Annotated in this window: 49 protein-coding genes and 1 other RNA gene (1 of these 50 running past the window's edge); 16 read left to right on the top strand and 34 right to left on the bottom strand. The window is 35.4% G+C overall.

Going from position 1 to position 57,671, the window contains the following annotated elements; translation table 11 throughout:
- From ACMA47_RS06390 to ACMA47_RS06330, 13 genes are all read right to left on the bottom strand, one after another.
- Nucleotides 1-938, bottom strand: partial view of a GumC family protein gene (locus tag ACMA47_RS06390; RefSeq protein ID WP_413929125.1) — the 5' portion only. The gene continues 1,453 nt to the left of window position 1, outside the view; 938 of the gene's 2,391 nt are visible here — the first part of the coding sequence; it begins with the start codon at nucleotides 936-938; the stop codon falls past the left edge of the window.
- A 7-nt stretch (nucleotides 939-945) separates the two neighbouring features.
- Entirely contained in the window at nucleotides 946-1,770 is an 825-nt protein-coding gene (locus tag ACMA47_RS06385) for a polysaccharide biosynthesis/export family protein (protein ID WP_413929124.1), read from the bottom strand.
- Between the two features lie 39 nt (nucleotides 1,771-1,809).
- The gene (locus ACMA47_RS06380; RefSeq protein WP_413929123.1) at nucleotides 1,810-3,738 is read right to left on the bottom strand and encodes a polysaccharide biosynthesis protein; all 1,929 of its coding nucleotides are present in this window, start codon (nucleotides 3,736-3,738) and stop codon (nucleotides 1,810-1,812) included.
- A gap of 357 nt (nucleotides 3,739-4,095) precedes the next feature.
- Nucleotides 4,096-4,554 carry a regulatory protein RecX gene (locus tag ACMA47_RS06375; RefSeq protein WP_062673988.1) on the bottom strand — a complete coding sequence of 153 codons (459 nt, stop codon included), beginning with the start codon at nucleotides 4,552-4,554 and terminating at the stop codon, nucleotides 4,096-4,098.
- 57 nt (nucleotides 4,555-4,611) lie between these two features.
- A complete protein-coding gene (glyA, locus tag ACMA47_RS06370; RefSeq protein ID WP_413929122.1) occupies nucleotides 4,612-5,877 on the bottom strand; it encodes a serine hydroxymethyltransferase in 1,266 nt (421 codons plus the stop codon).
- A 150-nt stretch (nucleotides 5,878-6,027) separates the two neighbouring features.
- The gene (locus tag ACMA47_RS06365; protein WP_413929121.1) at nucleotides 6,028-6,933 is read right to left on the bottom strand and encodes an NAD(P)/FAD-dependent oxidoreductase; all 906 of its coding nucleotides are present in this window, start codon (nucleotides 6,931-6,933) and stop codon (nucleotides 6,028-6,030) included.
- A gap of 165 nt (nucleotides 6,934-7,098) precedes the next feature.
- Nucleotides 7,099-8,625: a glycosyltransferase family 39 protein gene (locus ACMA47_RS06360; RefSeq protein ID WP_413929120.1), complete on the bottom strand. Its 1,527-nt coding sequence runs from the start codon at nucleotides 8,623-8,625 to the stop codon at nucleotides 7,099-7,101.
- Nucleotides 8,626-8,674: 49 nt separating this feature from the next.
- Entirely contained in the window at nucleotides 8,675-9,241 is a 567-nt protein-coding gene (locus ACMA47_RS06355; protein WP_413929119.1) for a hypothetical protein, read from the bottom strand.
- 124 nt (nucleotides 9,242-9,365) lie between these two features.
- Nucleotides 9,366-10,577 (bottom strand): efflux RND transporter periplasmic adaptor subunit, encoded by a 1,212-nt coding sequence (locus ACMA47_RS06350; protein ID WP_413929118.1) that lies wholly within the window; start codon nucleotides 10,575-10,577, stop codon nucleotides 9,366-9,368.
- Nucleotides 10,578-10,621: 44 nt separating this feature from the next.
- Nucleotides 10,622-11,893: an ABC transporter permease gene (locus ACMA47_RS06345; RefSeq protein ID WP_413929117.1), complete on the bottom strand. Its 1,272-nt coding sequence runs from the start codon at nucleotides 11,891-11,893 to the stop codon at nucleotides 10,622-10,624.
- Nucleotides 11,894-11,972: 79 nt separating this feature from the next.
- Nucleotides 11,973-13,202 (bottom strand): ABC transporter permease, encoded by a 1,230-nt coding sequence (locus ACMA47_RS06340; protein WP_413929116.1) that lies wholly within the window; start codon nucleotides 13,200-13,202, stop codon nucleotides 11,973-11,975.
- A 130-nt stretch (nucleotides 13,203-13,332) separates the two neighbouring features.
- Nucleotides 13,333-13,689 (bottom strand): four helix bundle protein, encoded by a 357-nt coding sequence (locus tag ACMA47_RS06335; RefSeq protein WP_062673974.1) that lies wholly within the window; start codon nucleotides 13,687-13,689, stop codon nucleotides 13,333-13,335.
- Nucleotides 13,690-13,787: 98 nt separating this feature from the next.
- Nucleotides 13,788-14,477 (bottom strand): ABC transporter ATP-binding protein, encoded by a 690-nt coding sequence (locus ACMA47_RS06330; RefSeq protein WP_034699055.1) that lies wholly within the window; start codon nucleotides 14,475-14,477, stop codon nucleotides 13,788-13,790.
- 422 nt (nucleotides 14,478-14,899) lie between these two features.
- On the opposite strand from ACMA47_RS06330, the gene ACMA47_RS06325 reads away from it, so the two are divergent.
- The 3 genes from ACMA47_RS06325 (at nucleotide 14,900) to ACMA47_RS06315 (ending at nucleotide 17,987) form a co-directional block, all read left to right on the top strand.
- Complete coding sequence (locus tag ACMA47_RS06325) at nucleotides 14,900-15,874, top strand: ribonucleotide-diphosphate reductase subunit beta (protein WP_047378790.1); 975 nt, start codon at nucleotides 14,900-14,902, stop codon at nucleotides 15,872-15,874.
- Nucleotides 15,875-15,982: 108 nt separating this feature from the next.
- A complete protein-coding gene (locus ACMA47_RS06320) occupies nucleotides 15,983-16,273 on the top strand; it encodes a hypothetical protein (protein ID WP_413929115.1) in 291 nt (96 codons plus the stop codon).
- Between the two features lie 55 nt (nucleotides 16,274-16,328).
- Complete coding sequence (locus tag ACMA47_RS06315) at nucleotides 16,329-17,987, top strand: ribonucleoside-diphosphate reductase subunit alpha (RefSeq protein WP_034699047.1); 1,659 nt, start codon at nucleotides 16,329-16,331, stop codon at nucleotides 17,985-17,987.
- A gap of 287 nt (nucleotides 17,988-18,274) precedes the next feature.
- Here the strand turns inward: ACMA47_RS06315 and ACMA47_RS06310 are convergent, their stop codons facing one another.
- Nucleotides 18,275-21,460 (bottom strand): TonB-dependent receptor, encoded by a 3,186-nt coding sequence (locus ACMA47_RS06310; protein ID WP_413929114.1) that lies wholly within the window; start codon nucleotides 21,458-21,460, stop codon nucleotides 18,275-18,277.
- Between the two features lie 319 nt (nucleotides 21,461-21,779).
- On the opposite strand from ACMA47_RS06310, the gene ACMA47_RS06305 reads away from it, so the two are divergent.
- Together ACMA47_RS06305 and ACMA47_RS06300 are read left to right on the top strand one after the other, a co-directional pair.
- Nucleotides 21,780-22,670: a DUF72 domain-containing protein gene (locus tag ACMA47_RS06305; RefSeq protein WP_413929113.1), complete on the top strand. Its 891-nt coding sequence runs from the start codon at nucleotides 21,780-21,782 to the stop codon at nucleotides 22,668-22,670.
- Nucleotides 22,671-22,811: 141 nt separating this feature from the next.
- Nucleotides 22,812-23,042, top strand: coding sequence for a hypothetical protein (locus ACMA47_RS06300; RefSeq protein ID WP_413929112.1), 231 nt, complete (start codon nucleotides 22,812-22,814; stop codon nucleotides 23,040-23,042).
- 44 nt (nucleotides 23,043-23,086) lie between these two features.
- On the opposite strand, the gene ACMA47_RS06295 is transcribed toward ACMA47_RS06300, so the two are convergent.
- From ACMA47_RS06295 to ACMA47_RS06270, 6 genes are all read right to left on the bottom strand, one after another.
- Nucleotides 23,087-23,680 (bottom strand): hypothetical protein, encoded by a 594-nt coding sequence (locus ACMA47_RS06295; protein WP_081906517.1) that lies wholly within the window; start codon nucleotides 23,678-23,680, stop codon nucleotides 23,087-23,089.
- A 211-nt stretch (nucleotides 23,681-23,891) separates the two neighbouring features.
- Nucleotides 23,892-24,536 (bottom strand): HD domain-containing protein, encoded by a 645-nt coding sequence (locus ACMA47_RS06290; protein WP_413929111.1) that lies wholly within the window; start codon nucleotides 24,534-24,536, stop codon nucleotides 23,892-23,894.
- The gene (locus ACMA47_RS06285) at nucleotides 24,533-25,378 is read right to left on the bottom strand and encodes a serine aminopeptidase domain-containing protein (protein WP_413929110.1); all 846 of its coding nucleotides are present in this window, start codon (nucleotides 25,376-25,378) and stop codon (nucleotides 24,533-24,535) included. Before ACMA47_RS06285 ends, ACMA47_RS06290 begins: the two co-directional genes overlap by 4 nt.
- Before the next feature lie 91 nt (nucleotides 25,379-25,469).
- Nucleotides 25,470-26,360 carry a ribokinase gene (locus ACMA47_RS06280; RefSeq protein ID WP_034699029.1) on the bottom strand — a complete coding sequence of 297 codons (891 nt, stop codon included), beginning with the start codon at nucleotides 26,358-26,360 and terminating at the stop codon, nucleotides 25,470-25,472.
- 67 nt (nucleotides 26,361-26,427) lie between these two features.
- Nucleotides 26,428-27,063 (bottom strand): DUF4241 domain-containing protein, encoded by a 636-nt coding sequence (locus ACMA47_RS06275; RefSeq protein ID WP_034699027.1) that lies wholly within the window; start codon nucleotides 27,061-27,063, stop codon nucleotides 26,428-26,430.
- A gap of 86 nt (nucleotides 27,064-27,149) precedes the next feature.
- Nucleotides 27,150-29,765, bottom strand: a complete 2,616-nt coding sequence (locus ACMA47_RS06270; RefSeq protein WP_413929109.1) for a valine--tRNA ligase — start codon at nucleotides 29,763-29,765, stop codon at nucleotides 27,150-27,152.
- A 128-nt stretch (nucleotides 29,766-29,893) separates the two neighbouring features.
- On the opposite strand from ACMA47_RS06270, the gene ACMA47_RS06265 reads away from it, so the two are divergent.
- A complete protein-coding gene (locus ACMA47_RS06265; RefSeq protein ID WP_034699021.1) occupies nucleotides 29,894-30,358 on the top strand; it encodes a DUF1573 domain-containing protein in 465 nt (154 codons plus the stop codon).
- A gap of 266 nt (nucleotides 30,359-30,624) precedes the next feature.
- Nucleotides 30,625-31,494, top strand: a complete 870-nt coding sequence (locus ACMA47_RS06260; protein WP_413929108.1) for a polyphosphate kinase 2 family protein — start codon at nucleotides 30,625-30,627, stop codon at nucleotides 31,492-31,494.
- Nucleotides 31,495-31,589: 95 nt separating this feature from the next.
- On the opposite strand, the gene rnpB is transcribed toward ACMA47_RS06260, so the two are convergent.
- Nucleotides 31,590-31,913: RNase P RNA component class A (gene rnpB, locus ACMA47_RS06255), an RNA gene on the bottom strand.
- A 255-nt stretch (nucleotides 31,914-32,168) separates the two neighbouring features.
- On the opposite strand from rnpB, the gene ACMA47_RS06250 reads away from it, so the two are divergent.
- Genes ACMA47_RS06250 through ACMA47_RS06240 form a run of 3 tightly spaced genes read left to right on the top strand, consistent with a single transcriptional unit; the run spans nucleotide 32,169 to nucleotide 35,008 of the window.
- Nucleotides 32,169-32,660 carry an RNA polymerase sigma factor gene (locus tag ACMA47_RS06250; protein WP_062673949.1) on the top strand — a complete coding sequence of 164 codons (492 nt, stop codon included), beginning with the start codon at nucleotides 32,169-32,171 and terminating at the stop codon, nucleotides 32,658-32,660.
- Nucleotides 32,653-33,327 (top strand): hypothetical protein, encoded by a 675-nt coding sequence (locus ACMA47_RS06245; protein WP_034699016.1) that lies wholly within the window; start codon nucleotides 32,653-32,655, stop codon nucleotides 33,325-33,327. The genes ACMA47_RS06250 and ACMA47_RS06245 overlap by 8 nt, the downstream gene beginning before the upstream one ends.
- 58 nt (nucleotides 33,328-33,385) lie before the next feature.
- Nucleotides 33,386-35,008, top strand: coding sequence for an AMP-binding protein (locus ACMA47_RS06240; RefSeq protein WP_034699014.1), 1,623 nt, complete (start codon nucleotides 33,386-33,388; stop codon nucleotides 35,006-35,008).
- Nucleotides 35,009-35,157: 149 nt separating this feature from the next.
- Here ACMA47_RS06240 and ACMA47_RS06235 read toward each other — a convergent pair whose 3' ends face one another.
- The 7 genes from ACMA47_RS06235 to ACMA47_RS06205 all read right to left on the bottom strand — a co-directional run bounded on the left by ACMA47_RS06235 (nucleotide 35,158) and on the right by ACMA47_RS06205 (nucleotide 45,578).
- On the bottom strand, nucleotides 35,158-37,305 hold the full coding sequence (locus ACMA47_RS06235) for a hypothetical protein (RefSeq protein ID WP_413929107.1): 2,148 nt from the start codon (nucleotides 37,303-37,305) through the stop codon (nucleotides 35,158-35,160).
- Nucleotides 37,306-37,495: 190 nt separating this feature from the next.
- Nucleotides 37,496-38,959 (bottom strand): RNA polymerase factor sigma-54, encoded by a 1,464-nt coding sequence (gene rpoN, locus ACMA47_RS06230; RefSeq protein ID WP_413929106.1) that lies wholly within the window; start codon nucleotides 38,957-38,959, stop codon nucleotides 37,496-37,498.
- A gap of 159 nt (nucleotides 38,960-39,118) precedes the next feature.
- Nucleotides 39,119-40,567, bottom strand: a complete 1,449-nt coding sequence (asnS, locus tag ACMA47_RS06225; RefSeq protein ID WP_413929105.1) for an asparagine--tRNA ligase — start codon at nucleotides 40,565-40,567, stop codon at nucleotides 39,119-39,121.
- A 751-nt stretch (nucleotides 40,568-41,318) separates the two neighbouring features.
- Nucleotides 41,319-43,061, bottom strand: coding sequence for a helix-turn-helix domain-containing protein (locus tag ACMA47_RS06220; protein WP_413929104.1), 1,743 nt, complete (start codon nucleotides 43,059-43,061; stop codon nucleotides 41,319-41,321).
- 156 nt (nucleotides 43,062-43,217) lie between these two features.
- On the bottom strand, nucleotides 43,218-43,859 hold the full coding sequence (locus tag ACMA47_RS06215) for a hypothetical protein (protein ID WP_413929103.1): 642 nt from the start codon (nucleotides 43,857-43,859) through the stop codon (nucleotides 43,218-43,220).
- Between the two features lie 7 nt (nucleotides 43,860-43,866).
- The gene (locus tag ACMA47_RS06210; RefSeq protein ID WP_413929102.1) at nucleotides 43,867-44,940 is read right to left on the bottom strand and encodes a fatty acid desaturase family protein; all 1,074 of its coding nucleotides are present in this window, start codon (nucleotides 44,938-44,940) and stop codon (nucleotides 43,867-43,869) included.
- Between the two features lie 2 nt (nucleotides 44,941-44,942).
- The gene (locus ACMA47_RS06205) at nucleotides 44,943-45,578 is read right to left on the bottom strand and encodes a hypothetical protein (RefSeq protein WP_413929101.1); all 636 of its coding nucleotides are present in this window, start codon (nucleotides 45,576-45,578) and stop codon (nucleotides 44,943-44,945) included.
- A 515-nt stretch (nucleotides 45,579-46,093) separates the two neighbouring features.
- Here ACMA47_RS06205 and ACMA47_RS06200 point away from each other — a divergent pair.
- The 5 genes from ACMA47_RS06200 (at nucleotide 46,094) to ACMA47_RS06180 (ending at nucleotide 51,733) form a co-directional block, all read left to right on the top strand.
- Nucleotides 46,094-47,023 carry a helix-turn-helix domain-containing protein gene (locus ACMA47_RS06200; RefSeq protein ID WP_413929100.1) on the top strand — a complete coding sequence of 310 codons (930 nt, stop codon included), beginning with the start codon at nucleotides 46,094-46,096 and terminating at the stop codon, nucleotides 47,021-47,023.
- Nucleotides 47,020-47,826, top strand: coding sequence for a helix-turn-helix transcriptional regulator (locus tag ACMA47_RS06195; protein ID WP_413929099.1), 807 nt, complete (start codon nucleotides 47,020-47,022; stop codon nucleotides 47,824-47,826). Before ACMA47_RS06200 ends, ACMA47_RS06195 begins: the two co-directional genes overlap by 4 nt.
- Nucleotides 47,827-48,067: 241 nt before the next feature.
- The gene (locus ACMA47_RS06190; RefSeq protein ID WP_413929098.1) at nucleotides 48,068-48,907 is read left to right on the top strand and encodes an SDR family NAD(P)-dependent oxidoreductase; all 840 of its coding nucleotides are present in this window, start codon (nucleotides 48,068-48,070) and stop codon (nucleotides 48,905-48,907) included.
- A gap of 166 nt (nucleotides 48,908-49,073) precedes the next feature.
- Nucleotides 49,074-49,988, top strand: coding sequence for a helix-turn-helix domain-containing protein (locus ACMA47_RS06185; protein WP_413929097.1), 915 nt, complete (start codon nucleotides 49,074-49,076; stop codon nucleotides 49,986-49,988).
- Between the two features lie 92 nt (nucleotides 49,989-50,080).
- A complete protein-coding gene (locus tag ACMA47_RS06180; protein ID WP_413929096.1) occupies nucleotides 50,081-51,733 on the top strand; it encodes a serine hydrolase domain-containing protein in 1,653 nt (550 codons plus the stop codon).
- 104 nt (nucleotides 51,734-51,837) lie between these two features.
- On the opposite strand, the gene rimM is transcribed toward ACMA47_RS06180, so the two are convergent.
- The 6 genes from rimM to ACMA47_RS06150 form a co-directional block, all read right to left on the bottom strand.
- Nucleotides 51,838-52,380 carry a ribosome maturation factor RimM gene (gene rimM / locus ACMA47_RS06175; protein ID WP_062673923.1) on the bottom strand — a complete coding sequence of 181 codons (543 nt, stop codon included), beginning with the start codon at nucleotides 52,378-52,380 and terminating at the stop codon, nucleotides 51,838-51,840.
- A 14-nt stretch (nucleotides 52,381-52,394) separates the two neighbouring features.
- The gene (locus ACMA47_RS06170; protein ID WP_413929095.1) at nucleotides 52,395-52,961 is read right to left on the bottom strand and encodes a 30S ribosomal protein S16; all 567 of its coding nucleotides are present in this window, start codon (nucleotides 52,959-52,961) and stop codon (nucleotides 52,395-52,397) included.
- A 117-nt stretch (nucleotides 52,962-53,078) separates the two neighbouring features.
- Nucleotides 53,079-53,663: a hypothetical protein gene (locus tag ACMA47_RS06165; RefSeq protein ID WP_413929094.1), complete on the bottom strand. Its 585-nt coding sequence runs from the start codon at nucleotides 53,661-53,663 to the stop codon at nucleotides 53,079-53,081.
- The gene (locus ACMA47_RS06160; RefSeq protein ID WP_413929093.1) at nucleotides 53,664-54,173 is read right to left on the bottom strand and encodes a nitroreductase; all 510 of its coding nucleotides are present in this window, start codon (nucleotides 54,171-54,173) and stop codon (nucleotides 53,664-53,666) included. It lies immediately after the preceding gene.
- 125 nt (nucleotides 54,174-54,298) lie between these two features.
- On the bottom strand, nucleotides 54,299-54,748 hold the full coding sequence (locus tag ACMA47_RS06155; protein ID WP_047420780.1) for a hypothetical protein: 450 nt from the start codon (nucleotides 54,746-54,748) through the stop codon (nucleotides 54,299-54,301).
- A 149-nt stretch (nucleotides 54,749-54,897) separates the two neighbouring features.
- On the bottom strand, nucleotides 54,898-55,428 hold the full coding sequence (locus ACMA47_RS06150; RefSeq protein WP_034698988.1) for an SRPBCC family protein: 531 nt from the start codon (nucleotides 55,426-55,428) through the stop codon (nucleotides 54,898-54,900).
- Between the two features lie 213 nt (nucleotides 55,429-55,641).
- Between ACMA47_RS06150 and ACMA47_RS06145 the strand changes: the two genes are divergently transcribed.
- Nucleotides 55,642-57,660, top strand: coding sequence for a M3 family metallopeptidase (locus tag ACMA47_RS06145; RefSeq protein WP_413929092.1), 2,019 nt, complete (start codon nucleotides 55,642-55,644; stop codon nucleotides 57,658-57,660).
- Nucleotides 57,661-57,671: the final 11 nt, after the last annotated feature.

Here is a 57,671-nt window from a genome sequence, read left to right as displayed (position 1 = left end):
TCAATGATATTATTCTTTGATTTAAAACTTTCTTTTTGATCTTCAACTTGTCCAAGCTCTCCAGATAATTTTTTGATTCGGTCTTCGATAAAATCTAGTGTCTTTTTTGACTCTGAATTCTTATCAGACATTGCATCATTATTATAGGCTACAACTAAATTATTTAGAATATCTTGTGCTTTTAATATTTGTGGATAATTGAGTCCTAATCTGAGTACAGTTGCTTCTTTATTAACTAAATCTACACTTAACCCTCCTTGTAAACTATTTACTTTGGCATCTACTGTAGAAATCTGCAGCTCTAAATTTTTCATATCAACTGCAAGATTACCCGGAGCAAATTCTTTATTCTTTGTAATGATTATATTAGCAAAGGGTAAACTTATAGTTTTCCCATATGTTGTAACAATTTCTTTTGAAAGACTTTTTGAAGTAAGTGTAAGTTTATCTTTATCTATTGTAAGATTTACCGGACTTGCAGGTTTATCAATGTGTTTTTCGTCAATAACCTTAACGTCTATAGGACTCGTTTCTTTATATAATTCTACTTTAGTAACCCTACCTTTCCCAATAACATTTACCTGCAAATTTTGGTTGATAACAACCTCACGCATCATTTTTTTAGACTTCAGAATTTCTATTTCATTGGCAATACTATTTGTTTTCAGACCTCCTAAACCTGATAAATCTGGCAATACTCCCAAATCACTTCCCATGATGGGTGAAGAATTTCGAGCATCTTTGATCAAAACTGTAGTTTGAACATTATATATCGGTACCATAAACTTAAGCGATATATAACCTATTACCAAAGCAATAAATGCACTTATAATAAACCAAGGCCATTTTCTCAGATATGGCTTGACAATTTCACTAATATTAATACTATTTGAGTTGTTTTCTACTTCTGAAAATTCTGAAGATTGCTGGTTATCCATCAATTTTTTATTTCTTATTAAATAAACTTACTACTACGGCAACTGCTGTAACCGCAATAGAAATGGCGGTCAGATAAAGTCCAGTGTTGGGGTTTTGTTTTGCCATCACATCTTTTGTATTGTTTGAAGAAACAATAATAGCATCCCCTTGTTTCAGATTATAATATGGAGAGTTAATTAAATTAGCATCATGAAGGTTAATACGACCGTGAGAAACAACACCATTTTCTGTTCTGACCACCAATATATCCTCTCTTTTTCCATATTGAGTCAAATCACCGGCCATCCCTAGTGCGTTTAAAATAGTTGCTTGCCCATTCGCTATGGTATAGTCTCCCTGCCTGTTTACTTCTCCTAATATTGTAACTTTAAAATTTGTAAGTCTCATATTAACTGTGGGATTAATGACATATTTCATCATTTTTTCCCTTAGTTCGTCTTTGAAAGCAGTTAAATTTTTATCTGATGTATTGAGTTTCCCCAATATGGGAAAGTCAATATCTCCATTTGCATCCACAATATATGTTGGACCTGACAGTATTGTTGCTCCCTGATTAGGAGTATTTCCTCCGGCTATAGCATTAGTCTGGATAAGTTCTGATGAAGAATAATTCTGATTAAATGGCCTTACAACATCCATATCTTTTGCAGTGATCAGAATAATAAGCTGATCCCCAACCTGGATTGTATTTGCTGAATTTTTAGCAGAGGCATTGATTGCAACCTGTTCTATATTCTGCATATAATTTAAATCATTCTTAGCATTGGGATTAACTTTACAGGAAATCACTAATGAAGATGCCAAAACTACTGCTAATATTTTTCCTTTCATTATTTTGTTAAATTATGCAAATATACATTTATATTTTGTCTATTTATCAAGAGCCTCGTAGATTGAATTATTGCTTCGGAATTCCGGCACTATAGTTTTAAGAATCCTTACTACTTCCACTTTATCTCTTCTAAGAGAAGCTTTTGTAATTTCTTTAGTAAGCGTATCTATTTCTGCAAATCCCATAGAAGGATCTTTGGAGATCATGATTTTATCATTATGAGTAGGAAGTGTTTTTGCGTCATCACTCAAGAGCTCTTCATATAACTTCTCCCCAGGTCTCAATCCTGTATAAATAATCTTAATATCAATATTAGGTTCGAATCCTGATAATTTTATCATTCTTTTGGCAAGATCAATAATTTTAACAGGTTCTCCCATATCAAAAACAAAAATTTCACCTCCTTCACCCATTGTTCCTGCCTGAAGAACCAGTTCACAAGCTTCAGGAATAGTCATGAAATATCTTACAATTTCCGGATGGGTAATGGTTACCGGTCCTCCAGCTTCAATCTGCTTTTTAAAATGAGGGATTACAGAACCGTTAGATCCTAATACATTTCCAAATCTTGTCGTAATAAACTTGGTAACGTTACCTTCTACATTCTGAAGTGACTGCACAAAAAGCTCAGCAGCACGCTTTGAAGCACCCATTACGTTGGTTGGATTTACAGCTTTATCTGTAGACACCATTACGAACCGGTTTACTTTATACTTGCTGGATAGCTTTGCAACTATCTTTGAACCTAATATATTAACAAAGATAGCTTCGTGAGGATTTTCTTCTACCAAAGGTACATGCTTATAAGCAGCTGCATGATATACCATTGAGAAATTGTACGTTTGGAACAGAGATTCCATTCTGTGATGATTGGAAACATCTCCTAAAACAAATTTGAAAGGGATATGAGGAAATTTATCTCTCATTTCAAGTTCAATTTCATAAAGCGGTGTTTCTGCCTGATCTAAAACGACAATCAATGAAGGATTAAAAAGAGCAACCTGTCTTACAATTTCACTTCCTATGGATCCTGCTCCACCGGTTACTAATACTGTTTTATCAAAATGTCTGCTTTTAACTTTTTCGTTCTGAATTTTGATAGGTTTTCTATTTAACAAATCTTCAATTTGAAGATTTCTGATAGATCCACCCAGATCGCTGTCTCTAAGTTTTTGTACTGATGGTGCTTTAAAGACATTAAGATCTTTCTCTAAAAATAAATTCACCCATGAATTCATCTCCTCTCTGGCCATCATTTCTTTAACAATAAGGACGCCATCAATAATAAGATCTTCTTTGGTGTTTTCTTCTATTTTTTGTTTTTCATAAATTGGCTTTCCTAGCAGAGATGCCCTTTTAGAATCTGTTCTTTGTGTCAAGAAACCTACTACCTGATAAGGTAAACTCGGGTTGTCAAGAATAGCACGTGCAATGGCAATAGATTGTTCATCAATTCCCAATACTAAAATTCTTTTTTTCAGTGCGCTTCTTCTGTATTCCCTTACAATATGGAAAAATTCCTTCACATAAAGTCTGAAAAGAAATAATCCCATAAATGAAATTACAAAATAAAGCATCAGATAAGGAGTAAGAATGAATTTACTTCCTGTAATCCAGAAATAGCAGATATTTACAGTTCCGATAGCCAGCATTGTGCAAAAGCAGGAGATCAGAAGTTTAAATAAATCTATAAAAGTGGAATGGCGGATTATACCGGCATAGGTCTTGAAGACATACATAAAAGCAGCATTTACCAGAATAATAAAAGCGAAAATTAGGCTTTTATCATCATGATATATGAATTCCTGCTTTGTAATTTTTGCGATAATGTAAGTAGAAAGAAATAAAGATATTACCAGAATAATAATGTCTATTACAAGAATTATCCATCTAGGAAGATATCTTACGTCTGAGAGATTGACAACATTATCCCCTCCAAATATTGTTTTTCTAAGAGAATTGTACATTGTCTATATTGGTGTTCATATTTAATTAAGGTATAATATCTAATTATCCAATCAAAGATAGTTTTGATACAATCATGCAAAAGTAAAATAAATTTATTTCAATATGCTGAAATCAAAAATAAATTTGATGTTACATTTATAAAATCTAACAATTTCATTGCGGTACAGCTAAACCCACAGACAAAAATCATACCATAGAAACTGTTTATAAAGGCGATATTTATCTATGTAAATTTTTTATTTCAGCTGTTTTTTCTTTAAAAGAATTATTAAATCTTTATATATCAATCTTTTTCAATGAACTGATTGTTTTTTTTCCTAAAAGTCATACGTCAAGTTTTTTTTATTTATTAATATTTAGCCAAAAATATCAATTATTTTCTCATACTCAAAACCTTTACTCATCAAATATTTTATAGTTTTGGTTTTTTTTTGATATTCTTTCAAGCCAGTTTGTTTGGTGTAATAATCATCAAAAATTTTTCTGATGGTTTTCTCATAATCTGAGTCATCAATCTCATCAAAACAAGAGCTGATCAACCTCTCTGAAATCTGTTTTTGTTTCAGATTGATCTTAATTTTGGTCTTTCCCCAGTGTTTGATGTAAAATTTCCCTCGGATATAGCTCCGGGTAAACCTTTCTTCGTTCAGAAAATTTTCTTTCAGCAGAAATAAAATAATCTCTTCTTTTGCTTCATCAATAAGCAGAAACTCTCTCATCTTCTGTTCCACTTCCGCATGGCAACGGTCCTGGTAAACACAATAGTTAACAAGCTTCTGTTTAATTTCGTCGAAGGTATAAGATTTCTTTTCCATTGTAATAAAAAAAGAATGAGCAGTTTGCCCATTCTTTATATGATATTGGAATGTCTGTTAGTAATTGAACAGAGCTTTACCTTCCATTAATTCGTTAACTTTCTTTCTTACAGATCCAAGAACTTCTTCATTCTTGATATTGTCTACCACTTCAGAAATTAATCCCGCAATAGTATCCATATCATTTTCCTTAAGTCCTCTGGTTGTAATAGCACCAGTTCCTAATCTGATACCAGATGTTGTAAATGGTGATTTATCATCAAAAGGAACCATGTTTTTATTACAAGTAATATCAGCAAGTACTAATGCTTTTTCAGTTTCTTTACCGTTTACGCCTTTATTTCTAAGGTCTACTAACATCAGGTGATTATCTGTACCACCGCTTACGATATCAAAACCTCTGTCGATCATTGCTTTTGATAACGCCTGAGCGTTAGATTTAACCTGTTTTGCATAAGTTTCGAACTGTACGTCCAATGCTTCACCGAAAGCTACCGCTTTACCAGCAATTACGTGCTCAAGAGGTCCTCCCTGAATACCTGGGAATACAGCTCCGTCAAGTACCTGGCTCATCATTTTGATGTCTCCTTTTGGAGTTTTGTGACCATAAGTATTTTCAAAGTCTTTACCCATCATGATCATCCCTCCTCTTGGCCCTCTAAGGGTTTTGTGAGTAGTAGTCGTTACTACATGACAGTGTTCGAATGGAGAATTTAACAATCCTTTTGCCACTAAACCAGCCGGGTGAGCAATATCTGCCCAAAGCGTTGCTCCAACTTCGTCTGCTACTTCTCTGAATTTAGCATAGTCTAAATCTCTTGAATACGCTGAGAAACCTGCGATAAGCATTTTTGGTTTTTCTCTCAACGCAACTTCTCTCATTTGGTCATAGTCGATAAGACCTGTTTCCTGCTGAACTCCATAAGAAACTACGTTATATTGAATCCCTGAGAAATTCACTGCAGAACCGTGAGTAAGGTGTCCTCCCATTGAAAGGTCCATCCCCATGATTTTGTCACCTGGTTTCAAAACTGCAAGATAAATGGCTGCATTCGCCTGAGAACCGGAATGCGGCTGAACATTCACGTAGTCTACTCCGAAAAGTTCTTTAGCTCTGTTGATTGCTAAAGTTTCAACCTCATCTACTACTTCACATCCTCCGTAATATCTTTTTCCGGGATATCCTTCAGCATATTTATTTGTCAGTACACTTCCCATTGCTTTCATCACGTTTTCAGAAACAAAGTTTTCTGACGCAATAAGCTCTAATCCATGAGTTTGTCTTTGTCTTTCCTTTTCAATCAGGTCGAAAATAATATCCATTTTACTTTTAGTTTTTGAAATTTTCACCCCAAATGTACGGAATTTTCGTCGAGATTTCTCTATTGAAAAAATGATTTTTAAACACTAAAAAATGAAAAGATGTATCCATAAATACTACATTATGGTTCTTTTAAATGCATCAAAAAGCCTTTAAAATTCCTCATCAGAAAGTTCTTTATTCACCATAGCACCGGCAAAATTTCCCTGTGCAATTGCATTGGCTACGGAACGCATCATGGTTACATTATCTCCACAGGCAAAAACTCCGGGAACGGTTGTTTTCTGCATCATATCTACTTTAATAAATCCCTGTTCTGTCAGTTCACATCCCAGATCATCAGATACATTTATATTTTGTTCAAAAGGAATTTTAGCATACAAAGCCTGTAAAGGAATTTCTTTTCCGTTTTTGAAAACTATTTTTTGAATAGAGCCATTGTGATGTTTTATTTCTTTTATCTCATCTTCGTTAAGAATGATTTTATTCTGCTTCAGTTTTTCAAGTTGTTCGTCATTAAGAACAGCCTTCCCATTGGTAAATAAGGTTAGGTTTTTAGTCAAATTAAAAATCAGTTTTGAAAATTCGTAGGCCATATCACCATTAGAAAGAACACCTGTTATTTTGTTTTTTACTTCATAGCCATGACAATAGGGGCAATGTAAAACAGAAATTCCCCAACATTCTGCAAATCCCGGAATGTCCGGCATCAGATCCTTCACTCCTGAAGCAAAGATCAGCTTCTTAGTACGAAATTCTTCTCCGGATGAAGTTTCAATCACAAAACCTTCGGTTGTTTTTGCTGTTTTTACGACTGTTCCATTATAAAACTGTACAGTGTCATACTTTTCTACATCTTCTTTTGCCAGCTTTGCAATTTCCGCAGGTGTTTTTCCGTCATGAGTAACAAAATTATGGGAATGCGGAGTCTGTCTGTTACAAGGCTTTCCGTTGTCAATCATCAGAACATTTCTTAAAGATCTTCCTAAAGACATTCCTGCTGATAATCCAGAATAGCTTCCTCCTATTATAATAACATCAAAGTTTTTGTTTTCCATAGCTCAGTTGATAGTTGATAGTTGATAGTTGATAGTTGATAGTTGATAGTTGATAGTTGATAGTGCAAAGATAGCCTAAAATCAACTAATGCAATAAAGTTGCAATAAAATTTATCTATTAACTTTATCTTGTCTACAAATCATCATTCTCAACTTTATTGAAAACTATTTCCATTCATTTTTAACTTCGATAATTTCATCCTGTATTCTTTTATTGACGCCTATTTTGGCTCCCTGTAAACTGAAAATAGCAGTTCCTCTTTCTCTTGCGTATGGATTGGTAATAGAATCTTCCAATTTTGCAATTTCAAAAAAAGAGCCGGATTCTTCAAGTTCTTTCCCTGCTTCAGAGGCATCTTTGACTCTGATCACATTTTTATATTTCTTGCTTAAATCTATCCAATTGATATAATCCGCATGAAATGACATAGCTGTCACACCAGCTTTTGAATAATAATTAATCGCTCCGGTCTGTCCATAGTTATCACATAGCACCATCGTATTTCCTGTTTTTGATAGTCTGGAATATTCTTTATCTACTTTTTGAGCAAGCTCTTTCCACCCCTGCATATCGGCAAAATCCTGTGGTAGCGGATGATCTTTTCCATCTTCCCAGCGAAGGAGCCCGAATTTTTTGTATTGATTCTGATGGGATTCAATATATGCGGGACTTTTATTCGGGAAAGCTACATTATATAGAGGAAGGAATAAAAGTATTGGAATGAGAAGACATATGGGTTTCAAAAATCTCTTCCAGCCTTTTTCAAATAAATGCTCAAGAAAAACTGCACCAAAAGCGATGTACACCGGATAAAGTCCTATCGCGTAATAATCTTTTGCTTTAAAAAACAAAAACAGAGTAATGGTTATTATATAGCTCCAGAAGAAAAACCTGAATTTTTCAAAGGGTTTATATAGTAATAGAGCACCCCAACCTGCGATCAACACAAAAATAACGCCAACAAAAAATAAAATCTGAGATTTCATAAAACCCATCCGGTCTACATGCACCAATTGTTTTTCGGAAAGTTCTTTCATATGATGAATAACCGGAAACTGGTTCTGGTACTGCCAGAGAAGATTGGGAAAAATAATAATTAAAGCTAAAAGAGCTGCCCAATACACATGAGACTGCATAAAAATCTTCCTTTGCTCTGTCAGCAATAATGCAGGAATAAGTCCTAACAATGAAAAAGCAATATTGTATTTATTTAATATTCCTATTCCGACAATGATGGCACCTATATACAACCATTTTACTTTTTGGGAATTGAAATATTTAATCAGACTGTAGTAAATAAACAACCATAGGAAGATCTCCAAAGATGTTGGCTGGAATAACATATTTACCCGAAGCAGTACTGAAAATAATATTCCCAACGAAGCCAGTATTTTAGCAAACAGGCTTCCATTGAGCTCTTCCACAACTTTCCATGTCAGTACAATTGTCAAAGCTCCGAACAGCGCTGGAAAGAATTTAACCCAAAAGATAGAGTTTCCCAACATTTTAATGATCCAGGCCAACCAGGAATTAACGGGAGGAACTGAAAGATATCCCCAAGCCAGATGATTAGCCTGATCAAGATGCAGGTATTCATCTCTGTGCAATTCATACTCAGGGCTTATCAGTGAGTATTGGAGTGCAAACTTTGCAATGATAAAAAGAAACAGAATCCAATAGTCTTTTTTCATGGAATATAGTTTGTAATTTAAAAGTAAGACATTTTGAATTTACTTTTTGTTACACCTTTTCGAATTTATTATCAGCAATTTCAGTTTTTACTTTTTGAATCTTGTCTGACCAATAATTAATTTCTTCATTTTTATCCGGGAATTCTTCTATAGATTTATTCTGACTTGAAATCAATGATTCATGATAAGACTGCAATATCGTTTTTAAATATATTTCATAGTCGTTAGGATTTTTGGGAATATATCCAATTCCATCACAGCCGCATGTATGAAAGCATTTTCCTGTTTTTAAAAGACTTTCTATAATTTTCCATTCTTTGACTGCTGTTTTTTTAGGAGCTTTGAAATCTTTCCCCAGATCAGCCATTACATTACTGCATTCAGGACATTTTATGATTCTGTTTTCAATCTCTGAAACAATTTTTTGTAATTCTTCTGTTTCTGTTTTTGTAAAAACGTACCCTACTTTACGAATTACCTTCCCATTAGGCTCATGGTATACTTTTTCTTTTTCTACTCTTTTTATAATATCGTATGCATCCTGCTGTTTAAATGATTTTCTACATTTGAAGCATACGTAATGTGATTTATAGGTTTTTCCAGCGTATCTGCACATTTTTCATAGATTATCCAATTCAAATATAGGAATTTACACTTGTAAAAATTTTGATATAAAAAAAGAATCCCAGAGAAAAAAATTCCTCCAGGATTCACAGTTTAAAAGTGTATAGTGTAGTTTATTATTTTTTATTTGCTTTTTCTTTAAGCTCTTCTTTGTCTTTATCAGAAGGGTTCCAAACTTTCACTTCAGTATCTTTTGTGATATTTGATCCCGGAAGAATCTGAACGTTGATCCCGTCACTTGCTCCCAGTTTCACATATACTTTTTTGAATTTCCCATCTTTTTGTTTTGCCTCTACGAAAGGTACATCTTTTCCTTCTTTCTTTTCATACTGAACTAAAGATTCATCCAATAATAATGCATTTTTCTGAGAACTCAATACAATTTCACCGTTTGCAGAAAAACCTGCTCTAATATACTCATTATTAGGATTAGATACGTTCCCTTCTACCGGAAATTTAATAGTTCCTGCATTATCTTTACCTTTTGGAGCAATCATCGTTAGTTTTCCAGGGAATGTTTTATTTTGAAGAGCACCAATCACGATGTTCATATCCATCCCTTCACTCAGCTTTCCGGCTTGTGCTTCATCGATTTCACCTTTAAAGATCAAAACATTTAAATCGGCTACTGAGCAGATTGTAGTTCCAGCGTTAAAGTTATTGGCTTCAATCACCTGGCTTCCTGCTTTTACAGGAACTTCAAGTACGGTACCTGAGGCTTTGGAACGAATTTCTGTAGTTGCCAGTCCTTGTCCTTTAAGTTCAGGGGTTGCTCCTGTTTTAGCGATCTGTAATCTTTTTTGAGCCGTATTCAATTGCTGCTGAGCATTTTTTAACGTCTGCTGCTGAGAGTACAACTGCTGCTGAGAGTTCAGATACTCCTGTTTAGAAGCTACTCCCTGCTTGTATAGTTTATCCTGCATTTCAAACTGCTTTTGCATATTTCCTACATTCATCTGTGCATTACTGATCTGAATCTGCGCATTCTGAACTTCCTGCTGAGCAGCGTTTACTTCGGAAATACTTGGAACAATTTTTACGGTAGCAATCAGCTGTCCTACTTCTACTTTATCTCCTTCTTTTACTAAAATCTTATCGATAATCCCTGCAATATTGGGTTTGATTTCAATTTCTTCTTTGGGAACAATTTTCCCTGTAGCCATTACTTTATCATCCATATTCTGGATAGTAGGTTTACGGGTAAGGAAAGCCTCACTTTCTTTGGAGTTTGATTTGATAAAATAGCCAAGCCCTGAGAACAATGCCACTGCAAATAAAAGCCCCAAGACTATATAAATGGCTTTTTTCCAGGTGAATTTCTTTTTCATATGTATAGTTTATTTTTTATTAAATTGAATGATGTGAAAATTAATTATTCTGTTCTTAATGCTTCAATAGGTCTGATTTTTACCGCTCTCTGCGCAGGAATCATCCCGATTATCAATCCTAAAACCACCATTACAGCCATCGCTGCAAATACATTTCCATAGTTAACGGTCGGATTATAAAAAGGAAATGAATCCTGACCCTGGGTAGCAGCATTGAGAATCATCAGTACAAAAATTCCAGACATAAAACCTATTAATCCTGAGGAGAGTGTAATCACAACACTTTCCAGCAAAATCTGATTTCTTACTTCAGCAGGCTTTGCTCCCAATGCTCTTCTGATCCCGATTTCTTTGGTTCTCTCTTTTACTGTAATCAAAAGGATATTGGAGATAGCGATTACTCCTGCAAGAATAGTCAGTGTACCAACAATGATGGTCAGCAGCTGCATTCCTGTAAGAAAACCGGTCAGTTTTTTAAACTCTTTTCCAAGGTTGAAGCTTCCGAAAGCATTGGTATCTTCAGGAGAAACTTTATTCTTAGTTTTTAAAACCTGTTTCACCTCTTCTTCCACAGAATTAACGTTAGCATTAGGCTTGCTTACGATAGCAAACAGGTCTATCTGGTCTCCTGCATTATACATTTTCGTATAAGTGGAAAGTGGAATGAAAGCTGTCTGATCATTTTCAAAACCACCTCCTTTTTTCACACGGAAAACTCCGATGACATTAAAGAAGAGACCTTTAATATTGATTGATTTCCCTATTGGATTTTCTTTTTTCTTGGAATCAAAGAAGTTTTTATAAATTTCTTCTCCAATAACTACTACATTTTTATTCCCGGAAACATCGGCATCATTGATATAGCGTCCGTAGATCAGTTTCTTTTCTGAAATTTTATTTCCTACCGAGTAATCTCCCGTTAATGAATACGTACCGTTTTTTCCGTTTCTTGACATGGCTTCTCCCGGTGTTCCGGTAAAGCTTCCTCTGGCATTTTGCGGTGATATATAATCTATAGCAGTTACTTTTCTTTTCAGCATATCCATATCGGTTAAGTTCAGATGAACTTCTCTTCCTTTAGGAAATCCTTCATATGGAATAGACGTTTTCTGTGCCCACAGGAAGATTGAATTGGTAGCAAAACCGGAAAATAATTTATCAAAACCATTCTCCATTCCTTTTGCGGCTCCAAGAAGGCTTACATACAAAAACATTCCCCATCCTACACCGATCATGGTAAGAAATGTTCGGAGTTTATTATTCCTCAATGAATAATAAATTTCCTGCCAAGTATCTTTTTTAAATATGATATTCACCTTTTTGAATTATAAGTTATAAATTATGAGTTATGAATTCCGTCAAACTGTTTTATTTGCCTTTGAGCTTATTTATCTGTTATTCTGTTCTCAATGCTTCAATAGGTTTGATTCTTGAAGCTCTGTATGCAGGTACAAATCCAGCGATCAATCCGGAAAAAATCAGGGCAATAAATGCCATAATAATAGATCCCCATCCTACACTTGGACTTTTAATGAAGAATTCTTCAAGACTATCCCCAATAAGACTTAATGTCAAAACACCTATTCCGACTCCTATAAGTCCGGATACCACTGTAATCACAACGCTTTCCTGAACAATCAGACCTACGATTCCGCTTGGTTTTGCTCCAATAGCTTTTCGGACTCCGATTTCTTTGGTCCTTTCTTTCACGATATACACCATGATATTACTGATCCCGATAATTCCCGCCAGCAATGTCCCCAGACCAATAAATCCAACAATAGCGGTAAGAACTGCCATAAACATAAATGTATCATTCATGTTTTTGGCGTTATTCCATACACGAACTCCATTTTCATCATCAGGAGAAACATTTTTTCTGGCTTTCAATTTATCCTGTAACTCATCACCATATTTTATGGCCTGATCCGGAGTCAACTTATCATTATAGGTGATATATGCTATATTTACCGTATCAGAACCTTTTTTCATCTGCTGTAAAGTGGTAATAGGAACGGTAATATGTCTTTCATCCCGGTCTCCTCCATCATCTGAAAAGACACCGATTACCTTATACATCGTTCCATTAATATCCAGCTCTTTTCCAATAGGATTTCCATTTTTGATCAAATCCCGCTGAACCATTCTTCCGATTACGGCAACATTTAATTTCCTTGTCAAATCCATAGAGGTCAGATAACGACCATCAATAATTTTTCTATTTTCAATAACCTGCTCTCCCGGTTCAGCACCATTGATCTGATAAAGACCACTCTCTTTCCCATATTTCACCATTAAATTGGCACTATACCTGGGACTTGAAGGACCCGCTTTTTTCTTATCTGCATTAATCAAAAAATCATAGTCTGCGTTATTCATTGAAATATTTCTATCAGACTGTAATCCCTTATAAGCTAACGTGGCTTTCCCTGTTGAAATAATAATAAGGTTCTTAGCATCTCCGGCAAATCCTTCAGAGAAAGCATTCTGAAGTCCTTTTCCAATTCCAAAAAGTACGATGAAAATAAACAGTCCCAGGGCTACCGTAAACCCTGAAAGTACCGTCCGAAGTACATTACTTCGAATAGAACTGAATATTTCCTGCCAACGATCTAGGTCAAACATAGTTTTTATTTTTTTACTTTGTAAAAAAGTCAATTAGCTGCGCCCTCAATTTTCTTCGAAGTCAATTAACTTTGTTGTCAATTTATTCTTCACAAAACTTTAATTACGAACCTGACTAATTTTCACATTTCTAATCTTTTTTCAACATTTTACTTAACAAGATAAATGCTGTTTTTATTAAATTTCCAATTTTTGTTAATTCCTCTATTTTAATATAATTACATTCTATAACGATATCAAAACAAGAATCCAACTCAATAACCGAACCTCTGGCAATTTCAAAATATCTTTTCCTTTCCAGTTCAGATTTTCTTGAACATCCTTCGGTAATATTTAATACAACTGAAGTAGAAGCTCTTCGTATCTGGTCGATTATGTTAAACTTTTCATGATCAGGAATCTTGGATAAAATTTTATAACATTCTATTCTTAATTCTCTGGCTGACTGATAAACATCAAGTTTATAATGGTTCAGATTTAAAAACATTTTTATTTTTTTTCATATTCATTTGTGTGTGTTATTAATTATTTTTCCTCTTCATTATCAATTCACTTGCGAAGCAAAATTGACCATTCACGATTCACTTATAATACAATCTGCTTAATAAATTCATCACTTTCAATAATCCCGTCCTTCAGTACTACATTTCTTTTGGTTTGTGCAGCAACGTCCGGTTCGTGGGTTACAACGATGATTGTTTTCCCTTCATTATTGATGTCCTGAAGCAGTTTCATAATATCATGAGTCGTTTTGGAATCCAGTGCTCCCGTAGGTTCATCTGCCAGTACTACTTTTGGGTCTGTAATCAAAGCTCTTGCAATAGCTACTCTTTGTTTCTGCCCCCCGGAAAGTTCACTTGGAAGGTGGTTGGCCCATTGTGCCAATCCTACTTTCTCCAGATATTCCATTGCTTTCTGATTTCGCTCTTTTCTCGGTACATTCTGATAATACAGAGGAAGTGCTACATTTTCTAAAGCCGTTTTATAATTGATAAGATTAAAAGACTGGAAAATAAATCCTAGAAACCTACTTCTGTATTCCGCAGCTTTTACTTCAGATAAATGTTCGATAGGAACTCCATCCAATTCATAGGTACCTGAATCTTTTTCATCCAGAATCCCAATAATATTAAGAAGCGTAGATTTTCCGGAACCGGAACTTCCCATAATAGAAACAAACTCCCCTTCAGAAATATTCAGATTAATTCCTTTGAGAACATGAAGTTTGCTTTTCCCTGTATCGTATGACTTATTTAAATCCTGAATTACTAACATTAAGTGATGTATGTTTTATACCCAATAAGTAGATGATATTTTCAAATTGTTACAAGAATAAAAATTTATTCAAATATTTTTTTGTTTAACACTATAAACCTTTATTTATAATACTTTACAAAATATCGTTTAACTGTAACTCAGTATTTGTATCTATTTATCCTCAAGATTGCTGTCTAGCCTATTATTCGAGCCAGTTTCATGTAAATGTGGAAAACTTTTCAGGCTAAAAGTCAGCCTATTAGTATTTACCTCTTTCAAAATCAGTTCTTTTTTTCGAACTTTGCTATTAGTTCTTTACAAGAAATATGGTTTTGTGAAAGTGAATAACTTTATTTTACAACACACAGACAAACAAAAAGTTAAGTATTTCCGGAACGTTATCCACAGAGATCTAAATTATTTAATTATATAAATTTAATATGGGAATTTTTGATAAAAGAGTAAGTTATAAGCCATTTGAATACCCGGAGGTTCTTCAATTTGTAGAGGCAATCAACAAATCGTTCTGGGTACATTCGGAAGTGGACTTTACTGCAGATGTTCAGGATTTTCATTCGCAGTTGGAACCACATGAAAAGCATGCTGTGAAAAATGCGCTGTTAGCCATTGCACAGATCGAGGTGTCTGTAAAGACATTCTGGGGGAATTTATACAACCACCTACCAAAGCCGGAATTCAATGGATTAGGATCTACTTTTGCAGAATGCGAGTTTCGTCATTCTGAAGCATATTCCCGTTTATTAGAGGTATTAGGATATAATGACGAATTCCTTAACGTCATCGAAATTCCTGCTGTAAAAGGAAGAATCGAGTTCCTGGGAAATGCTTTAAAGCACGCTAATTCTGCTACACCTAAAGAGTATGTTTCTGCTTTACTATTATTCAGTATTTTAGTAGAAAATGTTTCTCTTTTCTCGCAGTTTGCCATCATCCTTTCTTTCACAAGATTCAAAGGATTCATGAAAAACGTTTCCAATATCATCGCATGGACTTCCGTAGATGAGCAGATTCACGCTAATGCAGGAATCTACCTGATCAACAAAATTCGTGAGGAGCAACCTGACTTATTAACAGACAGCGATATCGAAGACATTTACACTTTAGTAGACGAATCTATCGCAAGAGAAGGTGATATCCTTAGCTGGATCTTTGAACTGGGAGAAATTGACAACGTTTCTAAAGAAGATCTTCTTAACTTCATGAAATACCGTGTAGATGACAGCTTGAAGAAAATCAACATGAAAACAAGATACAACATCACTCCTGAACAATACAAACCAATGGTATGGTTCGAAGAGGAGGTTTTCGCGAATTCATTAGATGATTTCTTTGCAAAAAGACCTGTAGACTATACGAAGCACGATAAGAGTATTACAGCAAACGATTTGTTTTAATATTGGGGCGCGAGCGAAGCGAGCGTCAAAGCAGTCAGTATCAGGATTACCCTTTTCTGATTAATAAGTGGAATTGCTGTTCATGAATAAAGCACAAATACAAAAGAAATGATCAATGTAATAGTAACCTATACGGTAAACTCCGAATTTGTTCCAAACAATAAAACGAATATCCAAAAGTTTCTGGAAGATTTCAAAAATTTAGATCCTTCCACCTTTGAATATAAAGTTTTTGTAAAGGAAGATGGTGTTACTTTTGTACATTATTCAAACTACATCAATGAAGAAGTTCAGCATGAGGTTTTGAATGTTCCGTCTTTTAAAGAATTTCAGAGATTAAGAGACGAAAGCGGGCTGAACGGTTCCCACAAAGTAGAAATTTTACAATCAATAATATAAAAAAACAAAATTCCGGAGTGATTCTCTCATTCCGGAATTCGAAAATATAACATCTATGGAAGAGCAAAATTCAAATATATGGTGGCTCAATGAAGAGTCTGAGCAAATGCTGAACAGAGGATATCTGTTGAAAGGTGAAACGGTAGACGGAGCTATCGACAGAATTACCACTGCTGCTGCAAAAAGGTTATACAAACCTGAACTTCAACCGGCATTCAAAGAAATGATCACAAAAGGATGGATCAGCTTCTCTTCTCCTGTATGGGCTAATATGGGAACAGAAAGAGGTCTTCCTATCTCATGTTTCAACGTTCACATTCCGGACAGCATCGAAGGAATTACTCACAAAATGGGTGAAGTCATCATGCAGACTAAAATCGGAGGTGGTACTTCAGGATATTTTGGAGAATTGAGAAACAGAGGAACAGCTGTAACAGATAATGGAAAGTCTTCAGGAGCAGTTTCATTCATGAAGCTTTTCGATACGGCTATGGATGTTGTTTCTCAGGGAGGAGTAAGAAGAGGTGCCTTTGCTGCTTACTTAGATATTGACCACGGAGATATTGAAGAATTTTTATCCATTAAAGATATCGGTAGCCCGATTCAGAACCTGTTTACCGGAGTATGTGTACCAGATTACTGGATGCAGGATATGATTGACGGTGATATGGAAAAACGTAAAGTTTGGGCAAGAGTATTGGAAAGCCGCCAGCAAAAAGGTCTTCCGTATATTTTCTTCACAGACAACGTCAACAGAAACAAACCTCAGGTTTATAAAGACTTAGGAATGACGGTGAACGCAAGTAACCTTTGTTCTGAAATCATGCTTCCATCCACAATGGAAGAGTCTTTCATCTGCTGTCTGTCTTCCATGAACCTTGAATTATATGATGAGTGGAAAGATACAGATGCAGTAAAATTAGCTGTATACTTCCTTGATGCTGTATTATCAGAGTTTATTGACAAAACTGATGGTAACTACTACCTGCAGGGAGCAAGAAACTTCGCGATGCGTCACAGAGCTCTTGGATTAGGAGTTTTAGGATACCACTCTTATTTACAGAAAAATATGATTCCGTTTGAAAGCTTTGAGGCGACTCAGTTCAATGCAAGAGCATTCAGACATATCAAAGATCAGGCTGAGCAGGCTTCAAGAGAACTTGCCAACATCTATGGAGAACCGGAAGTATTGAAAGGATACGGATTGAGAAATACCACCACAATGGCTATTGCTCCTACCACTTCAAGTTCTGCAATCTTAGGACAGACTTCTCCTGGAATTGAGCCTTTCTCTTCTAATTATTATAAAGCAGGTCTTGCGAAAGGAAACTTCATGCGTAAGAATAAATACCTTGCACAACTATTGAAAGAAAAAGGGCTGGATAACGAAGAAACATGGAGAACAATCATGCTCAACCATGGATCGGTACAGCACCTGAACGAGCTTACTCCTGAAGAAAAGGCAGTATTCAAAACGTTCAAAGAAATTTCTCCAATGGAGATTATTTCTCAGGCAGCACAAAGACAGCAGTACATTGACCAGGCACAGTCACTGAATCTTCAGATTCCTTCTACAATGCCTGTAAAAGATGTTAACTACCTTTATATTGAAGCTTGGAAAAAAGGAGTAAAAACCCTTTACTACCAAAGAAGTTCATCTGTTTCAAAAGAAATGATGGTTAACTTCGTATCATGTTCAAGCTGCGAGGCATAGGACCAAGTAATAAACACGCTATATTTACAAAAGCATACCGCGAGGTGTGCTTTTGTCGTTTTCATAGGCCTTGATTAATAGTTTAGTTTCCCGAAGATTACACAGATTTTCACAGATGATTGCGTGTATTTAAAATGATTTAGTAAGCATAAAAATGTACGCCTTTTATTGGTAAAATTCATCATTCATCATTCATCATTCATCATTTATAATTTACAAAAAAAGGTCCGGAAAGAAAATCCGGACCTTTGAAAAAGAATTATATGAAGTAAAATGTAAAAGCGTGATTAAAAATTATATCGAACTCCCAACTGAGCCTGAAATCTTGATGCAAACTGATCAATGGTATAAGGCAGCCCCGGAGTTTTAAAATTATAGGTAGGATCTCCCGCAGAGGGTTGTCCTGTCGCTACATTCCCAACCTTTGTTAATCCTACACTTGCTGTTGAGTTGAAAGTATTAGGTACAAAATATACTTTACCCCAATCTTTATTTAACAGGTTGGTAAAATTGATGATACTTAATGAGACCTGTATATTATTCTTGGATTTCTTGCTTAACCTGATTTCATCCATAATTCTGATATCTGCCTGAATATTCCATGGGGTAACATCTCCGTTTCTTTCTGTGAATTTGCCCCGTCTGGATTTCAGATAGTCATTACTGTTGACAAAATTTTCGTAGTCTGCAATCTGCTGCTGAGCAGTTACCACTACATTTCCTGCAGCATCTTTTATAGGAACGATATATTTGGAAGCTTCTGCTGCATCTTTAAAGATATAGGTAAGTCCTGCAGCCTGTCCTGTATTGGCAATTGTACTGTTTACAAATCCCCAGGAAAAAGGATTTCCGGACTGAGCATTGAAATACACGTTGGTGGATAACCTGTTCATATCAGAAATGTTAAAGGCATATCCAAGATTGGCTACCACTCTGTTTTTGATGGCGAAATTGGAGGTGGTCAATTTCGGATCATTAGGCGTAAGAGACTGGTTCATCTGCCAGTTACTTTCCATAGAATTTCTGATACCATTGGTGATATCTTTAGCATCTCCATAAGTATAGGCTACAAAGAAATTGAATCCGAAATCATACGACTTTGAAAGCTGTGCCGTCAGGTTATAGCGATATCCTTCTTTGGTATTCGATAAAAGATAAGCGTTAGAGAAGTTACTGTTGATATTGGTGGTATAGATCGGCATTTCATGGTTCGTATCATAGCTGTAATAGGTCACATTATCCGTCTTGTTCACCTGCTGGAATTTCAGATCATAAAGTACTTTTGTATAGATTCCTTCTAAGGTTAATTTATACCCTGCTAAAGTATAATCGAAAGCTAATGAACTTCTCCACACTCTTGGCATTTTAAAATTGTTATCAACAAGATCTACCTGTACTTTTGAAGAGTTCTGCCATTTTGGGAAATTGGCACTGTTCAAAGGATCTCCGTTGGCAGCAAGCTGTGCTGGTGTCGGTGCATTATAATCATAACTTCCAAAACCCACTCCATCATTATAATAAGCATATCCTAACCACGCGAAAGGAATTCTTCCTACAAAAATCCCTGATCCTCCTCGGAGTACCATAGATCTGTTTTCTGTAAGATCAATCGTAAATCCAAGTCTTGGGGAGAATGTGGGTTTATTCAGGTAGTTGTTGGTAAGCTGGCTCAATGGAGTATAATTGTAGGTATTTCCAGCATTAGGATCCTGAGGAGAATTGGTTACCAGTGGGCTTAACTGTGGTTTATTGGGTAAATCTGTATAATCTACTCTTACTCCCGGTGAAAGTCTCACTCTTCCCCAGTTGATTTCATCCTGAAGATACATAGAAAGCAGATTTACTTTATATTGTGCATAAGGATTATCAAAAAGCGTATCTCTGCTGTCTCCGTTGAAAGGGTAAGTCCCCCTTATCCTTGCAGGTGTTCCATTATAAAAATCAGTTAAGTTTTTATAGGAAATTCTTCCGTTCAAAGCATTTACAAAACCATAATCAATATTGTAGAGCTCATTATGAGTTCCGAGTAAAAAAGTATGATTTCCTTTTTTGTAAGTAAGATTATCTGTGATTTCAAAAGTTTTCTGCTTCATATTGAAAACAGTAGCCTCTCTGTCATTTCCCAGCAGGATTGTTCCTCCGTTGTAAGCAATTTCCACCTGTGGAAACATCGCATTACCAGAAGTAGGATCTCTGTAATCATGAATAGAAGAATATCCCACCACTAAATTGTTGCTCCACTTATCATTAAAACGGCTTTTCAGCTCAAGTGTAGTAGTAGACGCTGTATTTTTCTGAATGAAATCCATGCTGGAGAATCTGAAATTAGCTCCATCTCTTTCCAGGTTGGAGGCCTGTGAAAATACCGTATTGTTTTTAATGGATAAAGTATGTTTATCATTAATTTTCCAATCTAACTTATTGAAAAGTTTAGAACTTTCAGAGAAGTTGTTGTACTGGTTGAAACTTCCTACATTGAATCCGTATTTATTTCTTACAAAATCTGAAATCTGCTGTGCAGTCTGCTCATTCACCAGTGCTCCCGGATCGTTGGCATTATAGAAAACAGGATCTGTTCTTTTGGTATATTCTAAATTGGTAAACAGAAACACCTTATCTCTAACCACCGGCAATCCTACTCTTCCTCCATAGATAAAATCTTCAAAATCACTTGGCATTTTAGAATTATCCCCTACTCTGTTTCTTCCCGTAATGGCCGCATTTCTTCCATATGCATAAATGGAACCCGTAACATCATTACTCCCACTTCGGGTAACTGCATTAATACTTCCTCCAAGGAAATTTCCCAATTTTACATCGTAAGGTGCAATATACACCTGTACATCCTGAATAGCATCCAGACTTATTGAATTGGAACGTGTACTGCTTCCGGGCATTCCTGAAGTTCCGGTCTGCCCTCCCAGTGAAGGACTGAAGCCAATAGCATCATTATTGATAGACCCGTCAATCGTTACGTTATTATAACGAAAATTGGTTCCGTTGAATGAGTTGTTAGCACTCTGAGGAACCAGTTTGGTTACATCCTGAATTCCACGGTTGATATTCGGAAGACCGGAAATCTGAGCCTGACTGATTCCTACACCATATTTTGCTGTAGTTTTTTTGGAAGTAATTTTTACCTCATCAATTGTTTTTTCTTTGCTGCCTACTTCTACTACAGGTAGGTCGTTACTTCCTAAAGAAAGCTGCAGATTCGGATTTTCATAGATAACCTGTGATCCGTCAGAAATTTCAATTTTGTAAGGTCCTCCCGGCTGAAGATTATCTAAACTGAACTGTCCTTTGCTGTTACTTTTTGTTTCAAAGGTACTGTTGGTAGGAATGTGTACTACCCTTACTGTGACTTCGGAAGAAATCCCCTTTAATCTTCCAAAAATTTTAGAGCTGGTTTCCTGTGAAAATGCAAACCCAAACGATAACAGAGCAAAAGCACAGATGATTTTTTTCTTCATATTTTATTCGCTATAAACTTGGTGTAAAATTATATCTAGTAAAAACGAAGTATGGTAACATAGAATTAACATTACGTAACAGAATGTTTAACATTTCCTTAAAAAAAACTTAATAGAAAGAGGGTCAAAATCTTAAAAAATTTTCTAAACTAAACCTAAAAAACATCCTACTATTCAGGTATACCAAGACGTTTTGATTTCTTAAAATTTTACTATCTACAATCATTTTCTGTTGAAGTAGTTTCCGTAGGAATCATGAAATGCTCTGAGATTTTTGGTTTATATTTGTGTTTATTGTTTAACACCCAAAACTACAGATATGAAATTCGGACAAGTAGAAGACCCATCAAAAATAGATTTCACATTACCTAAAGACCATCCTAAAACCAAAGAAATGCTGGCTCTTAATAAAAAAGGGCTGGAAAATATTTCTATCGGATGTGCTAAATGGAATAAAACTGACCTTAAAGGATTCTATCCTAAAGGAACTAAGGATGAGTTGACTTACTATGCTACTCAGTTTAATTCTATCGAGTTGAATGCTACTTTCTATGGAATGCCCACTCCAGATCAGGTAAAAACCTGGAAAGAAAAAACTCCGGAAAATTTTAAATTCTTCCCTAAGATCACCAATACCGTTTCCCATTTCAGAAGGCTGATTGATGTAACGGATCCCGTGACACATTTTGCCTCTGCTATTATCAATTTTGATGAGAAACTGGGAATGGCTTTTCTTCAGCTTCACGATAATTTTAAGCCTAAAGATTATGACAGGCTGGAAAAATTCGTAAAAGAATGGCCTAAAGAAGTTCCATTAGCCATAGAACTCCGAAATACGGAATGGTTTACCGATGAAGAAATCCTGAACACCACATGTGAACTTTTCGAAGCCCATAACATCACCAATATCATTGTAGATACCGCAGGAAGAAGAGATATGCTTCACATGCGTCTTACTACACCTAATGCATTTATCCGCTATGTAGGAGCCAATGCTGAAAGTGACTACGAAAGACTGGATGACTGGTTGAAACATCTTACCCAATGGAAAAAAGAAGGTCTTCAGAATCTTTATTTCTTCGTACACCAGAATATTGAAAAAGCCTCTCCTTTATTATCCGCTTATTTTATCAAGAAGATGAATGAAGAATGGAAAACAGATATTCATATTCCGCAAATGGCAACAGAAAGTACCGGAACACTTTTTTAGTACAAAGGATTGTTGAGATAAAATTAAATAGGTTACATTCAGTTAATTTCTTACACCCGATTCATTCCTCTCCGTAACGAAAAAAATTGTATATTAGAGTATAATGTATTTCACTAAACATTATGCTTTAAAACATAAATTATGGAAAAGGAAATTTGTACAATCAGTATTGCTACCAACTGGCTTGGTGATGAATATATTTTTTATGAAAATCATACCGTAAAAAGAGTATATGATAGTCACAGTTTGAATTCCAATAAGAGCGAATGGCTTGAACCTAAAGAAATCAGTAAACAAAATAAGGATAAACTTATCAAAGCCTGTCCTGAAGAATTTAAGGAACAGATTATGCAGATTCTGGATTATCCTTAACAGAAACTAAAAAGGTAATGAGTTTCCAATACTCATTACCTTTTTTATTTATTTTTTCTAAGCAGCAATACAAGATTGAGAAACAGAAGCAGAAAGTCCAGCGTAATCCAGATTCCCAGTTTGGTATTCTCATAATTATAAGCGTCTACCTGCTTTTTGGCCGCATCAGACAGTTTCATACTTTGATTGATGTAGTTCTGTACTTCTACAATCTGATCAATATTTTTATTAGGTACAGAATGTTGAGAAAAATAGACTAAGTTTTTCTTTCCAAGATAACCTGCAATCCAGTATTCATCAGACTTATCCATTTTCAGGTATTCTATTCTGTAATATTCCGGACGTATTTTCCCGATATGCTTGGGCTCAAGGGTGGTATTTTGATCTGTTTTATCTACTTTGATTAAGTAAAAATCCAATGCCTGTGGAAGTTTATTAACCACCTGAAGTCCTACAGAATTATCCACAAATGCCACAGCACTTTTCTTGATAAACCAGTACGTAAAAACAGAAATTGAAAAAACAACTGTTACAATACGAAACAGCTTTGCCCACTTGGCCATACTTCCTGATTTAACCTTAAACAGGACCAATGAAAGGACACAAGCCAGAAATATGATAAAAATAATGAGTGTCATATTTTACAAAGATACTCCTTCTCTCTATTTTATCCATGTTCGAGGCCAATTTTTAATTTTACCCAGCCCTAAAAAATGATTTTCTATCTTTATTTTCCTTTGGACTGACCGGGTAAAAAATATCCGAACAAATAATGTCATATACAATATTCGTTCGGATAGTTAATTTTTGACAAGCAGAATCAGATTCAATTCATTCTAATTCTATTTTCTACTCTACATTCCATTCTTTATAAAACTGGTCCAGGAAATTCAGCATATAATTATGTCTTTCTTCTGCCATTTGTTTTCCCTTTTCAGTGTTCATCATATCTTTCAGAAGCAGTAGCTTTTCATAGAAATGATTGATGGTTGTCCCGTTAGATTTTTTATACTCTTCTTTTGACATTCCTAATTTGGGTTTCATATCCGGATGATGCATCAGGTTATTTTTAAAACCTCCAAAATTGAAAGTTCTGGCAATTCCTATAGCTCCTATGGCATCAATACGATCGGCATCCTGAACAATCTGAAGTTCAATAGGTGGATTTTCTGGTGCCTGATCTCTGTTTTTGAACGAAATATTTTCGATCACAAATAAAACCTTCTGAATGATTTCTTCAGATACGTTCTGTTCTTCAAGAAAGATTCTTGATATTTTGGGAGCAATGGTTTCATCACCGTTATGAAATTTAGGATCGGCAATATCGTGAAGAAGTGCAGACAACTCTACTACCTCTTTGTCACAATCTTCTGTTTCTGCTATCTGAGCGGCAAGTTTCCAGACTCTTTCAATATGGAACCAGTCATGTCCAGCTTCTGCTCCTTCTAATTTTTCTTTTACAAATGCTACTGTGTTGTCAATCGTACTTTTCATTTATCTATCAGTTCATTTAAAATAATATCCCATAGTTTGCTGTTGTAACTTCTAAAAAAATTGATATGCCCGATTTCATTTTTATCTGATTCTGAAGCAGCTACCAGCCTGTAGGTAGGTTTGAGATTTGAATAGGTATTATTTAATAAACTTAATACTCCTTTTTCTGTAAGCCATATATCATCTTCAGCCCGGATTACAAATACTTTCTGGGTCAATTTTTTAGAAAAGTCATCAATTTTTTCCAACAGCTTGTTGGTTGATTTCTTGTTTAAAATTAAGGTTCTCCAGTCATATGCGCAATTTTTTGGGAGACTTTCTCCCAATCCAAACCAATGTGCGGGGAAATATCCTAGCAATGAAGTTGTTAATGGCTGGGCAATTCCAAAGCCTAAATACGCTTCAACTTTTGTTCTCCCTTTAAGGTTTCCTACAAAGGCATTTTGTGTTCCTACAAAAACAAATTCTTCAAAAATGTTGGAATCTTCATTCATTCCCAGAATGAGTGCGCCTACAGAATGGCCTAAACAGTACTTTTTGAGTTCTTTAAATTCTGATTTGATATATTGAGTCACCGTTTTATAATCTTTTGATCCCCAAAGCCTCATAGAGCCCTGAAATCCTCTCATATTTTTCGGTTTGGAAAGTCCTATGCCTCTGTAATCATAGGTAATAACTGTAAATCCCTGTTCACAAAAGTAACTGGCAAAAGAAAAGTAGACCTGCTGCTTTACCCCTGTTGCAGAGTTGATCAGTAATAGTTTCCCATTATCTCTTTCCGGCTTAAATAAATGGGCAACAAGAGTAATACGGTCTTCTGTGGTCAATATTAGTTTTTCCATAATATAAAAAAGAAAAAATCCACTATAAAAGTGGACATTTTACTTATATCTTTATGTTAAGTTTCAAACTTTTGATATGTTGCAAATAGCTTTAAGAAAAGAAATCTGAGATTCTCGGAAGTCCTGTCTGAGATCCTTTACCTCCTGAAACTCTTGATGAAACTTCATTTCCGAATTTCACACATTCTTCGATAGAATTCCCATGGCATAATGCAATGGCAAATCCTGACGTAAAGGCATCACCCATCCCCATTTTATATACTTTTTCATCCTTATCGTTTCTGTAATATTTCATTTCTGTACCATCAAAATAAATGGTAGAGTTGGTATCATCCCTTACAAATACTTTATTGAAATATTTTTTAAGAACTTCTTCTCTTTTCTCTTCCCCAAAAATAACGTATAGCTCATTACTTTTGGCCACAATAAAGTCAACCATTTCTAAAATTTCTTCGTTGACTCTCATTGCCGGAGACGCATATAATCCTACTTTCTTTCCGTATTTCTTAGCTTTTCTAACGGTATGTTCTACAACATCCATAGAAACTTCAAGCTGTACCAGCACAAGATCTGTGGTATGAAAATATTTATCCGCTTCGTCTATATGCGATTTGCTAAGATGCTTATTGGCTGCGGGTACTACCACAATAGCAGCGTTTCCATGAGAAGTTGTTACATAAGCAGTTCCTGTAGCTTCTTTATCTGTTTCATGAACAAATCCTACATTTACATTTTCGCTTACCAGATTCCTCATGATCTGTTGCCCAAGAGGATCCATCCCAACGCATCCTATAAAGTATACACTGGCTCCCAACCTGGCCGTACCTACTGACTGATTAGCACCTTTACCTCCAAAATAACTATCTGATTTGATAGCTAAGACAGTTTCATTAGGCAAAGGAAGTTTTTCGGTTTCAAGAACCAAATCTATCGATGAGCTGCCCACAACAATAATACGAGGTTGTTCTGATGAGAAATTCATTGTGTTTTGTATTAGCTTTAAAATTTATAACTGACAAAATTGTGTCTCAAAAATAACTAATTTATAATTAACTTATTTCAATAAATTCAGTAATTATTTTCACTGGCTGTTGATCTTTGTTATAAGCTATATAGCTGGCATAAAATCCTTCTCCATATCCGGTTTCAAAAGCAAAAATAGTTCCGGGATGTTCTTTTGCCGGTTTAAGAAAGGCGTATTGATCTATTGCTCCGTTTTCATCAAAGAAATAGTCATGGAAAAATTCTTCATAGATTCCCATAAAATCACCTCCTTTATTTTGATACAATCTCTGTTCCAGTTCATTAAGGCTGTTTTGGGTATCTACATCCATCAGACATCCCATCCCACTTTCTACAGGATATCCGAAAACTTCTCCTTCCTCAAGATCTTTTATTTTCTGTCCTGCTGTGGTAGCCATTTTCCATTCTTTAATTTCAGAATTATTGAATATAATTTCGGCATAAGCAACACAGTTGCTATCTCTTTCTTTGTGAAGCATTACTGAGAAATCTCCTTTCGGAAATTCTGTAGTGAAAGGAAGCATATCATTCGTAATCAAAGGATCACAAGCGACCAGTTTCCCGCTTGAAAGATAAATCTTTCCTACTTCAAAACTTTCAAGCAACGGACTTTCCACAAAGTCTTTCGAGAATAGTTTTTGTATGTTTTCTATATGTGTCATTGTATTTATTCTTTAAACCATCAGGCTGGATACAATTATTCATGTGTATCCAGCCTGAGATTTTGACAAAATTTATTGTCTATACTTTATAAACTTTTCAGTTTCTCTTCAAGGATCGCAATCTTATCCAAAGCATCTTTTTGTTTTCTACGCTCCACCTCTACGATTTCAGGTTTTGCATTCGCAACAAATTTTTCATTGGAAAGCTTCTTTTCTACTGAAACTAAGAATCCTTTTAAATATTTTACTTCTTCTTCAGTTTTCGCTTTTTCTTCTCCTAAATCTAAGTTTTCGCTTAATGGGATAGAAACTTCAGTAGCTCCTACCAGGAAAGTAAAGCTTGGCTTATCTGTTTTCTGTCCAAAATGAATTTCAGAAACATTAGCTAATTTTCTTACTATCGCTTCATTAGCAAATTCAGATGCATTAGTATATATTTCAGCAGCTTCTCTTGGAGAAATTCCTTTTGTCTGACGGTAGTTTCTAACTCCGGAAATCAATTCAGCTGTGATTTCAAAGTTTTTAATGACTTCTTCATTAAAGCTATCCGCCTTCTTCTGCTGAGCAATAACAAGCGCTTCATCAATACTTCTTTCAGAAATCAACTGCCAGATCTCTTCAGATTGGAATGGCATAAACGGATGAAGCAGCTTCATCAATTCTTCAAAGAAATAGATGGTTTTATTATATACTTCTTTAGAAATTCCCTCTCCATAGTTAGGCTTGATGGCTTCAAGATACCAACCACAAAAATCATCCCAAATTAATTTATAGATCAAATGCAATGCATCAGAAATTCTGAATTTCTCGAATTGATCATTAATCTCAACGATTGTTTTGTCTAATTTATTTTCAAACCATTCAATAGCCTGGTGATCCGTAGCGATAGCTGGTTTATCTTCATGCTTCCACATATTGATCAGACGGAATGCACTCCAGATCTTGGTCATGAAGTTTCTTCCCTGAAGCATTAAATCTTCATCAAAAAGAAGGTCATTACCCGCGGCAGAACTCAATAGAATTCCTACACGTACTCCATCTGCTCCATATTTATCCATTAATTCAAGAGGGTCTGGAGAGTTTCCAAGAGATTTTGACATCTTTCTTCTCTGCTTATCTCTTACAATTCCTGTAAAATAAACATTCTTGAACGGGACTTCTTTTCTGTATTCCAATCCGGCCATAATCATTCTGGCAACCCAGAAGAAAATGATATCCGGACCTGTAACCAAATCAGATGTTGGATAATAATAGTTGATATCTTTATTTTCAGGATCTAGTAATCCGTCAAATACAGACATTGGCCATAACCATGATGAGAACCATGTATCCAATGCATCATCGTCTTGTCTAAGGTTTTCTACAGTCAGATCTGAATTTCCTGTTTTTTGTTTTGCCAGTTCTAAAGCTTCATCTTTAGTTTCAGCTACTACAAAATCATTTTCTCCTTCTCCATAGTAATATGCAGGAATCTGCTGTCCCCACCAAAGCTGACGGGAAATATTCCAGTCACGGATGTTCTCCATCCAATGCTTGTAGGTATTTTTGAATTTTTCAGGATAAAACTTAACCTCATCATCCATTACTACATCCAAAGCTGGCTTAGCAATTTCAGACATTTTAAGGAACCATTGTACTGAAACTTTAGGTTCAATAACAGCACCTGTTCTCTCAGAAGTTCCTACTTTATTTACGTAATCTTCTGCTTTCAACAAAAGATCTTTCTCTTCAAGTTCTTTAGCAATCTGCTTTCTTACATCAAATCTGTTTTTCCCTGCGTAATGTAAACCATGCTCATTAAGATTTCCGTCATCATCTAGCGCATCAATCATCTTTAACTGATGTTTTTGTCCGATTTCGTAGTCATTGATATCGTGAGCAGGAGTAATTTTCAAAGCTCCGGTTCCGAATTCAATATCCACATACTCATCTTCAATGATCGGAATCACTCTGTCAACGATCGGTACGATTACATTCTTACCTTTTAAGTGTGCATATCTTTCGTCATTCGGATTGATACATACAGCCGTATCCCCGAAAATAGTTTCAGGACGGGTAGTAGCAACTGAAAGGAACTCTTCTGAACCTTCAATCTTATATTTAAGGAAATATAATTTTCCGTTTTGCTCTTTAAAGATTACTTCTTCGTCAGAGATATTGGTTTTCGCTTCCGGATCCCAGTTGACCATTCTATAGCCTCTGTAGATAAGTCCTTTATTATAAAGGTCAACGAAACTTTTGATAACCTGCTGAGAAAGTTTATCTTCCAACGTGAAACGGGTTCTGTCCCAGTCGCAAGAACATCCCAGTTTTTTCAACTGCTCAAGGATAGTCCCGCCATATTTATTGGTCCAGTCCCATGCGTGGGTTAAAAACTCTTCACGGGTAATATCTGACTTATTAATTCCTTCAGACTTCAGTTTAGCAACAACTTTAGCTTCAGTAGCAATTGAAGCGTGATCTGTTCCCGGAATCCAACAAGCATTAAATCCGCGCATTCTTGCACGACGGACCAGAACATCTTGAATGGTATTGTTCAACATATGTCCCATGTGTAGTATCCCTGTCACATTTGGTGGAGGAATGACTATGGTATATGGTGGTTTGTCATTAGGTTCTGAGTGGAAAAATTTATTTTCCAACCAGTAATTGTACCATTTTTGTTCTGTTTCCTGTGGATTGTACTTTTCTGAAATCTGCATAAATTCTATTTCTTTGGCTTGCAATTTGCAAAAATAGTCTAAAGAAAAAAATTTTTAAGCATGAATTAAAATAATTTTTAACTTTGTTTCACAAAATTTATCTAACAAACGTATTAACATTCAAGAATATGAAAAAATTAATTGCAGGAATTGCACTATTCGGGACATTTGCTCTTGCATCTGCACAAACTATTACATTTGATAAAACGACTTTCGATTACGGAACTATTAAGCCTAGCGCTGATGGTACAAGATTCTTTACTGTAACGAACTCAGGTGATAAGCCTTTGATTCTTTCAAATGTAAAACCTTCTTGTGGATGTACGACTCCTGAATTCAGCCAAGATCCTATCATGCCTGGAAAGTCTGCTAAGATCAAAGTTGGATACAACACAGCGATCCCTGGCCCTTTCAACAAAATGATTGAGGTTTTCTCTAATGACCCTGCAAACAGCAGAAGTGTAATCTACATCAAAGGTAACGTAGATGCTAACGCTCCTGAGCCAAAAGTATTGACTCCTGCTGAGCAGAAAGAAGCTGCTAAAGCTGAGAAAAAAGCTGCAAAACTTGCAAAAAAGGCTGCTGCGAAGTAAGCTCTACTCAAAAAAATAAAAGAACCGTCTCCATTGAGGCGGTTTTTTTATTACATTTATGTTGGGTTAGGTGGCAGATGACAGATAATAGGTGGCAGTAAATGTATTGCCGTTTATCCAATATATTATTTAGGTTTTGGCTGAAGCCTTCGGATTTATTTATCTTTAACATGGCTGGACTAAAGCCCACCCCTATTGAATTTTAATAACTTAATCTTTTAATCTTTTAATCTTTTAATCTTTTAATCTTTTAATCTTAAAAATATATGGACACCGATTTCTCAGATAACTTTAAGGTAAGTGGAAAATTTTCGATAAAAAAAACGTCAACTTCTTATAAAGGAAAGCTCACGAAAGAAGAGGGAGAGCAAATGCTGATTCAGGAGAAAGAAAAACTTCGTGAGTTGCAGGAAAAATTATATGCTGACGGAAGCCAGTCTTTGCTGGTTGTATTACAGGCTATGGATGCTGCAGGAAAAGACAGTATGATAGAACATGTTTTCGGGGGAGTGAATCCTCAGGGATGTAATGTAACCAGTTTTAAAACACCAAGCTCCAAAGAATATTCTCATGATTTTTTATGGAGACATTATCTGGCACTGCCACAGAAAGGAATGATCGGGATTTTCAACCGATCCCATTATGAAAGTGTTCTGGTTTGTAAAGTACATCCTGAATATAATCTGAGTGAAAAAACATGGTCTTCCGTAAAAGATTTTGACAGCAAATTCTGGGAAAACAGGTATGAAAGTATCCGTAATTTTGAAAAACATCTTTCACAAAACGGAACCACTGTTATCAAGATCTTTCTGCATGTTTCCAAAGATGAACAGAAAAAAAGACTTTTGGACAGAATTGACGAACAGGAAAAAAACTGGAAATTCTCAGCAGGAGATCTCCCGGAAAGAGCGTTATTTGACCAATACATGGAGGCTTATGAAACCGCCATCAATGAAACCTCAAAAGATCATGCTCCATGGTATGTGCTTCCTGCAGACAGCAAATGGTTTGCAAGAGTAGCCGCTATCCAGATTATTATTGATACTCTGGAGAAAATGAATCTTAAATATCCTACTCTTTCTGATAAAGACAGACAGGAATTACAGGAATCTAAAAAACAGTTGGAAAGTGAATAAATTGGGTTGAAATTTAGAGGCTTGAAGATGGAGGTTTAAAATCATTACGTTAAAAACTTCACTCTTCCAGTCTCTAACTTCCAGCTTTAAAAAAAATCACGAGAAAATCTATAAGCCGGATTTTGTACTTCCGAAGAAGCGCCTGTTATTTATCTACGTATTACATTGCTGCAATACTTGAGCTGATTACCCCTCGGTTTTCAGGACGAGCCGCCCCTATTTCCATTGCTGAAAAGAACCGATATACTTACCATTGCACCGCAAAGAGTTTACCTGGTTTCACTACAGCCGAACTGTACTTGCTTTCTGTTGCACTTGTCCTACCCTCACGGGTGACGGATGTTATCCGCTTTGCTGCTCTATGGTGTCCGGACTTTCCTACCCTTGCCGAAACAAGAATCAACAAGCCGATTTTCTCGCGGAGGCAAAGGTACACAAATTTTGTGGTAAAAAGGTAAAGAGCAAAAGGACTCAAGAGTTTTTAGCCCCATATAAATAATATTGATTGAAAAATATCTTTCCTTTGCTTTTTGATGAAAGTATAGAGTATTATTTAAATATAAATCGAGTTCTCTCGTTCTTCTTCAATTTTCCTTTTTTTACCGTTTTACGATTTTTAATTATAATTTTCACCAATTACTACTTTATTATTATCTTCGTGCCATTATATATCTATGGATTCCAGAGAAAAAGAATTTGCGCAGCTTATCAAAGATAATCAGGGACTGATTATTAAAGTATCGCGTTTGTACACCAATTCTCTGGAAGATGAAGAGGATCTTTTCCAGGAAATCGTGTTACAGCTCTGGAGAAGTTATGATTCTTTCAAAGGAAACTCTAAAATTTCCACATGGATGTACCGTGTAGCGCTCAATACAGCCATTACCCTCTTTAGAAAAAAAAGCAAAAGCCTTCCTACGAATGAGCTGGACATCAACCACAAGGATTTTGTGGAAGATGACGATGAAAAACAGCAGCAGGTATCACTTTTGTATACTGTAATCAAGACTCTTCCTAATGTAGAAAGAGCCATTGTCATGATGTATCTTGACGATCTGCCTTACAAGGACATCGCAGAAAACCTCGGAATCACTGAAGTCAATGCACGCGTGAAAATGAACAGATTAAAGAAAACCCTTAAAGAACAGATGGAAAAATATGCCTGAATTTGATTTAGATAGCTTTAAGAAAACATGGCAGGAACAACCTGTACAGCATAAATATGACAACACTGAGATTCTTCAGATGTTGAACAGAAAGTCGCGTAACTATGTGAAATATATTTTCTGGATCAGCGTCGTAGAATTACTTTTCTTTTCAGTATTAGGACTGTTTTACTTTTTTCCGGAAGAGGAATCAGACAGCTTCCGTAAAATGCTTGAAAGATTAGGTGCCCAGGAAGCTCCGGAAGTAGAAAACAACTTCGGGCATGCTTATTTAGCAATAAAAGTCTTAAGTTTATTAATCACAGCCTATTTTGTACTGAAATTCTACCAGAATTACCGAAGAATCAAGATTGAGGAAAATCTGAAGGGTCTTATCACCAGAATCATTAAGTTCAAAACAACAGTTAATGCTTTCATTCTCATTAGTATTGTATTATTGCTGATATTCACTTTTGTATTGGTTGCTTTTATCTTTTATATATTAGATTCTCAGAATATACAGCCAAGTGGTTCCAATCTTACCATTATTATCGTGGGGATTGTCGTAAGTACATTGCTTGCGATTTCTATGATCTGGTTATATTACAGACTGGTATATGGTACTATTATTAAAAAACTTGATAAAAATCTAAAACAGCTTAAAGAAATAGATTCTCAGGAAAATTAATATACATAGGCATAGTTCGGGATATAATTGTTAATTTTATTCCACCAAATCTTAAACTATGCCCTTATCTTATGTGTATGGAACTTCTGAGGTTCCATTATTAGGCCAGACCATCGGAGCCAATCTTAAAAGTACTGTCGAAAAATATCCCCATCAGGAAGCATTAGTCTGCGTTCATCAGGATTACAGAGCTACTTATCAGGAATTTTACAATCAAACAACAGCTGTTGCAAAAGCTTTATTATTTTTAGGAGCAAAAGCAGGCGACAGAATCGGAATCTGGTCTTCCAACCGCTATGAATGGGTACTTTTGCAGTATGCCACTGCAAGGATAGGAACTATTTTAGTGAATATCAATCCGGCCTATAGAACTCATGAACTGACCTATGTACTCAATCAGTCGGAAGTTCGCTTTATTTTTTCTTCTTTAAGTTTTAAAACCAGTAATTATAAAGAAATGGTTGAATATGCAAAAGAAGTATGTCCAACCCTTGATCATGAAATATTCTTTGATGAAAACTGGGAAGAGTTTGTGAATAACGGACAGGAAATTTCAGATGAAGTACTTCACAGTTTTGAAGAGCATGTACAGTTTGACGATCCTGTTAATATTCAATATACTTCCGGAACGACCGGTTTTCCGAAAGGAGTCACCCTTTCTCATCATAATATTCTCAATAATGGTTATTTTATTGGTATAAGACTAAAATATACCGAGAAAGACCGTGTCTGCATTCCTGTACCTTTTTACCACTGCTTTGGGATGGTCATCGGAAATATGTGCTGTACAGCTCACGGAGCCTGTATGGTAATCCCGAATGACAGTTTTGATCCGGAGATTACTTTAAAAGCGGTGTCAGATGAAAAATGTACTTCTTTGTATGGAGTACCTACTATGTTTATTGCTGAACTGGCAGTAAAAGATTTTGACACCTATGATTTTTCAAGCTTAAGAACCGGTGTTATGGCGGGCTCTGTATGCCCTCCCGAAATCATGAAGAAAGTAGAAAGCCTTATGAATATTAAAGAAATGAGTATTTGCTATGGGATGACAGAAACTTCACCTGTATCTACTCAGACTTTAATAGGAACACCGCTGGAAAAGCAGGTCAGCACAGTAGGAACTGTTCAGGATCATCTTGAGATAAAAATCATTGATGAAAGTGGCAGAACTTTAAAACGTGGAGAGCATGGCGAACTTTGCACCAGAGGCTATTCCGTCATGCTGAAGTACTGGAATGATCCTGAAAACACCAAGAAAGTACTGGATGATGCCCGCTGGATGCATACCGGAGATATGGCCGTAATGGATAAAGACGGCTATATTACAATTTCAGGAAGAATAAAAGATCTGATCATTCGTGGTGGAGAAAATATTTCCCCTAAGGAAATTGAAGATTTTTTATATACGTATACCAACATCCTTGATGTCCAGATCATTGGTGTTCCCAGTGAAAAATTCGGGGAAGAAGTAATGGCATGGGTAAAAGTGAGAAAAGGATTTACCATCACTGCTGATGAACTACAGGAATACTGTAAAGGAAGAATTGCCCACTATAAAGTTCCGAAATACTGGAAATTTGTAGATGAATTCCCTATGACTATTTCCGGAAAAATAAGAAAGGTTGAAATGCGGGAAATTTCTATGAAAGAACTTGAATTAGGTAGTTTTAAAGATTAATTCAACACAAGTAAAACTATAAATAGATTAACATCCATTATAAAAAACCTGTTTAAGCTTTAAACAGGTTTTTTTTGATATGAATTTGCTTTTGAATAATCGCTTATCTTTAATTACCAGAAAATCATGAACATTTAATTCAGCCATACTTATTCAGGTTCTGCAATTCCGAGAAAAATTACAACTCCATCACCACCGGGATTATCAAAAACATCTACCAGAGCTGACGGTTTCCAGTTGTTCATACACCAAAGATTTCCTGCGCCGTCAATATTCGTTGAAGTAAGTCTCATAATAGGCTGATAACATTGCAGCCGTAATTCTTCGTGTTTTGATTCATGTAATTTTGGTTTATGCTGAGTACCATATAAAGGATATCCGTTAGCTAAAGTAACCTCAGAACCTCCTGTAGGAAGAGTAAGCAGCATTGCTGTTTCCGGTTTTGACGGATCACGAAGCATCGTTACTCCAAAAGGTCCCTGCATATCCAGCGCGGGATGAGTTTTAAAATCTGTTTCATGACCAAAATTGGCTAGAAAAACAGTCTGATTTTTATCTATTTTAACTCCCCATGGAGCATACGTATTGACATCATAATATCCCATAACAGTTGAAAGATCATGACTAAGAACCGTAGCACGGCTGCTGCTTACTCCTACCACAACAACATTTCCATCTCCATTTATTGCAATCTGACGAAGTGATTCATACCCTTCCTGTTTATTGGCACTTTCAGAATAATTGCTGAACCAGCTATGGGTAACCACCAATTGATCTCCCTCAATTGCAACTTTATAAACCGCTGAAAAGGCACAGTTTTCAGGAAAATCTTTATCATAATTTCCGATACAGGAAACATAAGCGCTTCCTTTGTGATCAGGAGTTACATCAAATATTTTCAAATAAGGGGTTCGGGTTGGCAACGGAGGTGAGTCTGGTGATTTTTTTACAGGAAATTCATTACAGATAAGTGTTAGGGCTGCAGTAGGGCCTTTCTCAAAATCGTTATCCTCAGGTTTTAAATAAACAACTACGGCACTTGGTTCGTTTTCAAAGGGATAAACTCCCCGTTTGGCAGGGGCAAAAGGTTCCTGACAACCTACTGAGGCCATCCAAAGATTCCCCTGATTATCATATTCCATTCCCTGAACCCGGGAAAGTCCTAATGTAAAACCATTGGAAGGACTTACGGGCTTTCCGTCTTTATAATAAAAACGAGAAATACTTCCCTCTTGTGGATTATTATATTCCGAACCCCATCCGAAGTTTCCGAAAGAAATATATTTTTTATCAGGGCTAACGGCAGCTCCAAAAGCTACTCCAAGTAACCCGCCACCCTGAACCGGAGAAAAATCGGCAGGCGTAGCATCATATTTGTAAACAGGACAATGAGTTCCGGAATCCGGAGAACCGGCCCGAAAGTTATTAGCAATCCATGCATTATCATCTGCATCAAAAACAACAAAGGCTGCTCCACTCGGAATAAAGTTCTTAGCTCCTGATGAATTACTTTTTAATGTAAGGGTCCAGTTATTAGGAATCTTTTGATCCTCGGTCATATTTTTCATCGAGACTAATGAATCTGAGTAGATTTCTTCCAGTCCAAAAAGCATCTTATAAATATTAACTGCGTTATTACAGGGATCATGCAGCAGATTTCTTATAGCCTGAAGGAAATTTTTGTTTGATTCAGAAGGTTCATGCCACGCATAATCCAAAAATTGCCTGTAAAAAGGCTTTCCTGTATGAATGATTGGATTTGTTATAGAATAATAGTATAAATTACATAAGGAGTTGAACATTGGATAACTGTTCGTTTCAAAACCGTTTGGTGAAGTACTGATCATATCTCCGATGGCTCCTTCTGTTTTATACAGATTCTTCTTCATTCCATAGGCGATTTTCATATTTCGCCTGGTTCCTGAAATGTGCACTGTTCCATCGTCATCTACTTTTGTCATCCGTGCAAATGTATAGATTGAAGCAATAGAGGATTCGGGATTCACCATGACTGGAAAAAGGGTATCAGGAAGATAAAATGTTGCTAATAAACTTAAAGGTTCTCCGTCAATTTTGTATACAGTATTATCAATTATATATTCATGTACCCAAACGGTTACAGCATAATATTCAGATTCTGCATTCTTAATTTCAACACTGAAAGTATTGTTTTCAAATGACGTTTTGTTATTAACAGCGCCAATGAAATTTTCAGCAATTCCAAAAACTTGGAAACTCCCTGAAGTGATGGTTATATTCTTCACCTCAACACTAAATTGAACGGTTTTTGTTGACATAAGCAAATGATTAATTGGTTCAGTTAGAAATTAATCAATCAAATGTCGGAATAAACGATTGGATTTTATTCAGTAGAAATACGGTACTGAAATAAGTTGCAGAAGCTTTTTATGTTACAAGAAGGAATGAAAATCTAAACATGCTCAATAATAAAAAAAGCATTTCAAATCGAAATGCTTTTTTATATTGTTAAAGTTCTTTTCTTAACCTCGCGACAGGAATATTGAGCTGTTCACGATATTTTGCAATCGTTCTTCTGGCAATATTATAACCCTGCTCTTTCAGAATGACTACTAATGCATCATCTGTAAGTGGTTTTCTCTTATTTTCTTTACTGATAACTTCCTGAAGATGGGTTTTGATCTCTTTGGTAGAAACTTCTTCTCCATCGTCATTTGTTAAACTGTCTGAGAACAGATCTTTAAGGTATACAATCCCATTAGGCGTATCTGCATACTTACTTTTTACCACCCTTGAAATGGTAGAAATATCAAAACCTGTAATATCTGCAACATCCTTCAGAATCATTGGTTTCAGAGATTTCTCATCTCCTGTGATGAAATAATCCTTCTGGAATTTAACAATGGCTGTAATCGTCTGTAATAAGGTATTCTGACGCTGATTAATGGCATCAATATACCATTTTGCTGCATCCAGTTTTTGTTTGATAAATAAAGCAGCCTGCTTGTGTTCTGATGAGTTTTTATCATGAGAATACGTTGTCAGAATATCTTTATATTCTTCAGAAACTCTTAGCGTTGGTGCATTCTTGCTGTTCAGCATAGGAATTACCTGGCCGTCTTTCACCTGAATGACAAAGTCCGGAATAATCTCCTGGTTGATGGTAATTGTCTGCGTATCAAAGTTCCCACCTACTTTAGGAGAAAGTTTTGAGATTTCATCCAGAGCATCTTTCAGATCTTCTTCTTCAATATCGTATTTCTGAATGATCTTGTTATAATGCTTATTCGTTAAAGCTTCAAACTGATGTCTTAAAATATTGGCAGCCAAAGAAACAGCTTTATCTGAGCTTACTTTCTTTTCAATCTGTAGTAAAAGGCATTCCTGCAGACCTCTTGCTCCTACTCCGGGCGGATCCAGTTTCTGAACATAATTTTCAAGGATATCTTCTACTCTTTCTTTAGTAGTATAAATTCCCTGTGAGAAAGCAAGATCATCAACAATAGATTTGATCTCTCTTCTCAGATATCCGTCTGTATCTAAATTCCCGATCAGGTATTCTGCAATCTTCAGGTCTTCATCACCAATATTTACCAGGTGAATCTGTTCTGTAAGATAATCATATAAGGACTGGCCTTCCGTTAAAAGACTCTCGTTATCAAATTCTTCATCATCCGGAGAGTAGTTGCTGGATGCGGTTTTATAGCTTGGTTCATCGTCATAGATATATTCATTGACGTCGAAATCTGTTTCAATGCTTTCTGTACCCTCATCCTGATAAGCATCTTCCAGGGAAGAATAATCATCTTCCTTAGAATCTTCTTTCGCAATTTCCAAAGCTGGGTTTTCTTCTAACTCTCTTTCCAACTCCTCTTCAAATTCAAGAGTATGAAGCTGAATAAGCTTCATCAACTGGATCTGCTGAGGGGCCAGCTTCTGTCCTAATTTGAGTTGTAAGTGTTGTTTAAGCATATTCTTATTTGCGTTTTAACATAACATATTCTACGAATTTAATAAATTTATTTGATAAAAAACACATTTAGCATGATTTTTGCATTACTTACCCTAATATAATAAACTATTAAATAATAAAAAAAGCCTTAACTTGTGATTAAGGCTTTTTTTATTGTTCTAGAATTCAGCGCTTTTCGGTGTTCTAGGGAAAGGAATTACATCTCTGATATTCGTCATTCCTGTTACGAAAAGAACTAATCTTTCAAGTCCTAAACCAAAGCCTGCATGCGGTACAGAACCGAATTTTCTGGTATCAAGATACCACCAAAGTTCATGCTCATCCACGTGCATATCTGCCATTTTCTGTTTTAAAACATCTAATCTTGCTTCTCTCTCTGATCCACCGATGATCTCACCGATACCAGGGAAAAGAACATCCATAGCTGCTACGGTTTTGTTGTCATCGTTCAGTTTCATATAGAAAGCTTTGATTTCTTTCGGATAGTCAAATAATACTACCGGGCTTTCAAAATGTTTTTCAACAAGGTATCTCTCGTGCTCAGACTGAAGGTCAGTTCCCCATTTTTCAACCGGGTAAGCAAATTTTCCTTTTTTATTTTCTTTAGAGTTCAATAAGATTTCGATGGCTTCTGTATAGCTTACACGCTTAAAACGCTTAGCAATAACATTCTGAAGTTTTTCGATAAGACCTTCTTTTGCTCTTTCTTTTTCTGGTTTTGTCTTTTGTTCTTCCGCAAAACGGTTGTCTAAGAACTCAAGATCATCTTTGCAGTTATCCAATACGTACTGGATCACATATTTTAAGAAATCTTCCGCAAGGTCGATGTTATCTTCAAGGTTGTTGAATGCCACTTCCGGCTCAATCATCCAGAACTCGGCAAGGTGTCTTGTCGTGTTAGAATTTTCAGCACGGAAAGTAGGTCCGAATGTATAAATTCTTCCCAATCCCATCGCTGCAGTTTCTCCTTCCAACTGTCCTGAAACAGTAAGGTTGGTTTTCTTACCGAAGAAATCCTGAGAGAAGTCAATTTCACCTTCTTCAGTTTTCGGCATGTTGTTCAGGTCGAAGTTCGTTACGCCAAACATTTCACCTGCTCCTTCCGCATCTGCTCCTGTAATTACCGGCGTGTTGATATAGAAAAACTGGTTCTGGTTGAAGAACGAGTGAACGGCAAAACTTACTGCATGACGTACTCTGAACACCGCTCCGAAAAGGTTCGTTCTGAATCTTAAGTGAGCTTGCTCACGAAGTTTCTCAAGACTATGTTTTTTAGGCTGAAGAATTGTACTCTGCAGTTCTTCTGTTAAGTTATCTCCTAAAATAATGATCTTCTTAGCGATAATTTCCACAGATTGTCCTGCTCCCTGGCTTTCCACCACTTCTCCTACTACTTTCAGGGAAGAAGCTGTACTGATATTCTTAAGAATAGCTTCATCAAAATTTTCGAAATCAACAACTATCTGCAAATTATTAATCGTAGAACCATCATTAAGCGCAATAAAGCGATTAGCACGGAAGGATCTTACCCATCCGTAAACTGTAATGTCATGATGTAATACTTTCTTGTAATCCTTTAGGATTTCTTTGATCGTTTGCTTTTTCATTTGTTGATGATAAATTTTTTATATAAAAATTAATGTCTGCAAAGTTACAAAAAAACAGCGCAACTTAATGATTGCGCTGTCTTTAAAAATCATTTAACAGGTATTTAAACTTTCAGTTCAGGAAATTCACCTTTTTTCTTCTGCAAATTCCTCTGCATTTCAGGGTTACATTTCCACTCAATATAGTCCTGAACTTCAATAATATCCGGAATATCCCCCGGAATGAACACACTTACACTATCACTTTTAAAAAGAATAAAATATTATTTTACTCTGAGTTTTCATGGAATTAGTTTTATTGAAATGGTTATTAGTTTTTAAGTGATAAGTTCGTGGTAAATTACCGGGTTATACATCCATTTTTAGACTATACTATACTTTTAAACTGTGTGGCGGATTAACCGGATTTACTGTTTAATGATTTTTAAATGATCACTACACTTTACATCTCTAAATTCTGAACAATTACTTCATGATTTACATTTTAGTTTTCTTGGTTATTAGTTTTTATCCTCTTCTTCATTATTAGTTTTTATGATACAATTCCTGACTTGATTGTTTAAATGATCAACAGTTTGGAACTGATATCTTGTATTGTGCACATACAAAATAAATGGTTGTGTTTTTACCTGAAGCAAAGATGCAGGAAGTAGAAGAATGAAACAAGGGAATGCTTTATAGATTCATAAATTTATATACCTAAAAACATGAATTTATAAACAATAAAAAACTAAATATCAACAACTTAACATTAATCTAAAGACATGTTTTCAATTTCTTTCAAGTAGATAGAAAGTGGCGTTCCGGTTCGTTTTTTGAAGGCTAAAGTGAAGGCCTGTTCATTATTATATCCTAATTCTTCGGCGATAAAAGGAATTTTATAAGACCTGAATTTTTTGTCATTGGCCAATCTGCTGATGGCATAATCAATACGAAGATCATTGAGATAGGTTGCAAAGTTTTTTCCTTTGTAAGTATTGATAATTTCTGACAGATATTTTGAGTTTGTTTTTATTTTTTTGGCAAGACTTCCCAATGTAATTCCCTTATTCAAAAACTGATCATTGCTTTCAAATATTTCAAGTTCTTTTAAAATAGTCTGGGCAATATCTTCAGAAATAGTTCTCGATGTTTTGTCCTCCACATTTTCTGTACTTACTATTTGAACAGGTGCTGCTAAAATTTCATTTTTAATTTCCGGATCTCTGTTTTTTTCTCCTTTATTTTCATTAACAGATTGAATAAGATCCTGAGCAATCTTCTTATAGTTCTTTTCAGATTTTTTATATTTAAAATAAACGTTGATAAATAATAAATGTGAAATCAACAAAAGACTTAAAACAATATAGAAGAGACTTTTTCTTTTCGTAAGCTCATTGGTAATACTTTCTTTTTCCTGCTGAAGTTCCGGAGTATCATATCTTCTCGGAAGTTCTCTGGAAATATACCTGAACTGCATATCCAGCACCTGATCTACTTTTAAAAAACGGTCTACATAATACAGTTGTTTTTCCTTATCACCGTTTTCTTTATAATAATCAATAAGATAAGTATATACATCTCTCAACTCAGGATAGATATAGTTGGTTTTAAGAACCAGAGAATCTATTTTCCTGAAAAAGCCTACTGCTTTTTCCTTTTCCTGAAGTCCGGCATAGGATTTTCCTAAATACAAAAGCGTATAATTCTGGTTTCTTTTACTTCCATTATGATTTGTGAAGAAATATTTTTCGCATTCCAATAAACCATCGATCGCTTTTTGATAATTTCTTGAATGCAGATTATAATATCCAAGCAGTCCAAGATTCTGATGATATCGGTAAATATCTTTATTTTTTTTAGAATCCAGCAACCCATCCTTTATCAATACATAAGCAGAATCCATTTTATTGATCTCTATGTAAGCATCCGCCAGATTCAGTTTGAGAGAATTCTTCTCATCCTCATTCATATAATCTGTATCATAAGCATAGTGTCTCAGTACTTTTGCTGTCTCTGCATGTTTTCCTATATAATTGTTCAGGTAAGCAATACTGATATGGGCCATAGCAATCTGCCTCTTATTTCCTTTTTCTTTTGCATATTTCAGTCCCAGGATATAATTATTGAATGCAGATTGAAGATTGTCATTCTTAGAGTATAAATTTCCTCTTAGCAAATAAATTCTCGCCGGATAGGTATTTTCTTTGGAATTTTTTGTGATGTACTGTAAGCTGTCTAAATATTTTAATGCATTAGGTAAGTCTTCTGCAAAATGAAGCATAACATATCCTTCAGCAATCTGAGCGGTGTTTTTTTCAGATTTTGCCTTTTTAAGATAATAATCGGCAATACTTTTACTGTTTATTTCTCCCGCAGGACTGTTGTAGAACTCTTTTTCCAATTCCTCATAAGTCCGTTCTTCCAGAGAATTTTTTCTAATATTAAGAGTTTGTGCATGATAAAACACAACCCCTATAATCAAAAACAGTAGTAAAGATTTTATTTTCATCATTCATCCTAGCTATATTACAAAAATATTATTTTTCTTCAGTAGATGCACCACTCCTTTTGCTTTTTTTCCATGTATTCATCCATATTTTCATTAAAATTCAGAATAATAATTCAACAAAAAGTGAATACATACTGAAGATTATACTCTTTTCCAATATCATTTCCATTCTACTTTACCTTCCAGATAGTACACTCTTCCATTGTTCTCATAAAGAAGATCATATCCTTGAGAGGTCAGATAAAAATAACATACCTTCATTTCACCGTTTCTGTCTTTAAACTGAAGAACTGCAGGACACATTTTAGCCTGATCCATTTTCTTCACAATAAGATTAAAATCCTTCTGAATATTTTTTTTATTGTACAAAGACAACATCCGATCATTAATAAAACGAATATATTTTAAAGATGACAAAGGATAAGTAATTAACTTAAAAGGCTTTCCTGCAAACTTCGCAGCATTCTCATTGAAAAAATTCGTGATCGAAATACTATCTTGTGTAATGGCTTTCACCACACTTGATTCATATCTCTGGCCATCTACAAATTCCATACTGTATATGGCTTCCATTTTAATAGCGAAACCTTTCCCGGATTTTCTTAAATCTTTAAGATCCGTAAATTCTTTTCCTTTCTTGATGACAATCAAAACATTTCCTTCTCCGAAATCACAGTCATAATATTTTTTATAATCAAAAGGTTCTTCTGTTTGGGTATTCACTGTATCATTCGTGGTATTCTGTGAAAAAATACGTACTGAAAACAGGAATAAAAATACTATTAGTTTATAATTTTTCATGGTTTGATTATTTACTTAATTGTTTCAGGTATTGATAGTGTGAAGCCACGGCATCCGCAATACTTTTCTCATGGTATGGAAAATTGTTTCTGGCAGCTGCTCTTTTGATTGCAGGAGTAATAATGGTGTACACCGTGTGTGGCAAACCGGGAAAAAGATGATGCGCCGCATGGGAATTGAACCCTCCGAAAATCCAGTTGGCAAAACTGCTGGTTGGGTGATAATCCAATGAAACTGCTAGCTGATGTTCATAATAATCATAAGGGAGATATCCATTTTCATCTGCCTGGGGAAAATCTGTTTCAAGACTCAGGTGAGAAATAATCAGAGTCAGAACAAAAAACAGTGAAATGGTCACATGCATGATAATGAAAGAGATGAAAATTGTCATGACTGAAATATCAGTAAAAAGCGCTGGCAGTATTAACATATAACCGAAGTAAGCTAACTTTAGCAGGATAACTTCTGCTACAGATAGGATAGAATGTTTCTGATTTCTGAGATTAGCCAGGTCTTTTTTCCTTACATAAATAAAATCTTTGATCATAATCCAGTGCAGGGTGTAAAAACAATACAGCACGGTAGCATATAAATGTTGGTAGGCATGAATTCTTCTTTTGGGATGATGTACAGACAGACGTAAAAAAATATTATCATCGATATCAGCATCACAGCCATCCACATTAGGAAACACATGATGAGAAGCAATATGCCTTTTCCTCCACAATCTTGCATTTACGCCCTGCAAATTAAAAGTGATATAGTAAATAATCCTGTTAAGTTTTTTATACTTTGAGAATGTATTGTGCACACAATCATGAGCACAATTAAAAGCCAGCAATATTCCGGTAAGTCCTAAAGCAATATAATTCAAAGTTACCAGCCAGTTCTTATCTGCTATATAAGGATTAAAAAGATTGGCATACAGAAGCAGAAAGGCCAGAGCATAAACCAGGAATTTTATAATCATTAATCTTCCGGCCTTTTTAGTCACTTCATCTGTCAGCAATACATTCACCTCTTCACGCAATTCCGAATAGAAAGGAGAAGTTGCTTTTTTAAATCTGATTTTTGGTTTCATAATCACTTTTTATTTACTTTCTGTTTCTTAAAATTCCAGTTGATCAAAGGCAGTTTCCTTCTTCCGTTCTCATTCCATCCACCAATCTGGATTCCTCTGAAATCTTTACATTGATTGTACAAACCGATCTGTATTCCTCTGCATTTCTGCCCGATATTAGCCAATGGCGCTACAGAAACTCCTTTCATCTCATGATGCAGATTAAAAAATGGAGAGACAGACATTCCGTTAGTTACGGCATACGTGCCGACATTACTTGAAATATTGATCTCTAAACCATTGGTAACTGTAGGTTCCATATTGATGATTGACAACTGCAACCCATTAATGGTATTCATCTTTTCACGGGGAACAATGACATAATCATGGTTTCCCGGTGGCTGTAGAGTGAAAAGCATCAATGGTGGAAGAAAAATGCCCACAAAATTGAATCCCATACCTAAGCCATTTACTTTTTTAGGCTTAAAATGTTCTTCCTCGTCAAAATATTTAAATAAAATTCCGTTGACATTTTTGACAGTCTTTGAGGGCGAAGCTGCAATCAGTCTTGGTTTCAAAGAATCTGCTTTTAAACGGTCTGATGCATATGCCAGACTGCTGAATAAAAGAACTGCTGTTAAAAAAATTCGTGTTTTCATAACTCGTTATTTTAAAATTACAGTTCAAAATTATCAGCAGAAGACTCAGTTCCGAATGTGAAAAAAAATTAAAAAAAACATCCTGTTTGCGAAAATCACAAAACAGGGGTTGGAAGCTAGAAGAAGGATGCTGGAAGTTACTTTCAGTGATCAATAGTAATAGTGATTATAATTCCAATTACTTTTAAATTTTTATTGATTCTTTCGACCTCCGATATTTCCCTTCTCCCAGCTTCAATCTTCCCGCCTTCTAAACAGAAAATCAAAAATAAATAGATGAGAAAATGAAGTTATCTACTAATACTAGTGGGTTGGAAGCCAGAAAAAGGAGGCTGGAAGTTACTTTCAGTGATCAATAGTAATAGTGATTATAATTCCAATTACTTTTAAATTGTTATTGATTCTTTCGACCTCCGATACTTCCCTTCTCCCAGCTTCAAGCTTCCCACCTTTTAAACAGAACATCAACAACTCTTTCCACAAAAAAATACTACATTTGTGAAAATCACAAAACTATGCACCAGGAAGCTTTATTGAAGGAAATCCGAAGAAAAATCGGGGAGAAATCTTTAAATGATGAGATTGCTAATATTCTTAATATCAGTTATGATGCGGCTCACAGAAGAACTTCCATGAAAGCCAAGTTCAGTTTTGAGGAAGCTTTGGAACTCGCCAAATACTACCAGATCTCACTGGATCAGTTTCTGGGAACAGAAAATCAATTAGTAGTCAAGAGAACACAACCTGTAAAAACCACCGAGGATCTTTTAAACTATTTCGAGAACTCCTTGAAGATTTTGAATGTTTTTCAGAATATCAACAATTCCAAAGTATTTTATTCCGCAAAGGACATCCCGTTTTTTTATACCATTTCAGATTCAGTTCTGTCCCGTTTCAAGTTTTATGTCTGGATGAATTTGTTGAACCAGGATAAATTTTTAAGTCCGTTTCATGAGTTCACGATGGAATATCATTCTGTAAAAAATGAAATGCTGAAAGATCTTTACGACAAACAAAATGTAACAGAAATATGGAATGACACCACCATTATGAGTGCGTTGAGACAAATTTCGTTCTATTATGAAATGGGTTTATTAAAGAAAAATGATGCAGGTCTTATTCTGGAAGACCTGAGAAAATTACTGGAAGGACTGGAAATTAAAACACTGGAAAAAAATAATTTTCAGATCTATGTAAATGATTTAGTCATTTTAAACAACGCTATTCTATTCAAAAACGAAGAACAATGTTCCTTTTTTGTACCTTTCAGCATGTTCGGATATATGATGACCAATGATAAAATAACGTGTGAAGATTCACTAAGCTATTTTGAGCATCAGATCAAAAATTCCAGATCACTGAATGAATCCGGTAACAGAGAAAGGAAAATGTTTTTTAATAAAATGTATGAACAGATTGACCGATTAAAACAGAATTTATTATGAATACTCTTCGTAACGGCGAATATTTCGGAGATACCAATCAAAGGGTCAATTTAGAAGGGTTGACCATCACCGATACGGAGTATACTCATCCTTATGTAGACTGGCATTATCATGAAAATGCGTATTTCACTTTTCTTCTTCAGGGAAATATGACGGAAGGAAACAGAAAGGAAGTCTATGGCTGTTCTGCCGGAACATTATTGTATCATCACTGGGAAGATCCGCATTATAATATTAAACCGGATATTTTCACAAGAGGCTTTCATATTGAGCTTTCACAAAGTTGGTTTGACCGGTTTGATATTCAGAAAAGTAAAGTGGAAGGCAGTTTTAATATAAAAGATCCGGCTTTAAAACTATTGGTTTATCAGATGTTCAAAGAAACCAAAGGTGATGATATTTCATTTGAACTGGCTTTTAATCAACTATTGCTACATCTTTTCAGCCAGTTAACCCATCAAAAGGAAAGTATGGAAAGAAAACCTTTATGGGTAGGCCAGATCAATGAAATTCTGCATGAAAGCTTTACGGAAAACCTCAATCTTACAGAACTTTCCAACACCCTGAACATCCATCCTATTCATCTCAGCAGGGATTTTCACAAATATTTCCACTGTAATCTGGGTGAATATCTCAGAAAATTAAAACTCAATAAATCTCTTGAGCTTCTCCCTTCATCTCATTCTTTAACGGATATTGCGATGGAATGTGGTTTTTCAGATCAGAGTCATTTTATCAGATGTTTTAAAGAAAATATGGGCATCACTCCTTTAAAATACAGGAATCTTCTGAAAAATTATTGAAACTTGTTTGAAATTAAAGAGGGATTTGGCTTTTGTCATAGACTACGTTCAATCTGAGATTTCTGAAAAAGTAAGAATCTTGTTAGTAACCAATTGTTTGAGATTCTTCATTTCATTCAGAATGACACACGTTAAATAGTACCATTCACGATTTGGATACATCATTCCCCGATTTGGATACATTTCCCCTTTCGTAAGTTTCCATCTTTGTACCATCATTTAAACAAAAAAATATTTAAAAATGGAAACAAAAAAAGTATGGTTCGTGACAGGAGCTTCAAAAGGCTTAGGATTCGAGTTGGTAAAAAAATTACTATCCGAAGGATTTCAGGTTGCTGCTACAAGCCGTACCGTTGAATCCCTGATCTCCACCATCGGAGATATTTCAGAAAACTTTCTTCCGCTCAGCGTCAACATCACAGACAATAACGACATCAAATCTGCCATTGAAAAAACAGTTCATCATTTCGGACGAATTGATGTGGTAGTGAACAATGCAGGTTATGGACAAATCGGAACGCTGGAAGAACTTACCGATGAAGAGGCAAGAGAAAATTATGCAGTGAATGTTTTCGGAACCTTAAATGTCATCAGAAACGCCATGCCTTATCTTCGTGAACAAAGATCAGGAAATATCTTCAATATTTCTTCTGTTGGCGGCTATTCTGCTAATTTTCCAGGCTGGGGAATCTATTGTTCTACAAAATTTGCCGTTGCCGGATTTACAGAAGCATTGGCTGAAGAAGTAAAAGATTTCGGAGTTCATGCTACGGTTGTTTATCCCGGCTATTTCCGTACCGATTTCTTAACCAAAGATTCTGTGAAAACACCTTCAAATCCTATTCAGGCTTATGAAGCGGCAAGAAATTCGGAACAGGCTCACCTTAACGAAATCAATGGAAACCAACCTAACGATCCGGAAAAGGCAGCGGATGTACTGATTCAGATCAGTAAAGAGAAAAATCCTCCGGTACATTTATTATTAGGGGTAGGAACGATGGAATTTCTCAATAACAAAATTGATATTTTAAAGAAAGACGCTGAGAAATGGGAAAACCTTACTGTTTCTACAGCGATTTAATATGTTAGTATCCTTCGGCTCCGCTCAGGATGATATTCCTAATACTTACTATTTAATTTATATATATGAATAAAGTATAAGATTTTAGGAAAGTCCGTCTGGTCGGAGTCGAAGGCTTTTTGAATCAATATGTTATACTTTTTACAAAAACAACTAACTTCGCTCTATGAAACAACCCGTTCGTTTTAATTCTATTTCAGATTTTCATGCTTTCTGTGGTCTTCCCAATCCTGAGCATCCGCTGATCAGTGTGATCGATTACAGCAAAGTCCGTTATATCGTGGATAATGAGGAACTGAAGTGGATTCAGAATTTTTATTCAATAGGTTTGAAAAAGAATGTCACACCAAAGTTCAATTATGGGCAGCAGCAATATGATTTTAATTCAGGAGTACTGTGTTTTGTTTCGCCACAGCAATATTTAAGTCTTGAAATCAACCCGGATGTAGAAGTAGAACCTACCGGATTTTTACTGTTGATTCATCCCGATTTTCTGTGGAATACTTCGTTAACCAAAAAAATAAAATCGTATGACTTCTTCAGCTATCAGGTGAAAGAAGCCCTTTTTCTTTCTGATAAAGAAGAGAAAATCCTTGTTGATATTTTTAATAATATTGAACGGGAATACCAGAACAATACCGATAGATTTACACAGGAACTGATTATTGCCCAGATTGAATTATTACTGGTGTACTCTGACCGCTTTTATGAAAGACAGTTTTTCACCAGAAAAAAATCAAGTCACGAGTTATTGTACAAATTTGAAGACATTCTTTCCCAATATTTCGAAAACGGAAATCTTCTTGAAAACGGGATTCCATCAGTGAAGTGTATTGCCGAACAGATGAATATTTCACCTAATTATCTGGGAACACTTTTGCGTCTTCACACTCAGCAAAATACCCAACAGCACATTCAGAATAAATTAATTGAATCTGCCAAAGAACGTTTAAGCACCACAAGTTTATCCGTAAGTGAAATTGCTTATGAATTAGGATTTGAACATCCGCAGTCTTTCAGTAAACTCTTCAAACAGAAGACCAATCAATCTCCGGGAGAATTCCGAAAGTTATTCAATTAGATTTCGTAAAAGATCAATACTACAATAGAAATGTTAATTTCATTCTATTTTGTGATAAGGAAGTTCTGTATTTTTGTTTAAATACTTTTAAGATGAAACCTATCCTATTATTGATCTTTATTTTTACATTTTATTTCTATCAGGGACAAAGTAAAGATATAATCAATGCTGAAAAAACAGAGAATCCTATTCAGAAAAAATATTCCGGGAAAATTGTTTTTCTAGCCCAAAACATGGCGACGGAAAATCTGAAAGATTCGGATATTCTTAACTCTACAGTATTTCAGGAAAACGGAGATCTTGGTATTCATGCTTTCTTTGATAACTCTCTGGTCAATTATCTGCATCAGCTTGAACCCGGCTGGTCTGTGGATGAATTACTGAAAAAAGGGAATTATCAGTTCTCATTTTACGTAGACGGAAAGCTCATCTATAAAGAAAATCTCAATACAGGCGCAGGAACTCCAGACCATAAAAAATTCAAAACCACTTTACGAATTCCTCTTCTCAGCAACAAAAATGAAGATTCCTGGGGAAGGTATTTATGGATGCGTTTTTATATGGCTCATGACGGAATTGATGCGTTGACAGCTGGAAATCATGTTTTGAAAATTGAAATCCGACCTTATCTTAATACGACTACGATTAAATCCGGATCTGTCATTGCGGAAGGACAAATCAATCTTACGGTTCCTGCTCAAAATACTACAGAGCAGCAAATTGCTATTCAACCTATTCAGTCCAATAGCGGATGGAAAGTTTCACAGGAAAAAATCAATACCGAAAGGATCAGAACTCTGAATAAGAAAATTGCAGAAAACAGATTTAAAAATATCACGGGAATTGTTATTATAAAGGAGGGAAAATTACTTCTTGAAGAGTATTTCAACGAATCCGGAAGAGACTCGTTGCAGGACACACGATCGGTAGGAAAATCTTTTTCATCAGCTTTAACGGGGATTGCTATCAAAGAAGGATATCTAAAAAATGAAAACCAGAAACTGAGTGAATTTTATGACCTGAAGTTCTTTAAAAACTATTCTGCTCAAAAAGATAATGTTACCATAAAAAGCTTACTGACAATGAGTTCAGGATTTGACGGGAACGATGAGGATTATGAATCTCCCGGAAATGAAGAAAATATGTACCCGACTGAAAACTGGGTAAAATTTACTCTGGATCTGCCTATGACAGCGAATCCTATTGGTAAAAACTGGAATTATTTCACAGCAGGAGTAGTATTATCCGGAGATATTCTGGATAAAAGTGTTCCGCAGGGATTAAAAAATTATGCCGATCAAAAGTTATTTCAACCTCTTGGAATTACAAACTACAAATGGCAGTTTACACCCCAGCAAAAACCTTCTCTGGCGGGAGGACTGCGCATGAAAGCACTTGATTTTGCAAAATTCGGGCAATTGTATCAAAATAACGGTATCTGGAATGGAAAAACGATATTGAGTAAAGAATGGATTCAGAAATCTTTCACCAATTACTTCACAGAAAATCCTGATTTTGAAGGATATGGATATTTATTCTGGAGAAAGGTTTACACGGTGGGAAACAAAAGTTATGAAGCTTTTCAATCCAGTGGAAACGGAGGAAATAAAATTATTATTTTCACAGAAATACCTGTTGTGATCGTAATTACCGCACAAGCTTACAACAAGCCTTATGCCCATCAGCAATCTGAAAAAATAGTACAGGACTATCTTTTACCAGCCTTAAAAATGAGTAATGAATAATCAGTAATGAGTAATGAGTAATGTAGAAAAGTGAAAAAGAATAGTAATAGCTTATTGCTTATTGCTTATTGCTTATTGCTTATTGCTTATTGCTTATTGCAAAACTATTCGTCTTTTTTCGAAGGAACCAGAAATACATCAATAAGACCTTCAGGAAGTTCCATTTTGATTGTTCTTTCTTCCCTGTCAACTGCAAGAATCCAGTCTTTGATCATAGGAATCACCACTTCTTTTCCATCCAGATTGGTAATGAAATACACCTGAGCTGTCTGATCGTTTACAGATCTGATCACTCCACAGTTGTTATCATTCTGATCAAAAATTTCAAATCCGATGATTTCGTGGTAATAGAATTGTTTTCCTGAAAGTTTAGGCAGTGAAGCAAGTGGAAGGTAAACACTTTTACCCAACACCTGATCTACCATCGCCTCAGAAGAGTTTTTGAATGCAAGATTCAGAGCATCCAGTTTGCTCCATGATGATTTTTCAATAAAAAATGGAACCAATAATCCGTTGATTTCAACGAATATTGATTCCAATTTATTGTAAAGCTCGGGTTGATCGGTATCCAATTTAAGGATCACGTTACCCGCAAGTCCATGTCTGCGTGTGATTTTTCCTAAAAAATAGCAATCTTCTTTACGCATAACAGGGTTTGTTCTTAAGCTTCAGTGTTTTCTTCAGTTTCAGCAGCAGGAGCTTCTCCTTCTGTAGCTTCAGCAACAACTTCTTCAGCAGGTGCGTTAGCAGCTTCTTCAGCAGCCTTAGCATCAGCTTCAGCTTGTGCAGCAGCAGCAACTCTAGCTTCGTTTACTTTTACTTCAGCTTCTAAAGCAGCTTTCTTAGCATCAGCTTTAGCAGTTGCTAAACCATCTACTTTACCTTGTACTTTAGAATCTTTAGCTTCTACCCAAGCATTGAATCTTTTTTCAGCTTCAGCTTCGTCAAAAGCACCTTTAGCTACACCACCTTGTAAGTGTTTTTTGTAAAGAGCACCTTTGTAAGATAAAATAGCTCTAGCAGTATCAGTAGGCTGAGCACCGTTGTTTAACCACTGTACAGCAGAATCAACGTTCAATTCGATAGTTGCCGGGTTAGTAATTGGGTTGTAAGTACCTAGTTTCTCGATGAATCTACCATCTCTTCTAGCTCTAGAATCTGCAACCACGATGTGGAAAAAAGGTTTTCCTTTTTTACCGTGTCTTTGTAATCTGATTTTTACTGACATAATGTTTGAATTTTACGGGAACTCGTCCCAGTTAAATATTTAAGAGTGCAAAGATAGTAAAAAAGTTTGAAGTAAAGAGCTCCAACTAAAAAGTTTTATAAAATTCAATTTATTTTTTTAACCAAGCAGGGCAAAAGAAAATATTGTTGAAATAATTACGGAAATTAAAACAGCCATAAAAACTACAAAATTACCCCGCGTTTTTCCTGTAATCCCGTAAATCACCAGATAGTTGATGATATAAACTGGTACCAGCAGAAAAAATGAGAACTCTCCTGTAGATGTCATCACAGCCTTTAAAAAAAGAAGCCCGGTAACAGAAGCTGCTACAAGTCCTAAAAGACTTTTAAAAATTATTTTTTCATCTATTTTATCATTTTCTTTGACTTTTGAAAACTGATCAAATTTATCCAGAATAAAAACTTTTAAATCACTGCTTCCGATCATTTCCGAAGAGATAGTTTCCAGAATAGTATCTATCTTTTCTCCCTTTTGCACCCTTTTGTGTACTTCAAATGAGATTCTCCCTTTTTCTTTGACTAAAACTTTCCTGTATTCTGCTGCTTTTACAAATTCATCATAATTGAATTTCTGACTGATGGCTTCCCGCAATTCATCATTGACTTTACCAGTATGATCAGTCATATGAAGATAGGCAGCATGCAGATCTTCTTCATTATAATTTCTATAAATATTCTTCATCTATACCGTTCCCATATAAAATAATCCCAGACATTTCTGGTTTTCTTCAATGGTCAGAGAGTCTTTCAGCTCGTCTACAATTTTAGGAGAACTCCAGTAACATCCGATATTATTTGCTGTACAGGTAAGATACATATTCTGAACCGCCATTGACGTAGCGGCAATTTCTTCCCATTCCGGAACCATTCCACTGAAATTCACCACAAGGGAAACCACAACATCTGCTTTATTGATTTTAAAACCAATATCGTTGTATTTTTTTTCCAGGAAAAGCTGTTCTGGAGTAACGGTCTTATAGATAGCCTGCATTTCTGATGCAAGCTGTGCTTTTTCTTCAGCTTTGAATATTTTGAAACGCCAAGGCTTAGTACGTTTATGGTTGGGAGCAAACGTGGCAGAGTTTACAATCTCCTCCAAAACTTCCTGAGATATTTCTGCGTCTGTATAATCTTTTGGGAAAATACTTCTTCTTTGCTCTATAATTTCTTTTAAAATGGATGCATTATTCATGTAACAAAATTACGAAAAAGATGGATGCAGGAATCAGAATGAAGGAAGTTTAATCTTTGACTGTTTAATAGAGATTTATCAAAAGTACTTTTTACTTTTTACTTTTTACTTTTTACTTTTTACTTTTACAAAACCTCTATCACCTTCTGATGAATTTTGTTTAAGGTAAATTCATCACCGGATTTCATGCCCATCATCTTTTTGGCCATGGGACTTTCCGGAGAGATGGCGTAGAACCTGTCTCCCTCAAAAAAGAACTCTCCCAGTGACACAGAAATATAAAACCTGGCTTTATTGGTAATGACCAGTGAACCAAGCTGTACTCTTTCAGTAGCCGTATTTAAAACTTTTGCCATATTTCTTTTAAGATCATTCAAAGCTCCTAGTTGTCGCTGCATCTGATAAATTTCCTCCTGCATTTCTTCTCTCATGCTATCATATTTCGGAGTTTTTTTAATGTCACGGCTGGCTTCAAGGGTAAATTCGATAAAGTTTTTCAATTTTTCAATTTTCTCTGCGATGGTGGTCTTCACAAAGTCTCTGATATCACTTTTTTCAAATACAATCTTCTCCATACAATCTATTCTTTATATAAAGATAATATTTTAGAATAATATTTCTTTGACTTTATGCAAAAACGTTAACAAAATAAAGGGAAATATGATTTATTCGAATAATAGGGTTCTCATAAAAAAAGCCCTGTAAGATTTACAAGGCTTTCCTATTATTTTTCAGCAAGTTTTTTCAGATCGCCCAGCCCCTGACTGAACATCTTATCCATATTGCCATTCATCATCGGCTTCATAATCTTCATCATAGGAGTAAGCTCATTATCAATCATCCAGGTCACTTTCGTTCCGCTTCCTTCAGGAGCCATAATGAAATTCGCTTTCATATCTCCTTCAAAAGGTTCTATAAAATGAAGTTTCGTTCCCATTTTTTGGTTGGGAACCAGTTCTGTAATAGCCTGTTCACCCTCTCCTACATTTTTATCTCCTTTCCAGTGATAGGAATCTCCTACTTTATCGCCGTTTCCGGAATAGGTAATGACAATGTTTTTATCAGCTTTGGAAAAAGGATCCCACTGGTTATATCCTTTTAGATTACCTGTATAAGCCCATACTTTTTCCTGTGGTGCGTTGATAACAATAGATTTTTCATAGTGATAATCTTTACTGAAGGCCAGTATGGCAATAACAGCATAGATAAGGATCAGTACAATGATAATACCGATAATTTTTAAGAGTGTTTTCATAGTCTATATATTTAAGGTTATTTATTTTAATGATGACTTTTAAATCTGTTCTCAAAATTAAATATTCCCACATCACTCCTTCTTTCCATATGACAAGATTAATTAAAGATAAGGTATTTTTGTCATAACTTGCCAGTAAGGCATTATTTTTGAGCATTTCAGCTGTGATTCCCTATGAATCATTAAATTTACCTTATATAAAAAGATCAAAAAATGAATATTTTAACAGAAAAATTTAACACACCATATCATTCAGCTCCCTTCAACAGCATTAAAAATGAAGATTATCTTCCTGCATTTAAAGAATTGATTCAAAAATCTGAAGCAGAAATTGATGCGATTGTCAACAATCCTGAAGCGCCTACTTTCGAAAACGTAATTGAGGCCTTGGCTTATTCAGGAGAGCAACTGGATGTGGTTTCCAATATTTTTTTCAATTTAAATTCTGCAGAAACCAGCGATGAAATCCAGCAGATTGCCCAGGACGTTTCTCCAATTTTAACAGAATATTCTTCAAAAATTTCTCAAAACGAAGCCCTTTTCAACAAAATCAAAAAAGTATATGATGAAAAGGAAAAATATAATCTCAACGAAGAGCAGGAAATGCTTTTGAATGAAACCTACAAGGGGTTTGTAAGAAGCGGAGCTTTATTGAATGAGGAAGACAAAGAAAAATTAAAGAAAATCAGCATGGATCTTTCTTTAAAATCTTTACAGTTCGGGCAGAATGTATTGGCTTCCACCAATGCTTATTTTAAACATATCACCAATAAAGAAGATCTTGCAGGAATTCCGGAAGCAATCATTGATCAATATGCTGAAGAAGCAAAGGAAAGAAATCTTGAAGGCTGGGTAGTCACTTTACAGTATCCAAGTTATATTCCGTTCATGACCTATGCTGAAAACCGTGAACTGAGAAAAGAACTGGCTTTGGCAAACGGTAAAAAATCTTTCGATGGTGGAGAATTTGACAACCAAAATCTGATTAAGGAGCTTCTGAATTTAAAACAGCAGAAAGCAGAACTTATCGGATATAAAAACTATGCAGATTTTGTATTGGAAGAAAGAATGGCTAAGTCTCCGGTAAAAGTTTTAGATTTTTTAAATGAACTTCTGACCAAGGCAAAACCTTACGCAGATCAGGAAATTGAAGAATTAAAAGCTTTAGCAAAAGCTGACGGAATTGAAGACATGCAAGGCTACGACCACGCATTCTATGCTGAAAAACTTCGTAAGGCGAAATTCGATCTTAATGATGAAGAATTGAAACCTTATTTTCCATTAAACCAGGTACAGGATGCTGTATTCGGGCTGGCCGGGAAACTTTTCGGACTTACTTTTGAAGAAAGAAATGACATTCCGAAATACCACGAAGATGTAAAAGTATATGAAGTAAAAGAGAATGGAATTTATAAATCTCTTTTATACGTTGATTATTTTCCAAGAAAAGGAAAAAGAGCCGGTGCATGGATGACCAGCTACAAAAATCAGTACAAGCAAAACGGTGAAAATTCCCGTCCGCATATTTCAATTGTCTGCAACTTCAGCAAACCGACAAAAGATACGCCTAGCTTACTGACTTTCCAGGAGGTGACTACTCTATTCCACGAGTTCGGGCATGCGCTTCACGGCATGATGGCAGATACTCAATATCCTACTCTTTCCGGAACTTCTGTGAAATGGGATTTTGTGGAACTTCCGTCACAGTTTCTGGAAAACTTCTGCTATGAGCCGGAATTCTTAAAAACGTTTGCAAAACATTATAAGACCGGAGAAGTACTTCCTGACGAAAAAATTGAAAAAATTGAACAGTCTAAAAACTTCATGGAAGGATATCAGACTTTAAGACAACTTGGTTTTGGACTTCTGGATATGAACTATCATACAAAAGTGGCAGAACTGGAAAACGAGACTGTAAAAGAGTTTGAAGATAAATATACGAAAGCAACCACTCTTTACCCTTCCAACGCTGAAACGGCAATGAGTCCAAGTTTCTCACACATTTTCCAGGGAGGATATTCCGCAGGATATTATTCTTACAAATGGGCGGAAGTTCTGGATGCTGATGCATTCCAATATTTCAAAGAAAACGGAATCTTCAATCCTGAGATTGCAGCCAAATATAAAGTACTGCTTTCTTCAGGGGGAACGAAAGATCCGATGGAGCTTTACAAAAATTTCAGAGGCAGTGAACCAAAAGTAGAAAGCTTACTGAAAAGAGCATTTGGATAGGATATACGTTA

This window comes from Chryseobacterium sp. T20 (assembly GCF_047345655.1).
Classification (GTDB): Bacteria; Bacteroidota; Bacteroidia; order Flavobacteriales; family Weeksellaceae; genus Chryseobacterium.
Note: the sequence above shows the minus strand (reverse complement) of the source record. Positions and strands in the feature narration are given on the sequence as shown.

What these genes read in the sequence shown, in the direction of transcription:
- ACMA47_RS06355 (WP_413929119.1), bottom strand. Translation starts at nt 9,241, where the DNA reads ATGTGCAGATACGCTGGAAAAACCTATAAATCACATTACGTATGCTTC.
- ACMA47_RS06220 (WP_413929104.1), bottom strand. Translation starts at nt 43,061, where the DNA reads ATGATGAAAATAAAATCTTTACTACTGTTTTTGATTATAGGGGTTGTG.
- ACMA47_RS06170 (WP_413929095.1), bottom strand. Translation starts at nt 52,961, where the DNA reads ATGTCAGTAAAAATCAGATTACAAAGACACGGTAAAAAAGGAAAACCT.
- ACMA47_RS06375 (WP_062673988.1), bottom strand. Translation starts at nt 4,554, where the DNA reads ATGGAAAAGAAATCTTATACCTTCGACGAAATTAAACAGAAGCTTGTT.
- rpoN (WP_413929106.1), bottom strand. Translation starts at nt 38,959, where the DNA reads ATGCTTAAACAACACTTACAACTCAAATTAGGACAGAAGCTGGCCCCT.
- ACMA47_RS06200 (WP_413929100.1), top strand. Translation starts at nt 46,094, where the DNA reads ATGCACCAGGAAGCTTTATTGAAGGAAATCCGAAGAAAAATCGGGGAG.
- ACMA47_RS06155 (WP_047420780.1), bottom strand. Translation starts at nt 54,748, where the DNA reads ATGGAGAAGATTGTATTTGAAAAAAGTGATATCAGAGACTTTGTGAAG.
- ACMA47_RS06360 (WP_413929120.1), bottom strand. Translation starts at nt 8,625, where the DNA reads ATGAAAAAAGACTATTGGATTCTGTTTCTTTTTATCATTGCAAAGTTT.
- ACMA47_RS06260 (WP_413929108.1), top strand. Translation starts at nt 30,625, where the DNA reads ATGGACACCGATTTCTCAGATAACTTTAAGGTAAGTGGAAAATTTTCG.
- ACMA47_RS06205 (WP_413929101.1), bottom strand. Translation starts at nt 45,578, where the DNA reads ATGAAAACACGAATTTTTTTAACAGCAGTTCTTTTATTCAGCAGTCTG.
- ACMA47_RS06270 (WP_413929109.1), bottom strand. Translation starts at nt 29,765, where the DNA reads ATGCAGATTTCAGAAAAGTACAATCCACAGGAAACAGAACAAAAATGG.
- ACMA47_RS06385 (WP_413929124.1), bottom strand. Translation starts at nt 1,770, where the DNA reads ATGAAAGGAAAAATATTAGCAGTAGTTTTGGCATCTTCATTAGTGATT.
- ACMA47_RS06265 (WP_034699021.1), top strand. Translation starts at nt 29,894, where the DNA reads ATGAAAAAATTAATTGCAGGAATTGCACTATTCGGGACATTTGCTCTT.
- ACMA47_RS06210 (WP_413929102.1), bottom strand. Translation starts at nt 44,940, where the DNA reads ATGAAACCAAAAATCAGATTTAAAAAAGCAACTTCTCCTTTCTATTCG.
- ACMA47_RS06295 (WP_081906517.1), bottom strand. Translation starts at nt 23,680, where the DNA reads ATGACACTCATTATTTTTATCATATTTCTGGCTTGTGTCCTTTCATTG.
- ACMA47_RS06160 (WP_413929093.1), bottom strand. Translation starts at nt 54,173, where the DNA reads ATGAATAATGCATCCATTTTAAAAGAAATTATAGAGCAAAGAAGAAGT.
- ACMA47_RS06285 (WP_413929110.1), bottom strand. Translation starts at nt 25,378, where the DNA reads ATGGAAAAACTAATATTGACCACAGAAGACCGTATTACTCTTGTTGCC.
- ACMA47_RS06300 (WP_413929112.1), top strand. Translation starts at nt 22,812, where the DNA reads ATGGAAAAGGAAATTTGTACAATCAGTATTGCTACCAACTGGCTTGGT.
- ACMA47_RS06190 (WP_413929098.1), top strand. Translation starts at nt 48,068, where the DNA reads ATGGAAACAAAAAAAGTATGGTTCGTGACAGGAGCTTCAAAAGGCTTA.
- ACMA47_RS06250 (WP_062673949.1), top strand. Translation starts at nt 32,169, where the DNA reads ATGGATTCCAGAGAAAAAGAATTTGCGCAGCTTATCAAAGATAATCAG.
- ACMA47_RS06320 (WP_413929115.1), top strand. Translation starts at nt 15,983, where the DNA reads ATGATCAATGTAATAGTAACCTATACGGTAAACTCCGAATTTGTTCCA.
- asnS (WP_413929105.1), bottom strand. Translation starts at nt 40,567, where the DNA reads ATGAAAAAGCAAACGATCAAAGAAATCCTAAAGGATTACAAGAAAGTA.
- ACMA47_RS06150 (WP_034698988.1), bottom strand. Translation starts at nt 55,428, where the DNA reads ATGAAAACACTCTTAAAAATTATCGGTATTATCATTGTACTGATCCTT.
- ACMA47_RS06185 (WP_413929097.1), top strand. Translation starts at nt 49,074, where the DNA reads ATGAAACAACCCGTTCGTTTTAATTCTATTTCAGATTTTCATGCTTTC.
- ACMA47_RS06315 (WP_034699047.1), top strand. Translation starts at nt 16,329, where the DNA reads ATGGAAGAGCAAAATTCAAATATATGGTGGCTCAATGAAGAGTCTGAG.
- ACMA47_RS06235 (WP_413929107.1), bottom strand. Translation starts at nt 37,305, where the DNA reads ATGTCAACAAAAACCGTTCAATTTAGTGTTGAGGTGAAGAATATAACC.
- ACMA47_RS06325 (WP_047378790.1), top strand. Translation starts at nt 14,900, where the DNA reads ATGGGAATTTTTGATAAAAGAGTAAGTTATAAGCCATTTGAATACCCG.
- ACMA47_RS06330 (WP_034699055.1), bottom strand. Translation starts at nt 14,477, where the DNA reads ATGTTAGTAATTCAGGATTTAAATAAGTCATACGATACAGGGAAAAGC.
- ACMA47_RS06245 (WP_034699016.1), top strand. Translation starts at nt 32,653, where the DNA reads ATGCCTGAATTTGATTTAGATAGCTTTAAGAAAACATGGCAGGAACAA.
- ACMA47_RS06310 (WP_413929114.1), bottom strand. Translation starts at nt 21,460, where the DNA reads ATGAAGAAAAAAATCATCTGTGCTTTTGCTCTGTTATCGTTTGGGTTT.
- ACMA47_RS06195 (WP_413929099.1), top strand. Translation starts at nt 47,020, where the DNA reads ATGAATACTCTTCGTAACGGCGAATATTTCGGAGATACCAATCAAAGG.
- ACMA47_RS06380 (WP_413929123.1), bottom strand. Translation starts at nt 3,738, where the DNA reads ATGTACAATTCTCTTAGAAAAACAATATTTGGAGGGGATAATGTTGTC.
- ACMA47_RS06180 (WP_413929096.1), top strand. Translation starts at nt 50,081, where the DNA reads ATGAAACCTATCCTATTATTGATCTTTATTTTTACATTTTATTTCTAT.
- ACMA47_RS06145 (WP_413929092.1), top strand. Translation starts at nt 55,642, where the DNA reads ATGAATATTTTAACAGAAAAATTTAACACACCATATCATTCAGCTCCC.
- ACMA47_RS06240 (WP_034699014.1), top strand. Translation starts at nt 33,386, where the DNA reads ATGCCCTTATCTTATGTGTATGGAACTTCTGAGGTTCCATTATTAGGC.
- ACMA47_RS06335 (WP_062673974.1), bottom strand. Translation starts at nt 13,689, where the DNA reads ATGTTTTTAAATCTGAACCATTATAAACTTGATGTTTATCAGTCAGCC.
- ACMA47_RS06165 (WP_413929094.1), bottom strand. Translation starts at nt 53,663, where the DNA reads ATGAAGAATATTTATAGAAATTATAATGAAGAAGATCTGCATGCTGCC.
- ACMA47_RS06290 (WP_413929111.1), bottom strand. Translation starts at nt 24,536, where the DNA reads ATGAAAAGTACGATTGACAACACAGTAGCATTTGTAAAAGAAAAATTA.
- glyA (WP_413929122.1), bottom strand. Translation starts at nt 5,877, where the DNA reads ATGGATATTATTTTCGACCTGATTGAAAAGGAAAGACAAAGACAAACT.
- ACMA47_RS06340 (WP_413929116.1), bottom strand. Translation starts at nt 13,202, where the DNA reads ATGTTTGACCTAGATCGTTGGCAGGAAATATTCAGTTCTATTCGAAGT.
- ACMA47_RS06305 (WP_413929113.1), top strand. Translation starts at nt 21,780, where the DNA reads ATGAAATTCGGACAAGTAGAAGACCCATCAAAAATAGATTTCACATTA.
- ACMA47_RS06365 (WP_413929121.1), bottom strand. Translation starts at nt 6,933, where the DNA reads ATGGAAAACAAAAACTTTGATGTTATTATAATAGGAGGAAGCTATTCT.
- ACMA47_RS06350 (WP_413929118.1), bottom strand. Translation starts at nt 10,577, where the DNA reads ATGAAAAAGAAATTCACCTGGAAAAAAGCCATTTATATAGTCTTGGGG.
- ACMA47_RS06275 (WP_034699027.1), bottom strand. Translation starts at nt 27,063, where the DNA reads ATGACACATATAGAAAACATACAAAAACTATTCTCGAAAGACTTTGTG.
- rimM (WP_062673923.1), bottom strand. Translation starts at nt 52,380, where the DNA reads ATGCGTAAAGAAGATTGCTATTTTTTAGGAAAAATCACACGCAGACAT.
- ACMA47_RS06280 (WP_034699029.1), bottom strand. Translation starts at nt 26,360, where the DNA reads ATGAATTTCTCATCAGAACAACCTCGTATTATTGTTGTGGGCAGCTCA.
- ACMA47_RS06215 (WP_413929103.1), bottom strand. Translation starts at nt 43,859, where the DNA reads ATGAAAAATTATAAACTAATAGTATTTTTATTCCTGTTTTCAGTACGT.